This is a genomic window from Pseudomonas sp. GM24 (assembly GCF_000282235.1).
GTDB lineage: Bacteria > Pseudomonadota > Gammaproteobacteria > Pseudomonadales > Pseudomonadaceae > Aquipseudomonas.
Window position 1 is genome coordinate 57,672 of the sequence record NZ_AKJR01000016.1, and the last position, 41,814, is coordinate 99,485.

Below are 41,814 nucleotides of genomic sequence, written 5' to 3' on the forward strand. Positions count from 1 at the left end.
ACAACATCTCCGAAGAAGCGGCAATCGCCGCTGCGCAAGGCTTCCCGGGCCTGAAGGGCATGGACCTGGCGAAAGTCGTCAGCACCAAGACTCAATACGAATGGCGTTCGACTGTCTGGGATCTGAAAACCGACAGCCACGCGACCATCGACGCTTCCGAGCTGCCGTACCACGTGGTTGCCTACGACTACGGCGTCAAGGTCAACATCCTGCGCATGCTGGTCGAGCGCGGCTGCCGCGTCACCGTGGTGCCTGCCCAGACTCCAGCTGCCGATGTACTGGCGCTGAAGCCGGACGGCGTGTTCCTGTCCAACGGCCCTGGTGATCCGGAGCCATGCGACTACGCGATCAAGGCGATCAAGGAAGTCCTGGAAACCGAAATTCCGGTATTCGGCATCTGCCTCGGTCACCAACTGCTGGCACTGGCCTCCGGCGCCAAGACCCTGAAAATGGGCCACGGCCACCATGGTGCCAACCACCCGGTGCAGGATCTGGACACTGGCGTCGTGATGATCACCAGCCAGAACCACGGTTTCGCGGTAGACGAAGAAACCCTGCCAGCCAACGTGCGTGCGATCCACAAATCGCTGTTCGACGGCACCCTGCAAGGCATCGAGCGCACCGACAAGAGCGCGTTCAGCTTCCAGGGTCACCCTGAAGCGAGCCCGGGCCCGAACGACGTCGCGCCACTGTTCGACCGCTTCATCAACGAGATGGCCAAGCGACGCTAAGCGTTCGCCTTGAGACTGTAGAGAGAAGCCCCTCGAGGGCGGCCCCGACACCGGCGGCCCCCTCGAGACTTCAGAAATCGATCAAGACGGCTTGCCGACTGACCTGCGGATTTGAGTGACAAACCCATGCCAAAACGTACAGACATTAAAAGCATCCTGATTCTCGGCGCTGGCCCGATCGTTATCGGCCAGGCCTGCGAATTCGACTACTCCGGCGCCCAGGCCTGTAAAGCCCTGCGCGAAGAGGGTTACCGCGTCATCCTGGTGAACTCCAACCCGGCCACCATCATGACCGACCCGGACATGGCCGACGCGACCTACATCGAGCCGATCAAGTGGCAGACCGTTGCCAAGATCATCGAAAAAGAGCGTCCGGACGCGGTGCTGCCAACCATGGGCGGCCAGACGGCTCTGAACTGCGCCCTGGACCTGGAGCGCGAAGGCGTTCTGGAGAAGTTCGGCGTAGAAATGATCGGCGCCAACGCCGACACCATCGACAAGGCTGAAGACCGTTCGCGTTTCGACAAGGCGATGAAATCCATCGGCCTGGCGTGCCCGCGTTCCGGTATCGCCCACAGCATGGAAGAAGCCAACGCGGTTCTCGAAACCCTCGGCTTCCCGTGCATCATCCGTCCGTCCTTCACCATGGGTGGCACCGGTGGCGGTATCGCTTATAACCGTGAAGAGTTCGAAGAAATCTGCGCCCGTGGTCTGGACCTGTCGCCGACCAAAGAGCTGTTGATCGACGAATCGCTGATCGGCTGGAAAGAATATGAAATGGAAGTTGTCCGCGACAAAAAGGACAACTGCATCATCGTCTGCTCGATCGAAAACTTCGACCCGATGGGCGTGCACACCGGTGACTCGATCACCGTGGCTCCTGCGCAAACCCTGACCGACAAGGAATACCAGATCCTGCGTAACGCCTCCCTGGCGGTACTGCGCGAGATCGGCGTCGAGACGGGCGGTTCCAACGTTCAATTCGGTATCTGCCCGAACACTGGCCGCATGGTCGTGATCGAAATGAACCCGCGTGTATCGCGTTCCTCGGCACTGGCTTCGAAAGCCACCGGTTTCCCGATCGCCAAAGTTGCGGCCAAGCTGGCTGTGGGTTACACCCTCGACGAACTGTCGAACGACATCACCGGCGGCAAGACCCCGGCGTCCTTCGAGCCGTCGATCGACTACGTCGTGACCAAGCTGCCACGTTTTGCCTTCGAGAAATTCGCCAAGGCCGACGCACGCCTGACCACGCAAATGAAGTCGGTTGGTGAAGTCATGGCCATCGGCCGTACTTTCCAGGAATCCCTGCAGAAAGCTCTGCGCGGTCTGGAAGTGGGCGTTTGCGGTCTGGACGAGAAGCTCGACCTGAGCAACCCGGAAAGCATGAGCGTGCTCAAGCGTGAACTGACCGTGCCGGGCGCTGAGCGTATCTGGTACGTGGCGGATGCTTTCCGCGCCGGCCTGTCGGTCGAAGACATCTTCGGCATGAACATGATCGATCCGTGGTTCCTGGTGCAGATCGAAGATCTGATCAAGGAAGAAGAGAAGGTCAAGACCCTCGGTCTGTCCGCTATCGACCGCGACCTGATGTTCAAGCTCAAGCGCAAAGGCTTCTCCGATCAGCGTCTGGCCAAGCTGCTGGGTGTGACCGAGAAGAACCTGCGTACGCACCGCCAGAAGCTGGAAGTGTTCCCGGTCTACAAGCGCGTTGACACCTGCGCCGCCGAGTTCGCCACCGACACCGCTTACCTCTACTCGACCTACGAGGAAGAGTGCGAAGCCGCACCGTCGGGTCGCGACAAGATCATGATTCTGGGTGGTGGTCCGAACCGTATTGGCCAGGGCATCGAGTTCGACTACTGCTGCGTTCACGCTGCCCTCGCTCTGCGCGAAGACGGCTACGAAACCATCATGGTCAACTGCAACCCGGAAACCGTTTCCACCGACTACGACACTTCCGATCGTCTGTACTTCGAGCCGGTAACCCTGGAAGACGTGCTGGAAATCTGCCGCGTCGAGAAGCCGAAAGGTGTGATCGTTCAGTACGGCGGCCAGACTCCGCTGAAACTGGCTCGCGCTCTGGAAGCCGCTGGCGTGCCAATCATCGGCACCAGCCCTGACGCCATCGACCGTGCTGAAGACCGTGAGCGCTTCCAGCAAATGGTTGAGCGCCTGAACCTGCGTCAGCCGCCTAACGCCACCGTGCGTAGCGAAGACGAAGCGGTTCGCGCTGCCGCGAAAATCGGTTATCCGCTGGTGGTGCGCCCGTCCTATGTACTGGGCGGCCGCGCGATGGAAATCGTTTACAAGGAAGACGAGCTCAAGCGTTACCTGCGTGATGCAGTGCAAGTGTCCAACGACAGTCCGGTGCTGCTCGACCACTTCCTCAACTGCGCCATCGAAATGGACGTGGATGCGGTCTGCGACGGTAAAGACGTGGTAATCGGCGCGATCATGCAGCACATCGAACAGGCTGGCGTTCACTCCGGTGACTCCGCGTGCTCGCTGCCGCCGTACTCGCTGCCGGCGCATATCCAGGACGAGATGCGCGAACAGGTCAAGAAAATGGCCCTGGAACTGGGCGTTGTCGGCCTGATGAACGTGCAGCTGGCTTTGCAAGGCGAAGACATCTACGTCATCGAAGTCAACCCGCGTGCTTCCCGTACCGTACCGTTCGTATCGAAGTGCATCGGTGTCTCCCTGGCGATGATCGCTGCCCGCGTAATGGCCGGTAAGACTCTGAAAGAAATCGGCTTCACCAAAGAAATCATCCCGAACTTCTACAGCGTGAAAGAGGCGGTGTTCCCGTTCGCCAAATTCCCTGGCGTTGACCCGATCCTTGGCCCAGAGATGAAGTCGACCGGTGAAGTGATGGGCGTCGGCGACACCTTCGGTGAAGCATTCGCCAAAGCCCAGATGGGCGCCAGCGAAGTGCTGCCGACCGGCGGTACTGCGTTCATCAGCGTGCGCGATGACGACAAGCCACTGGTTGCAGGCGTAGCCCGCGATCTGATCAACTTGGGTTTCGAAGTGGTTGCCACTGCCGGTACTGCCAAGCTGATCGAAGCCGCAGGCCTGAAAGTGCGCCGTGTGAACAAGGTGACCGAGGGGCGTCCGCACGTGGTCGACATGATCAAGAATGACGAAGTCACCCTGATCATCAACACCACCGAAGGTCGTCAGTCGATCGCTGATTCGTACTCCATTCGTCGTAATGCCTTGCAGCACAAGATCTATTGCACCACCACCATTGCTGCTGGCGAAGCTATCTGTGAAGCGCTGAAGTTCGGTCCGGAAAAGACCGTGCGCCGCTTGCAGGATCTACACGCAGGATTGAAGGCATGATCAAATACCCAATGACTGTCCAGGGCGCTAAAGCCCTGGAAGAAGAACACGCTCACCTGACCAAGGTCGTCCGTCCGAAGCTTAGCCAGGACATCGGTACGGCCCGCGAGTTGGGTGACTTGAAAGAGAACGCTGAATACCATGCCGCCCGCGAACAGCAAGGCATGGTCGAGGCGCGGATTCGCGACATCGAAGGCCGGATTCAGAATCAGGTCATCATCGATGTCACAACTATTCCGCACACCGGCAAAGTGATTTTCGGTACCACCGTCGAAATCGCCAACGTCGAGACCGATGAAAGCGTCACTTACCACATCGTGGGTGAGGATGAGGCTGACTTCAAACTCGGCAAGATTTCGGTCGGCTCGCCTTTGGCCCGTGCCTTGATTGGCAAGGAAGAGGGCGATGTGGTCGCCGTGAAAACGCCAAGCGGCGTGATCGAGTACGAGATTGTCGAAGTCCGTCACATCTGAAAAAGGGCGCCCGCTGCATGCGGGCGCCATGCTTTGGCAGCTGACTCAGATGCTCTGGGTCGGCGGTCTATGGCTGATTCATCTCGGTTTGCAGCCGGCGCTGGGCCAGATTGGCCTGGCACCGTTGCTGATCGATGAAGTCGCCAGTGCATTTGAAGTGCTGGTGGTGGGGTTTTCCGCCGCATGCGTTATTTTTCAGGCTTTGGTGCTGGTACAGGCCGAGGGCCTTGCCAGTCTATGGCGAGATTTTCGCGGACAGGTTCTGTTGATGGCGATGTACGCGTGTGCGATGTTTGTCGCAGTGCGTGTCGGCTGGCCGGATGCGCAGCGCTGGCAGGTATTCAGTTATCTGGTTCTGGGGTTTTCCGGGCTGGTGCTGGTGATGCAGCCTGTGCCGGGATGGAGTGGCAGGGTGCGCCAGGCACACCCTTGACCCCATTCATCACTTGAAGCGATGAACGTTCGACAGCTGCTTGTTGACGCTGAAGTTCTTGCGGTAAATCAGTGCCATCTTGCCGATGACCTGCACCAGGTCCGCTTTGCCAACCTTGCACAGTTCTGCGATGTGCGCCAGGCGCGACTCGCGATCGAGGATGTTGAGCTTGATCTTGATCAGCTCGTGATCCGCCAAGGCGCGTTCAAGTTCGGCTAAAACACCTTCAGTCAAACCGTTGTCAGCCACCGTCAAAACCGGTTTCAGGTGGTGGCCAATGGATTTGTACTGTTTCTTCTGCTCTGGAGTGAGCGGCATAATCTGACCCTTTCGTCTGGATTCTGTAAAATGGCGGCCATTTTACCCGAGGGCTCGTGGATCCGCCCAATTAATCACGACCCTTATCAACGAGGTGCCCAATGGCGCGTTCCAAGACAAGCCTTGGTTGGCTGAAAAGACATGTCAATGATCCTTATGTGAAACAAGCACAGAAGGATGGCTACCGCTCGCGTGCGAGTTACAAGCTTCTGGAGATCCAGGAGAAATACAAGCTGATCCGTCCCGGCATGAGCGTGGTCGACCTGGGTGCAGCGCCCGGTGGCTGGTCGCAGGTCACCAGCCGGCTGATCGGTGGTCAGGGGCGTCTGATCGCCTCGGACATCCTGGAAATGGACAGTATCCCTGACGTGACCTTCATTCAGGGAGACTTTACCGAGGACGAAGTGCTCGGGCGGATTCTTGAGGCTGTGGGTAATTCGCAGGTGGACCTTGTGATTTCCGATATGGCCCCCAATATGAGTGGTACGCCTGAAGTGGATATGCCAAAAGCCATGTTCCTTTGCGAGTTGGCGCTTGATCTGGCTGAACGGATACTCAAGCCGGGTGGTAATTTCGTGATCAAGATTTTTCAGGGTGAAGGGTTTGATGTTTACCTGAAGGATGCTCGCAAGAAGTTCGACAAGATCCAGATGATCAAGCCGGACTCCTCTCGTGGCAGCTCCCGCGAGCAATACATGCTGGCTTGGGGTTATCGCGGGCGTAGCGAGTAAAACGAGGTTTTTGTGCGGGGTGATAGGTTTTTAGTATTTCGCCCGGCTAGCATTAACGAATATTGTGTAGAAAGTGTTTCACAAAGGGTTACAGACGGCGCCTGCCAGAGTCGTAGGTAATGTAGTAAGTTAGGCCGGTGAATATCATGCGAAGCGCGCGCCAGTAGCGGAGCTTGCTTCAGAGGGTAGTTAATTGAACGATATGGCAAAGAATCTGATCCTGTGGTTGATCATCGCGGCTGTCCTGGTGACGGTGATGAACAACTTCTCCAGCCCTAACGAGCCGCAGACCCTCAACTATTCCGACTTCATCCAGCAGGTCAAGGATGGCAAGGTCGAGCGCGTAGCCGTTGATGGTTATGTGATTACCGGCAAGCGTAACGACGGCGACAGCTTCAAGACCATTCGTCCGGCAATCCAGGACAATGGCCTGATCGGCGATCTGGTCGACAACCACGTTGTGGTTGAAGGCAAGCAGCCTGAGCAGCAAAGCATCTGGACCCAGTTGCTGGTAGCCAGCTTCCCGATCCTGGTGATCATCGCGGTGTTCATGTTCTTCATGCGCCAGATGCAGGGCGGTGCCGGCGGCAAGGGCGGACCGATGAGCTTCGGCAAGAGCAAGGCGCGCCTGCTCTCCGAAGATCAGGTGAAAACCACTCTGGCTGACGTTGCTGGTTGCGACGAAGCCAAAGAAGAAGTCGGCGAACTCGTTGAGTTCCTGCGTGATCCGGGCAAGTTCCAGCGTCTGGGTGGCCGCATTCCTCGTGGCGTGCTGATGGTCGGCCCTCCGGGTACCGGTAAAACCTTGCTGGCCAAGGCGATTGCCGGCGAAGCCAAGGTCCCGTTCTTCACCATTTCCGGTTCTGACTTCGTCGAAATGTTCGTCGGTGTCGGTGCCAGTCGTGTTCGTGACATGTTCGAGCAGGCGAAGAAGCACGCGCCTTGCATCATCTTCATCGACGAAATCGACGCCGTCGGTCGCCATCGTGGCGCCGGCATGGGTGGCGGTCACGACGAGCGCGAGCAGACCCTCAACCAATTGCTGGTTGAGATGGACGGCTTCGAGATGAATGACGGCATCATTGTTATCGCTGCAACCAACCGTCCAGACGTACTCGACCCTGCGCTGCTGCGTCCGGGCCGTTTCGACCGTCAGGTCGTGGTTGGTTTGCCGGATATCCGTGGCCGCGAGCAGATTCTCAAGGTTCACATGCGCAAGGTGCCAATGGGTGACGACGTCGCTCCGGCCGTAATCGCGCGTGGTACTCCGGGCTTCTCGGGTGCTGACCTGGCCAACCTGGTCAACGAAGCGTCGCTGTTTGCTGCGCGCAGCGGCAAACGCATCGTTGAAATGAAAGAATTCGAACTGGCCAAAGACAAGATCATGATGGGCGCCGAGCGCAAATCGATGGTCATGTCCGAGAAAGAAAAGCAGAACACCGCTTATCACGAAGCTGGCCATGCCATTGTTGGTCGCGTCGTCCCTGAGCATGATCCGGTCTACAAGGTGTCGATCATTCCGCGCGGTCGTGCGCTGGGTGTGACGATGTTCCTGCCGGAAGAAGACCGCTACAGCCTGTCCAAGCGCGCGCTGATCAGTCAGATCTGCTCGCTGTACGGCGGCCGTATTGCGGAAGAAATGACCTTGGGCTTCGACGGTGTGACTACCGGCGCTTCCAACGACATCATGCGTGCCAGTCAGATTGCGCGGAACATGGTGACCAAGTGGGGCTTGTCGGAAAAACTCGGTCCGTTGATGTATGCCGAGGAAGAGGGTGAAGTATTCCTCGGTCGTGGCGGTGGTGGGCAGGCTGCCAGCTTCTCCGGTGAGACAGCCAAGCTGATCGACTCCGAAGTGCGCAGCATCATTGATCAGTGCTACGGCACGGCCAAACAGATCCTCACGGATAACCGTGACAAGCTCGACGCCATGGCTGATGCCCTCATGAAGTATGAAACGATCGATGCTGAACAGATCGATGACATCATGGCAGGTCGTACACCTCGCGAGCCTCGCGACTGGTCGGGTGGCACAGGTACTCCGCCACCACCAGTGGTTCGGGACGAGCGTCCGGAAACACCGATCGGCGGTCCGGCTGCTGACGTTTAAGGTTTGAAATGACTTCTGTACAGTCCCTGACCCGGTTGCCTTGCGGCAACCGGGTTCTTGATTTGGCCCAGACGCATGTCATGGGCATTCTCAATGTCACCCCCGATTCTTTCTCCGACGGCGGCCAATACAGTCAGCTGGATGCGGCCTTGCGTCACGCCGAAGCTATGGTTGCAGCCGGTGCGACGCTGATTGATGTCGGTGGCGAATCCACGCGTCCCGGTGCGCGAGCTGTCTCTCCGCTTGAGGAGCTTGAGCGCGTCGCGCCGATCGTTGAGCTGATCAATCGCGAGCTTGATGTGATCATCTCGGTGGATACGTCTACTCCTGCCGTCATGCGCGAAACTGCGCGGTTGGGCGCCGGGCTGATCAACGACGTGCGCTCGCTGCAGCGCGATGGTGCGCTGGATGCGGCGGCAGCTACCGGTTTACCGGTGTGCCTCATGCATATGCTCGGTGAGCCCGGTGACATGCAGGACAATCCGCAGTATCAGGATGTCACGCGCGAAGTGGGCGAATTTCTCGCTGAGCGCATGGCACAGTGTGCGGCGGCAGGTATTCCTGCCGAGCGCATCATCCTCGATCCGGGTTTCGGTTTCGCCAAAACCCTGCAGCACAATCTAAGCTTGTTCAAGCACATGGAAGCCCTGCATGCGTTGGGTCGGCCGCTGCTTGTTGGTGTTTCTCGAAAAAGCATGATTGGCCACGCCCTGAATCGTCCTGTGGGCGAACGGCTGCACGGTGGATTGGCATTGGCGGCATTGGCATCGGTAAAAGGTGCGCGAATTTTGCGTGTCCATGACGTGGCGGAAACGGTAGACGTGGTGCGGATGATCGCGGCCGTGGAATCAGCCGAATAAGAATGATGGAGCACTTATGAGCAAGAAATACTTTGGTACTGACGGCATTCGTGGTCGAGTCGGTGAATACCCGATTACTCCTGACTTCATGCTCAAGCTCGGCTGGGCGGCCGGCATGGCCTTTCGCAAGATGGGCGCCTGCAAAGTGCTGGTCGGCAAAGACACGCGGATTTCCGGTTATATGTTTGAGTCGGCACTTGAGGCTGGTCTGACGTCGGCGGGAGCTGATGTGATGCTGCTAGGCCCGATGCCGACGCCGGCCATCGCCTACCTGTCGCGAACGTTCCAGGCTGAGGCCGGTATCGTGATCAGTGCCTCGCACAACCCGCATGACGATAACGGCATCAAATTTTTCTCTGGTAAGGGCACAAAGCTGCCGGATGAGCTGGAGTTGATGATCGAGGAATTGCTCGACACTCCGATGACCGTGGTCGAGTCGAGCAAAATCGGCAAGGTTTCGCGGATCAACGACGCATCGGGTCGCTACATCGAATTTTGCAAGAGCAGTGTGCCAACCGGTACCAGTTTCTCCGGCCTCAAAATAGTCATCGACTGTGCGCACGGCGCGACCTATAAAGTGGCTCCGAGTGTCTTCCGGGAGCTGGGTGCAGAAGTCGTCGTACTGTCGGCCCAGCCTAACGGTCTGAACATCAACGAGAATTGCGGCTCGACCCATATGGGGCAGCTGCAGGCGGCGGTACTGGCTGAACATGCTGATCTAGGTATTGCCTTTGATGGCGACGGTGATCGGGTTTTGATGGTCGATCACACGGGCGCCATCGTTGATGGCGACGAATTGTTGTTCATCATCGCTCGTGATCTGCATGAGCGTGGCAAATTGCAGGGCGGCGTGGTCGGTACATTGATGAGCAACCTGGGTCTGGAGTTGGCGCTGGCCGATCTTTCGATTCCGTTCATTCGTGCCAATGTCGGCGACCGCTACGTGATCGCCGAACTGCTTGAGCGCAATTGGCTGGTCGGTGGCGAGAATTCGGGGCATATCGTTTGCTTCAATCACACCACAACCGGTGATGCGATCATCGCAGCTTTGCAAGTGCTGATGGCACTGAAGGCCCGCAATGAAGGACTGGCGCAAACACGTCAGGCTTTGCGCAAGTGCCCTCAGGTGCTGATCAATGTGCGTTTCGGTGGTGGCGAAAGTCCGCTGGAACACCCGGCTGTCAAGGAAGCCAGTGCGCGCGTCACCCAGGCAATGGCAGGACGCGGACGCGTGCTTTTGCGCAAGTCCGGGACAGAGCCTCTGGTGCGCGTAATGGTCGAAGGCGAGGACGAAACCCAGGTTCGCAACTACGCCGAAGAGCTGGCAAAACTGGTAACTGAAGTTTCTGCCTGATTCGGCTTGCAAGCCATGATTGTGTTGGGTAACATCTGCGCCCACTTTGACCGACGAGGTACAGCATGCGTCGCCCTATGGTAGCTGGTAACTGGAAGATGCACGGTACCCGCGCCAGCGTCGCTGAGCTGATCAACGGCCTTCGTCATCTGGCCTTGCCAAGCGGTGTTGATGTCGCGGTATTCCCGCCTTGCTTGTATATCAATCAAGTGATTGATGGCTTGAAAGGCAAATCGATTTCGGTCGGTGCGCAGAATTCTGCGGTGGAAGCCATGCAAGGTGCATTGACCGGTGAAATTGCTCCGAGTCAGTTGGTGGATGCAGGTTGTTCCCTGGTACTTGTCGGGCACTCCGAACGCCGCCAGATAATGGGCGAGCGAGACGGTATGCTGAATCGCAAGTTCGCAGCGGCACAGGCATGCGGCTTGATTCCGGTGTTGTGCGTAGGGGAGACTCTCGAGCAGCGCGAAGCCGGTAAAACTCTTGAGGTTGTCGGGCGTCAGCTGGGCAGTATCATTGAGGAGCTGGGTGTAGGTGCCTTTGCCAAGGCAGTCATTGCTTACGAGCCTGTCTGGGCCATTGGTACCGGACTGACTGCAACGCCGCAACAGGCTCAGGATGTGCATAAAGCCATTCGCGAGCAGTTGGCGGCAGAGAATTCTGAAGTCGCACGAGGTGTGCGGCTTCTATACGGCGGCAGCGTGAAGGCGGCCAATGCGGTCGAACTGTTCGGCATGCCGGATATCGATGGGGGGCTCATTGGTGGAGCTTCCCTGAATGCAGATGAGTTCGGTGCGATCTGTCGCGCCGCGGGAAACTGAAAAAATGCTGGAAACAGTCGTAGTCGTTTTTCATCTGCTGGGTGCATTGGGCGTAGTTGCTCTGGTTTTGCTGCAGCAGGGTAAGGGTGCGGACGCTGGCGCGTCTTTCGGAGCAGGTGCTTCAAATACTGTGTTCGGAAGCCAAGGTTCCTCTACCTTTCTTAGTAAGTTTACTGCTATACTTGCCGCCGGTTTCTTCATAACCAGCTTGGGGTTAGGTTACTTTGCTAAAGAGAAGGCTCATCAGCTGACTCAGGCAGGTCTCCCAAATCCAGCAGTGTTGGAAGTGCCTAAGCAACAACAACCGGCTTCTGATGATGTCCCGGTGCTTCAAGAGCAAAAGTCGGCTACTCCAGCGACTGACGTACCTCCAGCTCAAGAGCAGAAGTAAGAAGGTTTCAAACGTAGTTTTGCCGAGGTGGTGGAATTGGTAGACACGCAACCTTGAGGTGGTTGTGCCCATAGGGTGTAGGGGTTCGAGTCCCCTTCTCGGTACCAATTAGTCAGGAGAGCCCGCTGTTGCGGGCTTTCTTGCAGGTGGAAGGTTACATTGACCCTATAAGGGATCGGTCGTATACTTCCGCCCCAGCTTTGTCGCGGGATGGAGCAGTCTGGTAGCTCGTCGGGCTCATAACCCGAAGGTCGTCGGTTCAAATCCGGCTCCCGCAACCAGTTTAAGGAGCCCCTTTTAAGGGGCTTTTTGTTAGCTGGACACTTTCAACGCCGCTGTTCGACGGCGTTTCAAGGATGGGCGTTTCGCCCATTTTTTTATTTTGCAAAGCATGCACATATCATGCACTAGGGGGTTCAGGTGTCGAGCAAGCTAGAAGAGTTGCAGGCCTTGCTGGCCCCGGTGGTCGTGGCCCTGGGCTATGAATGCTGGGGTATCGAGTTTTCGGCTCAGGGTCGTCACTCGATGTTGCGCGTTTATATCGATAAAGAGGGCGGCGTGCTGGTGGACGATTGCGCCATTGTCAGCCGTCAGATCAGCGGTGTACTGGATGTTGAAGATCCTATCTCCGTTGAATACACCCTCGAAGTTTCCTCGCCTGGCATGGAGCGCCCACTGTTCACTCTTGAGCAGTTTGCAAAATTTGCCGGTGAACAAGTGAAGATCAAGCTGCGCTCGCCTTTTGAAGGTCGACGCAACTTTCAGGGCCTTCTGCGCGGTGTAGAAGAACAGGATGTCGTGGTGCAGGTAGATGACCATGAGTTCCTGTTGCCGATCGATATGATCGACAAGGCCAACATTATTCCCAGTTTTGACTGAGACGCGGATCCCGCGGATCCAATGGCTTGCGAAAGGCGAGGCGTACGATGAGCAAAGAAGTACTGCTGGTTGTTGAGTCGGTATCCAATGAAAAGGGCGTACCGGCGAGCGTAATTTTTGAAGCGCTGGAGCTGGCTCTGGCCACTGCTACCAAAAAGCGTTTTGAAGACGAAGTTGACCTGCGTGTGGAAATTAACCGCCACACCGGTTCTTACGAAACTTTCCGTCGCTGGACGGTCGTCGAAGAGAATGATCTCGACGATCCGGCCATCGAAACCTGGCCAACCAAGGTTGCTGAAACGCATCCAGGTGCCAAGGTTGGCGACGTCGTTGAAGAAAAGATCGAATCCATCGAGTTCGGCCGCATCGCTGCGCAGACTGCAAAGCAAGTCATCGTGCAGAAAGTTCGCGAAGCCGAGCGCGCTCAAGTGGTCGACGCTTATCGCGAGCGCCTGGGAGAAATCATCTCCGGCACCGTGAAAAAAGTCACCCGCGACAACGTGATCGTCGATCTGGGTAACAACGCTGAAGCGTTGCTGGCCCGTGAAGACATCATTTCTCGCGAAACTTTCCGTGTCGGCGTGCGTCTGCGTGCGCTGCTCAAGGAAATCCGCACCGAGAACCGCGGCCCGCAGCTGATCCTGTCGCGTACCGCGCCGGAAATGCTGATCGAGCTGTTCCGCATCGAAGTGCCGGAAATTGCCGAAGGCCTGATCGAAGTAATGGCAGCGTCCCGTGATCCGGGTTCGCGCGCCAAGATCGCCGTCCGCTCCAAGGACAAACGCATCGACCCGCAGGGCGCTTGCATCGGTATGCGCGGTTCGCGCGTCCAGGCAGTGTCGGGTGAGTTGGGCGGTGAGCGTGTTGATATCGTCCTCTGGGATGACAACCCGGCTCAGTTCGTGATCAACGCCATGTCCCCGGCTGAGGTTGCGGCAATTATCGTTGACGAAGATGCCCATGCAATGGACATCGCCGTTGGCGCAGACAATCTGGCTCAGGCCATCGGTCGCGGTGGTCAGAACGTGCGTCTGGCCAGCCAATTGACTGGCTGGACCCTGAACGTGATGACCGAATCGGACATCCAGGCTAAGCAGCAAGCAGAAACCGGCGACATCCTGCGCAACTTCATCGACGAGCTGGAAGTCGACGAAGACCTGGCACAGGTGCTGGTAGATGAAGGCTTCACCAGCCTGGAAGAGATTGCCTACGTACCGTTGGAAGAAATGCTCAACATCGACGGCTTTGACGAAGATACCGTCAACGAGCTTCGCGCTCGTGCCAAGGATCGTTTGTTGACCAAAGCCATCGCTACTGAGGAAAAGCTGGCAGACGCCCATCCGGCCGAAGACCTGCTCTCGCTTGAGGGTATGGACAAGGATTTGGCGATGGAACTGGCGGTGCGCGGCGTAATTACCCGCGAAGACCTGGCCGAGCAGTCTATTGACGACCTGCTCGACATCGACGGCATTGACGATGATCGTGCCGGCAAGTTGATCATGGCCGCCCGAGCCCACTGGTTCGAGTAATTAGGCGCGGCCTGAGGAGAGAAGTGCATGACGCAAGTCACGGTGAAACAACTGGCCGATGAGGTCAAAACACCGGTAGAGCGCCTGTTGCAGCAGATGCGTGAGGCAGGTCTGCCGCACACCGCCGCCGAAGAAAATGTGACTGACAGTGAGAAGCAGTCCCTGCTGACTCACTTGAAAAGCAGCCACAAGGCGAAAGTGGAAGAACCACGCAAGATCACGCTGCAGCGTAAAACCACCAGCACCCTGCGTGTGGCTGGTAGCAAAAGCATCAGCGTAGAAGTTCGCAAAAAGAAAGTTTTCGTACAGCGTAGCCCGGAAGAAATCGAAGCCGAACGCAAGCGTGAACTGGATGAGCGTCGCGCAGTAGAAAATGCTGCTCGTCAGAAGGCTGAAGAAGAAGCCAAGCAGCGCGCCGAAGAAGAAGCGCGCCGCCAGCCTGCTGCTGCGCAGACCGCTACCAGCGACGCCGTTGCGGCGCCGGCTGCAGCTGCCGAACCTGTTCGCGAAAGCGCGCCGGTGGTTGCCGCTGCTCCAGCTCCGTCTGCTGATGTTCGCAACAAGCAGAACGAACAGCGCCGTCCTGACAAGCCGCGTGCCGACGACAACAATCGTCGCAGCGGTGGTGGTGATGGCGAGCGCAAAAACGCTCCGCATCGCGCATCGGTCAAAGAAAAAGCGCCGGCTCCACGTGTGGCGCCACGCACTACCGACGAAGAAAGCGATGGCTTCCGTCGCGGTGGTCGCGGCAAGGCCAAGCTGAAGAAGCGCAACGCCCACGGTTTCCAGAGCCCAACCGGCCCTGTCGTGCGTGATGTGCAGATCGGCGAGACCATCACTGTTGGCGATCTCGCCAATCAGATGTCGGTCAAGGCTGCTGAAATCATCAAGTTCATGTTCAAACTGGGTACTCCAGCGACCATCAACCAGGTGCTTGATCAGGAAACTGCTCAACTGGTAGCCGAAGAACTGGGCCACAAAGTGACCCTGGTCAGCGACACCGCTCTGGAAGATTCCCTGGCCGAGTCCCTGAAGTTTGAAGGTGAGTCGTTCTCCCGTGCGCCAGTCGTGACCGTAATGGGCCACGTTGACCACGGTAAAACGTCCCTGCTCGACTACATCCGTCGTGCCAAGGTAGCTGCTGGCGAAGCCGGTGGTATCACCCAGCACATCGGTGCATACCACGTTGAAACCGAACGCGGCATGGTCACCTTCCTCGATACCCCGGGTCACGCTGCGTTTACCGCAATGCGTGCTCGTGGTGCCAAGGCGACCGACATCGTGATTCTGGTGGTTGCAGCGGACGACGGCGTGATGCCGCAGACCATTGAAGCTGTTCAGCACGCAGTAGCGGCTGGCGTTCCACTGGTTGTTGCAGTGAACAAAATCGACAAGCCGGGCGCCGATCTTGATCGCATCCGTAGCGAGCTGTCGGTTCACGGCGTGACTTCCGAAGAGTGGGGCGGTGATACGCCGTTCGTACCGGTGTCGGCGAAAGTCGGTACTGGTGTGGACGAGCTGCTTGAAGCCGTTCTGCTGCAAGCTGAAGTTCTCGAACTGAAAGCAACTCCATCGGCTCCTGGCCGTGGCGTTGTGGTTGAATCGCGTCTCGACAAAGGTCGTGGCCCGGTTGCAACCGTTCTGGTTCAAGACGGTACCCTGCGCCAAGGCGACATGGTCCTGGTCGGTTCGAACTATGGCCGTGTGCGTGCCATGCTCGACGAGAACGGCAAGCCAATCAAAGAAGCCGGTCCTTCCATCCCTGTCGAGATCCTCGGCCTGGACGGTACTCCGGACGCTGGCGACGAGATGAGCGTGGTTGCCGACGAGAAGAAAGCCCGTGAAGTGGCTCTGTTCCGTCAAGGCAAGTTCCGCGAAGTCAAATTGGCTCGCGCTCATGCTGGCAAGCTGGAAAACATCTTCGAAAACATGGGTCAGGCCGAGAAGAAGACGCTCAACATCGTCCTCAAGTCCGACGTCCGTGGTTCGCTGGAAGCGTTGAACGGTGCCTTGAATGGCCTGGGCAACGACGAAGTACAAGTGCGCGTAGTGGGCGGCGGCGTTGGTGGTATCACCGAGTCCGACGCTAACCTGGCACTGGCTTCCAACGCTGTACTGTTCGGCTTCAACGTGCGTGCCGATGCTGGCGCACGGAAGATCGTCGAGCAGGAAGGTCTGGACATGCGTTACTACAACGTGATCTACGACATCATCGAAGACGTCAAGAAAGCCCTGACCGGCATGCTCGGCAGCGATGTTCGCGAGAACATCCTGGGTGTGGCCGAAGTGCGTGACGTGTTCCGTTCGCCGAAGTTTGGCGCGATCGCTGGTTGCATGGTGATCGAAGGTGTTGTGCACCGTAACCGTCCGATCCGTGTACTGCGTGAAGACATCGTTATCTTCGAAGGCGAGCTGGAATCCCTGCGCCGCTTCAAGGATGACGCTTCCGAAGTACGTGCCGGCATGGAATGCGGTATCGGCGTGAAGAGCTACAACGACGTCAAAGTCGGCGACAAGATCGAAGTCTTCGAGAAGGTTCAGGTTGCTCGCAGCCTCTAACTCGCGCACTTCAGGAGCCGTGATGGTCGGCCGCACTCAACAGTGTGGCGCATCACCCGGACTCTAAACGCAACGCCCGGTCTGGCTTTTGTCAGGCCGGGCGTTTGCCGCTTTCAGACCTTGCGGGTTTCGCCGCGGGGCAGTAACAGGTAACAAAATCATGGCAAAAGAATACAGCCGTACCCAACGTATCGGCGATCAGATGCAGCGCGAGCTGGCTCAACTGATCCGTCGCGAAGTCAAAGACCCGCGCGTCGGCCTGGTCACCATTACCGCAGTAGAAGTCAGCCGTGACGTTGGTCACGCGAAGATCTTCATCACCGTGATGGGCCAGGACAACGCCGAAGATATCGCGCAAAGCATCAAGGTGCTGAATGCCGCCGCAGGTTTCCTGCGGATGCAACTGGCCCGTGAAATGAAACTGCGCAGCGTGCCGCAATTGCACTTCCACTACGACGAATCCGTTGTCCGTGGTGCGCACCTGTCGGCCCTGATCGAGCGTGCCGTGGCTGAAGACAATCAGCATCCGGTCGCTGCTGAACCTGAAGACACCAAGGAGTAATTCGGTGGCTCAGGTCAAACGTATCCGTCGTAACGTCAGCGGTATCATCTTGCTCGACAAGCCGTTGGGGTTCACTTCCAACGCCGCGTTGCAGAAGGTTCGCTGGCTGCTCAATGCCGAGAAGGCCGGTCACACCGGCAGCCTCGATCCATTGGCCACCGGTGTCTTGCCGTTGTGCTTTGGTGAGGCCACCAAGTTCTCGCAGTACCTGCTCGATTCCGACAAGGCTTATGAAACCCTGGCGCAGCTGGGCAAGACCACCACCACGGCGGATGCCGAAGGTGAAGTTTTGCAGGAGCGCCCGGTGACCGTTGGTCGCACCGATATCGAGGCAGCATTGCCGAAATTTCGTGGGCAAATCAGTCAGATACCGCCGATGTACTCGGCGCTCAAGCGTGATGGCCAGCCGCTGTACAAGTTGGCGCGTGCAGGCGAAGTAGTGGAGCGCGAACCGCGTTCTGTTACTATTGCGCGCTTGGAATTACTGGCCTTCGAAGGCGATACTGCGCGACTTGCGGTGGATTGCAGCAAAGGCACCTATATTCGCACCCTGGTGGAGGATATCGGTGAGCAACTCGGTTGTGGTGCGTACGTCGCTGAATTGCGCCGTACCCAGGCCGGGCCTTTCACCCTGGCGCAGACCGTGACCCTCGAAGAGCTTGAGGCGGTTCATGCCGAAGGCGGCAACGAAGCGGTTGATCGCTTCCTGATGCCATCGGACAGCGGCCTGCAGGATTGGCCGCTGCTGCACTTCTCGGAAGCGAGCGCGTTCTACTGGCTCAACGGCCAGCCGGTGCGTGCCCCGGATGCTCCGAAGTTCGGCATGGTGCGGGTACAGGATCACAATGGTCGCTTCATCGGTATCGGTGAAGTGAGCGAAGACGGGCGCATTGCGCCACGTCGACTGATTCGGTCGGAATGACCGAAACCGGTCTGTGTCAAAGCAGGCTGGCGAGGGTGGCTGTTAACAGGCACGGTCACTACTCATTTATAGATACAGGGATTTGTCCCTGGCCTGTTGAAGTTGTTTCTTTGAAACAGCTTCCTGATAAAAGGATTGCCTCATGGCTCTCGACGTTCAAGAAAAAGCTCAAATCGTTGCTGACTACCAGCAAGCTGTTGGTGACACTGGTTCGCCAGAAGTGCAAGTTGCACTGCTGACCCACAACATCAACAAGCTGCAAGGTCACTTCAAGGCCAACGGTAAAGATCACCACTCCCGTCGTGGTCTGATCCGCATGGTAAACCAGCGTCGCAAGCTGCTGGACTACCTGAAAGGCAAGGATCTGGGTCGTTATCAGACTCTGATCGGTCGCCTGGGTCTGCGTCGCTAATCAGCGATTGCGCTATGAGGTTGGTTGTCTGTCGGACGTCTGCGGTTTACCGCCGACGGCTTGCAGGCTCCCAGCCTCAAGTTTTATCTGGATACACGTTTTACCCTGGACAGGCGTTGGGCCGATTCCCGACATTGCCCAAGAATTCGCAAGAAACCAGTTCCCCCAAGAGCCACAAAGAAGGTAGGACACCGTGAACCCGGTAATCAAAAAATTCCAGTTCGGTCAATCGACCGTTACCCTCGAGACTGGCCGTATCGCCCGTCAGGCCTCCGGCGCAGTATTGGTCACCGTTGACGACGACGTCAGCGTATTGGTGACTGTAGTCGGTGCAAAACAAGCCGATCCAGGCAAGGGCTTCTTCCCTCTGTCGGTTCACTACCAGGAAAAGACTTACGCTGCCGGTAAGATCCCTGGCGGTTTCTTCAAGCGTGAAGGCCGTCCTTCCGAGAAAGAAACCCTGACTTCCCGACTGATCGACCGTCCGATCCGTCCGCTGTTCCCAGAAGGCTTCATGAACGAAGTGCAGGTTGTCTGCACCGTCGTTTCCACCAGCAAAAAGACCGATCCGGACATCGCTGCGATGATCGGTACCTCGGCTGCCCTGGCCATCTCGGGCATTCCGTTCGACGGCCCGATCGGCGCCGCTCGCGTAGCTTTCCACGAAAGCACCGGCTACCTGCTGAACCCGACTTACGAGCAGCAAGCAGCTTCGAGCCTGGACATGGTCGTTGCCGGTACTTCCGACGCCGTACTGATGGTTGAATCGGAAGCCAAAGAGCTGACCGAAGACCAGATGCTGGGCGCGGTACTGTTTGCTCACGACGAGTTCCAGGTTGTGATCAACGCGGTTAAAGAACTGGCTGCCGAAGCTGCCAAGCCAACCTGGACCTGGGCTCCTGCGCCAGAAGCCACCGAACTGCTGGGCGCTATCCGTGCCGAGTTCGGCGAGGCGATCTCCCAGGCTTACACCATCACCGTCAAGGCCGACCGTTATGCGCGTCTGGGCGAGCTGAAGGATCAAGTCGTTGCCAAGCTGTCCGGTGAAGAAGGCCAGCCTTCTTCCAGCGAAGTCAAAGCCGCTTTCGGCGAAATCGAATACCGCACCGTTCGCGAAAACATCGTTAACGGCAAGCCACGTATCGACGGTCGCGACACCAAAACCGTACGTCCGCTGAACATCGAAGTCGGCGTTCTGCCGAAGACTCACGGTTCGGCGCTGTTCACCCGTGGTGAAACCCAGGCTCTGGTAGTCGCGACTCTGGGCACCGCCCGTGACGCACAGCTGCTGGACACCCTGGAAGGCGAGAAAAAAGACCCGTTCATGCTGCACTACAACTTCCCTCCGTTCTCGGTGGGCGAGTGTGGTCGCATGGGTGGCGCTGGTCGTCGTGAAATCGGTCACGGCCGTCTGGCCCGTCGTTCGGTTTCGGCCATGCTGCCAGCCGCTGACGTGTTCCCGTACACCATCCGCGTGGTTTCGGAAATCACCGAATCCAACGGTTCGAGCTCGATGGCTTCCGTTTGCGGCGCTTCCCTGGCCCTGATGGACGCTGGTGTGCCGATGAAGGCGCCGGTTGCCGGTATCGCCATGGGTCTGGTTAAAGAAGGCGAGAAATTTGCCGTCCTGACCGACATCCTCGGTGACGAAGACCACCTGGGCGACATGGACTTCAAAGTAGCCGGTACCGCCAAAGGCGTTACTGCGCTGCAGATGGACATCAAGATCAAGGGCATCACCGAAGAAATCATGGAGATCGCTCTGGGCCAAGCCCTGGAAGCGCGCCTGAATATCCTCGGTCAGATGAACCAGATCATCGGCCAGTCGCGTACCGAACTGTCGGCCAACGCTCCGACCATGATCGCGATGAAAATCGACACCGACAAGATCCGTGACGTTATCGGTAAAGGTGGCGCGACCATCCGTGCGATCTGCGAAGAAACCAAGGCTTCGATCGACATCGAAGACGACGGTTCGATCAAGATCTTCGGCGAAACCAAGGAAGCCGCTGAAGCTGCACGTCAGCGCGTTCTGGGTATCACCGCTGAAGCCGAGATCGGCAAGATCTACGTGGGCAAGGTTGAGCGCATCGTCGACTTCGGCGCATTCGTCAACATCCTGCCGGGCAAGGACGGTCTGGTGCACATCTCGATGCTGAGCGACGCTCGCGTAGAGAAAGTGACCGACATCCTGAAAGAAGGCCAGGAAGTGGAAGTGCTGGTACTGGACGTGGACAACCGCGGCCGTATCAAGCTGTCCATCAAAGACGTGGCAGCGGCCAAGGCTTCGGGCGTTTAATCAGCCCAAAGCGTTAGCGCAATAAAAATGCCCCGCCGTGAAAACGGTGGGGCATTTTTTTGTCTGTGAAATACCCGGACATTCTGCGAAGTTGCCGGACTTCAAGACCGGTGCTAGGTTTAGCCCACCGCCCGTGTAGCTCAGCCGGTAGAGCAGCGCACTCGTAACGCGAAGGTCGCAGGTTCGATTCCTGTCTCGGGCACCACATCAACGTTCTTCGGCGTTCGGCAACTTTCACACCATCATTCCTATGCCGTCGCCACCAATATCACCAAGTCCTGGTTCTTCAGATTCCATCGGCATGGCAAGTGGCGCCGTATGTCGCTAGGCATTTACCAGGAAATTACCTTAAGGAAGCCCGCGACCTGCAAAATCGCGCCTGGGCGCTAGAGCCAACGGCACAGCCTAATCGCTAAACGGTTGGTCCCAGGCAGGCACCTGTTCGCGTAGTGACCAGTGGCCAGATGCAATCGTGATAGTATCCCGAAAATTTCAGTCGACAGGGTATGTCACAAAATGAGCACAAGACAGATTGGAGGGCTAACGGCCCTCCGATTTTTTGCGGCATTCGCGATTCTTATTCACCACGCCAAAGGGAATTTTTTTCCACCGGAATTTCTGGCAGGACTTCCGCTTGATGCTGGGGTGACTTTTTTCTTCGTGTTGTCCGGTTTTATTCTTTCTCACGTTTATTCGGAAAAAGGAATTCGCGGAGGACTGTCGAGGTTTTATGTTGCTCGGTTTGCACGGCTTTGGCCAGCACATGCATTTTGCACATTGATGCTACTGGCCTGCATTCCCTATCAGCGCGAGTTGTTAGAGTCAGCCAGTAACGTCTATACACTGATTCTGAACTTGTTGATGCTGCACGCAGCAGTTCCAATTCCTGATGTCTACTTCTCGTTCAACGCTGTCTCTTGGAGTATTTCCACAGAGATATTCTTTTACATGGCGTTCCCGCTGTTGCTGCTGTGGTTCTCCAGCACGCCAGTGTTGAAGCTTTGTGCGGCAATAGCTTTTGGCGGGTTGTTCGCGTATGCGCTGGACGCGCTCGGCGTTGTCTATTACGCCGCAGATAAACTTAATCAGATTTCATCGCACGGTTTGGTTTACATCAGTCCGGTTAGTCGAATTCAAGAGTTCATGCTTGGCATTGTTTGTCAGCGGCTTTTGTCTGGTGCACAACTGGATGCAGTCAAGAAAGGTCCGGCTACTGTTCTAGAAATTCTGGCAATTCTGTCGATTATCTTTGTTACACCATTCCTAAGCTCTTCAGCGTCTGTGATCGTTGGGGCTTCGCATATTGCGTTATCTGAGTTTTTTCGGCATTCATCGATGGCGTTGCTCTTTGCCGCCGTCATCACATGCTTCTATATGGACAAAGGTATCGTGTCGCGCGCCTTGTCGTGGCGGCCCCTAGTGTTCCTTGGCGAAATCAGTTTCTCTGTTTACTTGATTCACCAAGTCGTAATCCGTCTGACGACACAGGAACAGTTACTGTCTGACTACGGCCCCTACACTCGGTTTTGGTTTGTAGCGATCACGTCCATCGCCTGTGCGGCGCTCATCTGGAAGTTCGTAGAGAAACCGTGCCAGAAGGGGATCATGCGGTTCTACGATTTAACTCGCCCGAAGCTCAAACCGTCCGAGTCTGTCAATTGAGCCGCTGGCCCTCGCAAGGAGGGCCAGCACTTCACAAAAAGTACATCGTTTAGCCAGAAGAAAATCTCAGCTCTATTTATTCAGGATAGTGCTGGGGTTTTCCGTCTGGGTTGGGGTCCTGTCTCAACACCATTTTCTCTACTTTACCTTGCGGCTCAGATCCTCGACGGTACGTTTGAGCTGATCCATCGCCCGATCCTGATCGTTGATTTTCTGCTTCAGATTCGAAATCTCGCTGCTGTTCGAGTTGGAACTGGAGCCACTGTTGCGCTTGAGGTCTTCGACCTGACGACCTAGCGTGTCCAGTTCACGGTCCTGGTCTTTGACCTTGTTTTTCAGATCATCGATTTCCTTGCCGCTGGAGCTGGAGTTCGAACCGTTGCTGCGTTTGAGCTCTTCGATCTGCCGCGACTGGTCACTGATCGTATCGCGCATTTTTTGCAGTTCGTCGACGCTGATGTCGCTTCTGATGACGACATCTTTGCCGTAATCGTTGTGAATCAGGGCAACCTTGTCGCCGTAGGAGGAACTGCTACTGCTCAACTCGACAGCCATTGCGTTTGCAGGCAGGGCCAGAACAGCCATCAGCGCGGTAGCGGGCACAACAGAGAGAATCTTCGAAAAGCTGCGCATCACTGGTTTTCCTTGTGAACAGCGGAGACGTGCCGAAGTGGCACATCGCTATGACTCGAAATCCGCATTTATGTTCCGCAGGTCAACTTTTTGTGCGAGAGATGTAAAGAGCCGTGTAATTCGTCATGCAAACGTCCTATATTCAGTGCCTGCATGAGCATCGCCCAGCAGTTTTCAGATGATCCCGAATGGTTCCGAAGGCCGGAAAAATCCGCGTCAGAGAGATCCTTGATGATCCAGATCCATCCTCCATTCTTACGATCAGCGAGAACGCCATGACCGAACTAACTCAAGAGCAACGTCACGAACAAGCGCTGGAAAAGTACAAGCTTGATGCGCCCCAGCTGCTGGAAGAGATCAAGGATCTCAGTTCCGACGATCAGAAAGACCAGATTCAGTGGGCATTCGAAGACGAAGCCGAAGCCCAGGGCCTGCAGCCGTGGGAGCTGACACTCAAGTACACGAGCACGCCGCAGGAGTTCGAGGCACAGCGCCTTGTGCTGCACAAAGAGGCGGCCGAAGTGCTGGGTGTCGAGTGGGACGAGTACTGCGAGATGAATAATCTGGTGGTCTGAAACAAAAACGCCAGCCTCAACCGGGCTGGCGTTTTTTATTGCGTGAATCCTTCAGAGGCTCAAGCGCATCGACAGGTCCACCGCTTTGACATCCTTGGTCATCGCGCCAATCGAGATGTAGTCCACCCCGGTTTCGGCGATCGGCAGCAGTGTGCTTTCGTTGATGCCGCCGCTGGCTTCCAGTTTCGCCTTGCCGCCGTTCAGGCGCACGGCTTCGCGCATGTCATCCAGGCTCAGTTCGTCGAGCATGATGATGTCGGCGCCGGCGGCCAGTGCCTCTTTCAGCTCCTCCAGACTTTCCACTTCGACTTCCACCGGTTTGCCCGGCGCAATCTTGTGCGCGGCGGCAATGGCCTGCGGGATGCCACCGCTGGCGGCGATGTGGTTTTCCTTGATCAGGAACGCGTCGTACAGACCGATGCGATGGTTGTGGCAGCCACCGCAGGTCACCGCGTATTTCTGCGCCAACCGCAGGCCTGGCAGGGTTTTTCGGGTGTCGAGCAACTTGACCTGAGTGGTGCCGACGAAATCGGCCAGGTACTGCGCGCGCGTGGCCACACCGGACAGCAGTTGCAGGAAGTTCAGCGCACTGCGTTCACCGGTCAGCAGCGAACGGGCCGGGCCTTCCAGATGAAATAGCGGTTGATTGGGCTTTACCCGCTCGCCATCGATCACTTGCCAGTGCACCGCGACCCGCGGATCAAGCTGGCGAAACACTGCATCGACCCAAGCGGTGCCGCAGATGACAGCTGCGTCGCGAGTGATGATGGTGGCTTTGGCCAGACGTTCGGCCGGGATCAGTTGCGCGGTAATGTCGCCGCTGCCGATGTCTTCGAGCAACGCACGGCGCACGTTGGCTTCGATTTCGGCGGTCAAATCGGCGAGACGTAGATTCGGCATAACGGGCTCCACAAACAAAGTGGTTCGATTATAGGGGCATGGCGCGAGCCAACCCAAGGCGAGAACGCGCGTGCCAGCCTGCATCCGGTCGATTTTCTTTGAGCAAAACCGGCCAGGCGTGGTCACTGAAAGGGGCTGTATAGGGGAAACCCTGACGGCTATGGCGCCGGGTGCAAGTTATGAAAGATAATTCGCCTTGCATTTGACGTCATAGCTTTGACGTGTAGAGCGGCCAAAGTTGTTGAGACCTGAGGGAGCGAGCTTGCTCGCGAAAGCGCAGTGTCAGTCACCAACAATGTCACTGACAGATCGCCTTCGCGAGCAAGCTCGCTCCCACAGGAGGCTTATGTTGAAAGTGACCGAACGAATCACCGTTTCAGGAGGCTTGGATGCACAACGACGGGAAAGTAGTGCCTTTGCACAAGGCTGCTACCGATCAGGCGAATCATTCGCCGCTCGCCCGCCTGCCTGTGATTCTGCTTCAGGTTCGCGACAAGGCTGCCCAGCAACTGCGTCACGGTTTGCAGGAACTGTTCGATAACGCCGACGACACACTGTTTGAAATGGCCGACCGGGCGCGCAACGACATTGAGCAGAACATCTTTTTCGAAGCCATGCGCGACCTGCGCCTCAAGCGTAAAAACATCGAGCGCGGCTTTCTTGAGCAATTCTTCGAAGCCTTCGTCGGTCTGACGCAATACGATCCCACGCACAACACGCTGCCCCATGCCTTGATATACGACGAGTTGGCCCCCCGCAGCGACGACATGGAGCGCAGCGTGGCGGTCGAGACCATGGTTGGTCGCGTACTCAAGCGTGACGGCTTCGCGCTCGATCAACTGACCGCGCGGCTTAACGCGCTGCTCGGCAACACCCTCGACGATCAACACAACCCGCTTGGCCCGGCGATGCTTTGCGAGTTTTTCCTGCAGGCCGGGCGAAACCTGGGCGTGGAGATCAAGGTCAAGCTGATCCTGCTCAAACTCTTCGAGCGTTATGTCTTGACCGACACCGAGCAGCTTTACGCCGAAGCAAATCAATTGCTGCTCGCCACCGGAGTGTTGCCCGAGCTGAAAGCGGCCCCGGCGCGCCGTGCGATTGATCGTGCGATCGCCAATGTGAACAGCGATGAAAGCGACGACACGCCGCCCGTCGACGAAGGCGTGCAGGAGGTTTTCGCCGCACTGCAGCAACTGCTCGCGCACGTCCGTGGCAGTGTCGCGCCGACGCTGGAATCCAGCGTTGCGGCGCAGCCGATTTCCACTCGCGACCTGCTGCGCCTGCTCTCGCACTTGCAACAGTACGTGCCGACGCTGGCGGCTCAGGATGACTTCGATCTGCGCAATCAGCTCGAACAACTGCTGACCCGGGTCAGCGTCAGAAGTGGCAAATCGCGGATCGTGGGCGATGCGGACGAAGACGTGATCAATCTGATTGCCATGGTCTTCGACTGCATTCTTGAAGACCGCAATGTGCCGGATTCGCTCAAGGCCCTGATCGCCCGGTTGCAGATCCCGATGCTCAAGGTCGCGGTGCTCGACAAGAGTTTCTTCAGCCGCAGCAGTCATCCGGCGCGGCGCCTGCTCAACGAAATCGCCGAGGCGGCCATGGGCTGGGGCGGCTGCGACGGTGAGGCGCGCGACAGCTTGTACCTGCGTATCGAACAAGTGGTGCAGCGTCTGCTGACCGATTTTGTCGATGATCCGGCGATTTTCTCCGAGTTACTGGCTGATTTTCTCGCCTTCACCAGCGATGAGCGCCGCCGCAGCGAGTTGCTTGAACAGCGCCTGCGTGACGCCGAAGAGGGGCGAGCGAGAACCGAGCTGGCGCGGCGCCGGGTCGAGCGGGCGTTGAATCAAGCGCTGCTGGGTAAAGTACTTCCACCGTCCGTGGTCACCTTCGTACAGGACGCCTGGAGCAAAGTATTGCTGTTGACGTGCCTCAAGCATGGTGATCAGTCAGCCGAATGGCAGGCCGATGTGCAGACCATGGAGCAATTGATCTGGAGTGTGCAGCGTCATGAAGACGCTGAATCCAGCTTGCGCTTGCTGGCACTGGTGCCGGGGTTGCTCAAGTCGCTGCGTGATGGTCTGAGCAGTTCGGCGTTTGACCCCTTTGCCACCAGCGAGTTTTTCAGTGAACTGGAAGCCCTGCATGTGCAGGTACTGGAGCGTTCCGTTGCGGCTGATCAGGCCGCGCCCATGATCGAGGTGTCGCAGCAGATCGTGCTGCAAACCGCCGACGACAGCAGCATGGCATTGACGTCGGTACGCTTGCCCCACGATGCCGCCGGTCTGCGCCAGGTCGAGCAACTGCGCCTGGGCAGTTGGGTGGCGTTTCAGGAAGACGATGAACACAGTCTGCGCTGCAAACTGGCGGCCATCATCGAAGCCACCGGCAAGTATGTATTTGTCGATCGCACCGGCATGAAGGTGCTGGAGCGCAGCCGTAGCGCGCTGGCCGTGGAATTCGAGCGCGGCGCGGTACGTGCGCTGGATGACACCTTGCTGTTCGACCGCGCGCTGGAGTCGGTGCTGGGCAATCTGCGGCGACTCAATCGCGGCAAGTGATCGCACGCCGGGGGCTGATCGCGGCATACTGGGCGCCTACACAGTCGGCGTTGAAGGAATCGGTATGCAGTTGGATCCCGCTAGCGGGTGGTGTCACGGGGTGCAGGTCTGCCCATCGCCCAACTTCAATGAACGCCCGGCGGGCGAAATTTCCCTGTTGGTCATTCACAACATCAGCCTGCCGCCGGCGCAGTTTGCCACGGGCAAGGTGCAGGAGTTTTTCCAGAATCGTCTGGATGTCACCGAACACCCCTACTTTGCCGGGATCGCTGACCTGCGCGTCTCGGCGCATTTTCTGATTGAACGTGACGGCAAGGTCACCCAGTTTGTCTCCTGTCTTGAGCGGGCGTGGCATGCCGGCGTGTCGGTCTTCGAAGGACGGGAAACCTGTAACGATTTTTCCGTGGGCATCGAGCTCGAAGGCACTGATGATCTACCGTTCACCGACGCGCAGTATCAGGCGTTGACGGCGTTGACCCGCCAATTGCAAAGCGCATTTCCGGCCATCACCGGCGCCCGCATTTGTGGGCACAGCGATATAGCACCCGGGCGTAAGACCGATCCTGGCCCGGCATTCGACTGGGCGCGTTATCGCGCAGCCCTGGCACAAGAGGAAGGACAATGAGTTTTCTGGTGTTACTGCTGGCGTTGTGGATCGAGAAGTTTTCGGCCCTGCGCCATCGGGTTCAACGCGATGGCGGATGGATCCGCGAACTGAACAAACTCGAAACCAGCGCGCGGCTGGCCAAACAGCCCTGGCTGGTGCTGACGATTCTGGTGCTGTTTCCGGTGGCGTTGCTGGCGCTGTTGCTAGTGGTGCTGGAGCCGGTGGCCTACGGCTTGCTGGCGTTGCCGGTGCATTTGCTGGTGGTGATTTACAGCCTGGGGCGCGGCGACTTGCTTGGCGGTCTTGGGCCGTTTCGCGATGCCTGGCGTCGCGAGGATCTGCAAGCGGCGGCACATGTGGCCAAACGCGATCTGAACATTTGCGCCGACAGCGGTGAGCAGTTGCTTGAAAGCGTGCAGGGGCATCTGCTGTGGCAGGCTTATCAGAGCTTTTTTGCGGTGATCTTCTGGTATTTCGTGCTCGGCCCGGTGGCGGCATTGGCGTATCGCCTGCTGGCGCTGGCCCAAGAGCACGGTCAGAACCCGGCTCTGGTCGAGCGCGCCGCGCAACTGCGGCATGCCTTCGACTGGCTGCCAGTGCGCTTGCTGGCCGCGAGTCTGGCGCTGGTCGGCAACTTTGTCGCGGTCAGTCGGGTGATGCTGCATGAATTGCTCAACTGGAATATCAGCGCGGCGCAACTGATCAATCGGGTCGGTCTGGCGGCGGGGGAGATTCCACCTCCCGTGGTCGGGCCGGACGGCATCAACACCCTCGATTGCCTGTGGGAACTGCTGCTGCGCGCGGCGGTGCTGTGGTATGCCGGGTTTGCCTTGTGGACGGTTCTGGTTCACTGATTCAGGAAAGATCAAAAGATCGCAGCCTGCGGTAGCTCCTACGAGGAGGTCTGTGTGTCGCGGGCTGCGATGTCGTTAACCTTAAGTTACAAAACCTCCCTTCGATTTGAGCTATACAGAGATGGCGCCCGATAGTGGCTATCTGCTGTCGCCCCGCGCCTGCCAATAAAAACAAGAAAAACCAAGGGAGACTTCCAGTGAAGAGCTTGCTCTATCCCGCCGTCTCGCTGATGAACCGTCTGAGCTTCGGCATGAAGTTCAGCCTGATCAGCGTGCTGTTCCTGGTGCCGATGCTGGTGACCAATTTCTATCTGGTGCGCGATTCCTATCGCGAATTCCAGGGCACTCGGGTCGAACTGCAAAGCCTCGATCTGCTGGGCAGCAGCCTGGCCCTGCGCCGGGATCTGGAAACCCTCAACAATCTGGTGCAGATCAACGTCACCCTCGGCCAGTCCGGCAAGGCCGGCAATGTCGAGGCGCAGATCACCACCCTCGAGCAAGCGGTTTTGACGCGCTTGCAAGGGCTGACAGCGATGACCGACGATCCCCAACAGATTCAGGTGTTCGACGGCAAACGCGATGAAATGATCGCCGCGTTCAAGGCCCAGCAAACGGAAAACTCGCTGCAAAGCAAAAGCGCGCTGATCGGCAAATTGTTGGCCAGTGCGCAGATTTTCAGCCAGATCGTCAGCAGTCAGGCCGGACTCAGCCGCGATAATCAGAGCGATATCCGTCAGCTCAGCGAACTGGTCACCCTGATCACGCCGACCGTCACGCAAACCCTCGGCGAAGGCCGGGCCATGGGTTCGTATTCATTGGGCCAGGGTTTTCTTAACAGTTCGTCGAGCACGCGTTTTGATGAGCTGATGGTGCAGATCGAAAAACTCCAGGCCGAATACGGCCTGAAGCTGCAGGACGCCCTCGGCTCCAGCAAAGCCGCGCGGGAAAACCTCAGCGCGGCGGCCGAGAGCAGCAAGGGCTCGCTGAAACAGGCCAGCGAACTGTTCGAAGAACAAGTGGTGATGGCTGACACGCTCGATGCACCGTGGCAGGCGTTTTACGATCAGGTCACCGGGCTGATCGACCGGACTTACCAGCTCAACGAAGCCACGTTGAAATTCCTCGACACTCAATTGCAGCAACGTCTGGCGCAAAACCGCACGCACATGGTCTTGCAGGCGGTGGCGCTGTCGGTGGTGTTTGTGCTGATTTTCTACCTTTACGGTGGTTTCTACGCCTCGACCCGCACCACGCTGAAACGCTTGGGCGCGATGATGGACAAGGTCGCGGCCGGCGACATGACGGTCAACTTCAAGGCCAACAGTCGCGATGAATTGGGTGAGTTGGGCGAAGTGTTCAATGGCACGGTGCGCAAGATTCATGACTTGATCGAGCGCGTGGGGCAGACCGTCGCCGAGGTCGAGCGCCAGGCCGGGCAGGTTGAAAGCGTCTCGGCGCAAAGCAACCAGGCGGTCGCCGGACAGCGCACGCAGATTGAGCAAGTGGCGACGGCGATGAATCAGATGTCGGCAACCTCACTGGAGGTGGCGCGCAGTGCCGCCGCAGCGGTGAGCAGTGCCCACAGTGTGAATGACGAGACTATCAGCGGTCGCGGTCTGGTCGAATCACAACAGGGCAGCATTGCCGCGCTGGCCAGCGAAATCGATCAGTCGGTGTTGGTGATCAACCAGTTGGCCAGTGACAGCCAGGCGATCAGTCGCGTACTGGAAGTGATCAAGAGCATCGCCGAACAAACCAACTTGCTCGCGCTCAACGCCGCGATCGAAGCAGCCCGTGCTGGCGAGCAGGGACGCGGTTTTGCTGTGGTTGCCGACGAAGTGCGCACCCTGGCCAAACGCACCCAGCAATCGACCGAAGAAATCGAACAGATGATCGCCAAACTGCACGGCGGCGTCGGCGCGGCGGTGAAAGCCATGGGCGTCAGCCATCAGATGGCCAATGGCACGGTCGGGCAGTCGGAGAAGGTCCAGCAGGCGCTGGAAAACATCCTCGGCGCGGTGGGCATGATCGTCGATCAGAACCAGCAGATCGCCGCTGCGGTTGAACAGCAAACGGCAGTGGCCCACGACATCGACCAGAACATTGTCGAGATCAACCGCGCCGGCGAACGTACGGCGCAAGGTGCGCACCAGACCGAAGATGCCAGCCGGGCGTTGTCGGCCCAGGTGGTAGAACTCAAACAGCTGATCAGCGCCTTCCGCGTCTGAGGCACGCACGAAACCTGTGGGAGCGAGCCTGCTCGCGAATGCAATCTGTCAGTGACATCTCTGTCACCTGACACATCGCCTTCGCGAGCAGGCTCGCTCCCACCGGGTTCTGGGTTATATCAGAACCTTTTGTAGTACTTTTTCACTTCGGCCCGTAAGCCCAATCCTGTTTCTCTGCAGACTCTGGCATTTCCCCTGCAATGAGCCAGTATCCATACCCAATCGTTCGGTAGAGGAGGCCGCTCATGTCTGCCGCAACTCTGGGAGTCCAGGGCCGTTGTGCTCATTGCCAGACCACGCTGCTGCTCAAACCGTGGCAACTCAATGCCATCTCGATCAATGAACCGTTCAGCTGCGAGCAGTGCCAGCAAGCGCTGGAGCTGCGTTGCCCGCAACAGATCAAGCGCTTCAAGTCCCTCGATTCACTGGCGCTACTGCGTTTCAGCGCTTCAGTAACAGTCTGCACCGCGCTGCTGGTGGCGTTGGCGATGGAATGGGTGGGATTGCTTAGCGTCACCGAGCAACTGAACGCATCACTGATCACGATCTTCGTGTACTTCGTGGTCGTCCGTTACGCGCGCCAGCGTCAGCATCTGACGCTGGTTCTGGAGGCCGCCAAGGCGCATGCCGACTGATTTGTAGGCGCTGTCGAGTGAAAAGAGGCTGCGATCTGTTGATCTTTTCTTCAAGCCAGGATCAAAAGAGCAATCACTCGATGCATGCATAACGCCTGCGGCCACCTCAACGCTATCGGTGGGCTGAGTGAATGTTATCGGCAGGAAATAATTGGCAACGGGAACAGTTGAACGCTATGTGATCAGGTATAAAAAACACCGCAAGATCAGCGATAGCCGTTTGTCGGGACTGTCAGGTTTGACAGTAGAGCATGATGAAATAGTCAGATTTACTAATGTTGGCCTAACAAAGGCTGCACTTATATTTCGACTATTGTTATCCCGATCCATGGAGCGATCATGAAAGATAAAGATGCTACTCCCGGCTCTACAAAAAACATCGAGAACGTCACTGAGAAAAATATTCTCACGAGCGAGGAGATTGATAAGTTATCCAAAGGTGCAAAAACCTACGAGGGGATTTTGATTGCGGATAATAGAGTCTATCGTGGGCAAATTAAATATACTTACTGGTGGGGTAATGACGGCGGAATGTTTTATTGCTATGCGTCCCACTACACCATTAATGATCCAGACGGTTTTAGCCGGCATAAGGCGAACATCCATTTCAGTTTTGATTCAAACCAGTGGTGGGGAATCGACTCTCCGGACAGCATGCGCCAAGACAATCAATGGAATCCTTGGCGCGTCGGAGGTTATATAGGGGCAAATAGACGAGCCCGCGTTTATGTCAGATTCGTTTTTGACCTTCCCTTCGCAGATGTGAGTGGAGAAAACTCCATTTATTATACGTACCCTTGACAGCAATATACTGTGTGAGGGGTAAGTCGAAGTCTGGTTGTCTTGCTCGACATGTAAGGAAGCAGTCAGGTATGCGAGCGGCTGTTGTTGGGTTTGTGGTGTCGAAGCAGTCGTTCGTTTTGTTTTTTATTTTTATAAGGTTTTTGTTAGAGTCGCGGGCCTTTTAAGGTTAGTGGTTGGGGCATTCAAGGCTATTCGCGTTTACAAGAGCTGAACCCGATATGGTCTAATGCCAATCAAATAATTCCTCGATATTAGCGGTACTTTGTCTGGCCAATTGCTGGGTTGTGATGCTCATCAACTCGGCCAGCACCTCACAAATCGCCGGCAAATGCGCCGGGCTGTTGCGCTGACCGGGAAACATCGCGGGCGCCATGTCCGGCGAATCGGTTTCCAGCACGATCGACTCCAGCGGCAATTGCGCAATCACTCGATGCATGCGCAACGCCTGTGGCCAGGTCGGCGCGCCGCCCAGACCCAGTTTGAAACCCAGTTTGATGTACTCCCGCGCTTCTTCACGGCTGCCGGCAAAGGCGTGGATGATTCCCGCGCGTTTGAGCTTGAAGCGTTTGAGCGTTGAGATCACTGCCGCATGACTACGGCGAACGTGGATTAATGCCGGTAATTCGAAATCCGCGGCCAGTTGTAGCTGCGCCTCGAACAGCGCCTGTTGCCGCTCGCGGTCGAGGGTTTCGATGAAGTAATCCAGACCGATCTCGCCCACCGCACACAACTGCCGATGACCGCGCAATCGCGTCAGCCAATCTCCGAGTGCCGACAAATCTTCGGGGCGATGCTGATCGAGATACACCGGGTGCAGACCGAATGCCGCGTATAAATCCGCATCGCTCTGCACCAGATCCCACACCCGTTGCCAATTACCCTCATGGACACCCAACACCACCATCCGCCGCACCCCGAGGGCGCGGCTTTCGGCGAGCAACGCCGAGCGGTCGGCGTCGAAGTCGGGGAAGTCGAGGTGGGTGTGGCTGTCGATCAGCTCCACGGCTCAGTCCCGGTGAATACGCTGCTTGAAGGTGCGCGCAATGGCCTGCACGCCAGGCTTGTACTCCGACTGCTCGACAGCGGCCAGCGCCAGTTCCAGCGCCTGGTCGGCGATCAACTGGTGTTGCTGGGCCATGGCGTTGACCGGCAGCGGCAGGAAATCCAGCAACTGCGTATCGCCGAAGGTGCCGAGGCGCAGCGGCCGCGATTTCAGCGGGAAGTCATGCAGCGCATCGAACACGCCTTGTAGCAGCACGTAGGAAGTCGTCACCAACGCGTCGGGCAAATGTCCCAGACGTTGCAGGAGTTCTTCCATCAGTTGCTTGCCGCACTCACGGCTGAAGGATTCGGCGTGTTCGACCAGCACTTCGCCTTTGAAGTCGACCAGCGCCTCTTTGAAACCGGCGGCACGTTCCTGGCTGATGCTCAGTTCCGGGCGCGCGCCGAGCAGCACAATCTGCTTCGGTTGCGGATCGAGCAGGCTCTGGGTCAGGTGCAGGCTGGCTTCGCGGTCGTCACTGATCACCGAGCAGAAATGTTCCGGCTCCATGACCCGGTCGATGGCGATGATCGGCAGCCCTTTGGCCTGCAACTGCCGATAGCTGTCATCGCCGGCGGGCAGGCAACTGGCGACGATCAACGCATCACAACGACGCGCGCGGAACAGTTGCAGCAACTGCCGCTCGCTGTCCGGCGCATCGTCGGAGCTGGCGATCAGTAATTGATAGCCGCGCGCTCGCGCACCTTGTTCGAGCAGCTTGGCGATCCGCGCGTAACTGGGGTTTTCCAGATCCGGCAGAATAAAGCCCAGCGTGCGCGTATGCCGACTGCGCAGCCCGGCCGCTTGAGGGTTTGGCGTGAAGCCGTGCAGATCGACCACCGCCCGCACCCGCTCGACGGTGGCGTTACTGATGCGTTGCTGTTCGGCCTTGCCGTTGATGACGTAGCTGGCGGTGGTCACGGACACTCCGGCCAACCGCGCGATATCACTGAGTTTCAACCCGGGATTTCCTTGTTTTTTCGAGCTTGCCGCGACATTTTCGCCAATCCTACCCGATTAGGGCAGGCGACTATTGTCGCAGCGCATCCGACAAGTTGGACTTCAAGGATGGGACATTATCGAGTAACGTGCCGATCAATCTAGATTAAACGTTTCAGCAAGCGTATTTTCTACGTTTTAGACGTCTTTGGCCGGTTCTGCCGTGAAACCGCCAAAACTGCCGCTGAAAAGCAAAGCGGTAAAGCGCCTAAGCTGCAAACCATCCAAAACAATACCTGGCACTCATGAAGCGCCAAAAAGGAGATCGCATGCTCGAGCTCACTATAGAGCAGATATCCATGGGCCAATCGGCTGTGGATAAACCCGCTGCCCTGCAACTGCTCGCCAATCACCTGGTGGCCGATGGTCTGGTTGCCGACGGTTACCTCGCTGGATTGCAGGCACGGGAAGCCCAGGGCTCGACCTTTCTCGGTCAAGGTATTGCCATTCCCCACGGGACCCCGGAAACCCGCGATCAGGTGTTCGCCACTGGCGTGCGCCTGATGCAGTTCCCGGAAGGCGTGGATTGGGGCGATGGCCAGATCGTTTATCTGGCGATTGGCATTGCCGCCAAATCCGACGAACACCTGCGCCTGCTGCAACTGCTGACCCGTGCCCTCGGCGAGACCGATCTGGGCCAGGCCCTGCGTCGCGCCAGTTCACCTGAGGCGCTGCTGAAATTGCTGCAAGGCGCGCCGCAGGAACTGGCGCTCGATGCGCAGATGATTGGCCTCGGTGTCTCGGCCGACGATTTCGAAGAACTGGTCTGGCGTGGCGCGCGTCTGCTGCGTCAGGCCGATTGTGTGAGCAACGGTTTTGCCGGCGTGTTGCAGCAGGTCGAAGCGCTGCCGCTGGGCGATGGTTTGTGGTGGCTGCACAGCGAGCAAACGGTGAAGCGTCCGGGCCTGGCGTTTGTTACGCCGGACAAACCGATGCGCTACCTCGGTCAGCCGCTTAGCGGTCTGTTCTGCCTGGCCAGCCTCGGCGAGGCACATCAAGCGTTGCTTGAACGCCTGTGTGCGTTGCTGATCGAAGGTCGCGGCCATGAATTGGGCCGCGCTACCAGCAGTCGCAAAGTTCTCGAAGTGCTCGGCGGTGAATTGCCCGCCGACTGGCCGAGCGCGCGTATTGCCCTGGCCAACGCCCACGGTCTGCACGCGCGCCCGGCGAAGATCCTCGCGCAACTGGCGAAGAGTTTTGATGGCGAGATTCGCGTGCGCATCGTCGACGGTCAGGACAGCGCCGTGTCGGTGAAGAGTCTGAGCAAACTGCTCAGCCTTGGCGCCCGTCGTGGTCAGGTGCTGGAGTTGATCGCCGAGCCGAGCATTGCCGCCGACGCTTTGCCGGCACTCTTGGCCGCTATCGAAGAGGGTCTCGGCGAAGAAGTCGAGCCGCTGCCAGCGGTGAGCCAGCAACGCGAAGTCATCGCCGACATCGCCGAAGTGCTGCTCGCCCCGGCCTCCGGCAGCCAGTTGCAAGCAATCCCGGCGGCACCCGGCATCGCTATCGGCCCGGCACACATCCAGGTGCAGCAAACCATCGATTATCCGCTGCGGGGCGAGTCCGCTGCCATCGAACGCGAACGTCTCAAGCAAGCGCTCAGCGATGTGCGCAGCGATATTCAGGGCCTGATCGAGCGCAGCAAAGCCAAAGCCATCCGCGAGATCTTCATCACCCATCAGGAAATGCTCGACGACCCGGACCTCACCGACGAAGTCGACACCCGCCTCAAACAAGGCGAAAGCGCCGAAGCGGCATGGATGGCGGTGATCGAAGCGGCGGCCAAACAGCAGGAATCGTTGCAGGACGCCTTGCTCGCCGAGCGTGCGGCGGATCTGCGTGACATCGGTCGCCGCGTGCTGGCGCAACTGTGTGGCGTGCAGACCGCGAGCGAGCCTGAACAACCGTACATTCTGGTGATGGACGAAGTCGGCCCGTCCGACGTCGCGCGGCTGGACCCGGCGCGTGTCGCGGGGATTCTCACCGCACGCGGCGGCGCCACCGCGCACAGTGCAATCGTTGCGCGAGCGCTCGGGATTCCGGCGCTGGTTGGCGCTGGCGCGGCAGTGTTGCTGCTGCAACCGGGCACGCCATTGCTGCTCGACGGCCAACGCGGTCGCCTGCACGTCGACGCCGATGCCGCGACTCTGCAACGCGCCACCGAAGAACGCGATACCCGCGAACAACGGCTGAAGATTGCCGCCGAACAACGTCATCAACCGGCACACACCACCGACGGTCACGCCGTCGAAGTCTTTGCCAACATTGGCGAAAGCGCTGGCGTGATCAGCGCGGTGGAGCAGGGCGCCGAAGGCATCGGTCTGCTGCGTACCGAACTGATTTTCATGGCCCATCCGCAAGCACCGGACGAAGCCACGCAAGAAGCCGAATACCGCCGCGTCCTCGATGGCCTCGCCGGTCGACCGCTGGTGGTGCGTACGCTGGACGTCGGTGGCGACAAACCGCTGCCGTATTGGCCGATTGCCAAGGAAGAAAACCCGTTCCTCGGCGTGCGCGGCATTCGCCTGACCTTGCAGCGCCCACAGATCATGGAAGCGCAATTGCGCGCCTTGCTGCGTTCGGCGGATAACCGTCCGTTGCGGATCATGTTCCCGATGGTCGGCAGCGTCGAAGAATGGCGTCAGGCCCGCGACATGACCGAGCGTCTGCGCCTGGAAATCCCGGTGGCCGATCTGCAACTGGGGATCATGATCGAAGTGCCGTCCGCCGCGTTGCTGGCGCCGGTGCTGGCCAAGGAAGTCGACTTCTTCAGCGTCGGCACTAACGACCTGACCCAGTACACACTAGCCATCGACCGTGGTCACCCGACGCTGTCGGCGCAGGCCGACGGCTTGCACCCGGCGGTGCTGCAACTGATCGACATCACCGTGCGCGCGGCCCATGCCCATGGCAAATGGGTCGGCGTCTGTGGCGAACTGGCGGCGGACCCGCTGGCGGTGCCGGTGCTGGTCGGCCTCGGTGTCGATGAACTCAGCGTCTCTGGCCGCAGCATTGCCGAAGTCAAGGCACGCATCCGCGAACTCAGCCTGACCCAGGCGCAAACCCTTGCTCAACAGGCCCTGGCCGTGGGCAGCGCGAATGAAGTGCGCGCATTAGTGGAGGCCCTGTAATGGCCAAGATTCTTACCCTGACCCTCAACCCGGCGCTCGACCTCACCGTCGAACTGCCACGCCTGGAGGCCGGTCAGGTCAATCGCAGCGACGAGATGCACACCCACGCCGCCGGTAAAGGCGTGAACGTCGCGCAAGTGCTGGCCGACCTTAGTCATCAACTGACGGTCAGCGGTTTTCTCGGCGAAGACAATCTGCAAGCGTTCGAAACCCTGTTCGCCAAACGCGGATTTGTCGACGCGTTTATCCGTGTGCCGGGCGAGACGCGCAGCAATATCAAAGTGGCGGAGCAGAGTGGGCGCATCACCGACATCAACGGCCCGGGACCGGTGGTCGATGCCGCCGCGCAGCAGGCGTTGCTGGAGCGTCTGGTGCAGATCGCACCGGGTCACGATGCGGTGGTGGTCGCCGGCAGTTTGCCGCGTGGCGTCACGGCGCAGTGGTTGCGTGAACTGATCGAACGGCTCAACCAGCTCGGTTTGAAAGTCGCTCTCGACTCCAGCGGCGAAGCGTTGCGCGAAGCGTTGAAAGCCAGTCCATGGCTGATCAAACCGAACACTGAAGAGCTCGCCGATGCACTCGGTTGTGACGTGGTTTCACACGCAGCGGAAGCGCAAGCGGCGGCGCGTTTGCATGCCCAAGGCATCGAGCACGTGGTGATTTCCCACGGTGCTGACGGTGTGAATTGGTTCAGCGTCGGTTCGGCACTGCACGCCACGCCGCCGAAGGTCAGCGTCGCCAGCACGGTCGGTGCCGGCGATTCGTTGCTGGCCGGCATGCTCCACGGTCTGCTCAGCGCCGACACGCCTGAACAAACCCTGCGCACCGCCACCGCGATTGCGGCGATGGCGGTGACCCAGATCGGTTTTGGCATCAACGACGCTGCGCAACTGGCGCAGCTCGAACAGGGCGTGCGCGTGCGCCCCCTGACAGAACAATAAGAGGGTTTGTCATGAAATTAGCCATTGTTACGGCTTGCCCGAACGGCATGGTCACCAGTGTGCTGTGCGCGCGCTTGCTCGATGCGGCGGCGCAGCGTCAGGGCTGGAGCACCAGCGTTGAAGTGGTCGATGCGGCGCACCCCGAACGCGAATTGTCGGCGGCGACCATTGCAGCGGCCGAGTGGGTTTTGCTGGTCGCCACAGGCGCGGTCGACATGACGCGTTTTGTCGGTAAACGGGTTTTCCAGATTGCCCCGGCACAAGCGCTGCAGGATGTCGAAGCGGTGCTGCGTCGTGGAGTTGAAGAGGCTGAAGTTTACGTCGCCGGCGCTGCTGAACCGGTTGCTGATGCGCCGCGCGCGCCACGTCTCGTCGCTATCACTGCGTGCCCGACCGGTGTCGCCCACACCTTCATGGCGGCCGAAGCCCTACAGCAAACCGCCAAGCGTCTGGGTTACGAACTGCAGGTCGAAACCCAAGGCTCGGTGGGCGCGAAAACCCCGTTGAGTGCAGCGGCAATTGCCGACGCAGACGTGGTGTTGCTGGCAGCGGACATCGAAGTCGCCACCGAGCGTTTCGCCGGCAAGAAAATCTATCGTTGCGGCACCGGGATCGCCTTGAAGCAGTCCGAAGCCACACTGAAAAAAGCCTTGGCCGAAGGTGCGGTGGAAAGCGCGGCGGCTGACGGCAAAGCTCCGGCGAAGCAAGAGAAGACCGGCATCTACAAACACCTGCTGACCGGCGTGTCGTTCATGCTGCCGATGGTGGTGGCCGGCGGTTTGATGATCGCGCTGTCGTTTGTGTTCGGCATCACCGCGTTCAAGGAAGAAGGCACGCTGGCCGCTGCGTTGATGCAGATCGGTGGCGAGACCGCGTTCAAATTGATGGTGCCGCTGCTGGCCGGATACATCGCTTACTCGATCGCCGACCGTCCGGGCCTGGCGCCGGGGATGATTGGCGGCTTGCTCGCGAGTACGTTGGGTGCTGGTTTTATCGGTGGCATCGTCGCCGGTTTCATCGCCGGTTATGCGGCCAAGGCGATCAGTCGATATGTCGCCTTGCCGCAAAGTCTCGAAGCACTGAAACCGATTCTGATCATCCCGTTGTTCGCCAGCCTGTTTACCGGTCTGGTGATGATCTACGTGGTCGGCAAACCGGTCGCCGGCATGCTCGGGGCGCTCACGCATTTCCTCGACAGCATGGGCACCACCAACGCGATTCTGCTCGGTGTGTTGCTCGGCGGCATGATGTGCGTCGACCTCGGCGGGCCGATCAACAAAGCCGCGTATGCGTTCTCGGTGGGGCTGCTGGCGTCGCAGAGTTATGCGCCGATGGCCGCGACCATGGCCGCGGGCATGGTGCCGCCAATCGGGCTTGGTATCGCCACGTTTATTGCGCGGCGCAAGTTCGCTCAGACTGAGCGCGAAGCCGGTAAAGCAGCGCTGGTGCTGGGGCTGTGCTTTATCTCCGAAGGGGCGATTCCGTTTGCCGCGAAAGACCCGTTGCGGGTGATCCCGGCGAGCATCGCCGGCGGTGCATTGACCGGTGCGCTGTCGATGTATTTCGGCTGCAAACTAATGGCGCCACACGGTGGCTTGTTTGTATTGGCGATTCCGAATGCGATCAACCATGCGTTGTTGTATTTGCTGGCGATTGTCGCCGGGAGTTTGTTGACCGCTGTGGTCTATGCGACGGTCAAACGCCCGGAAGCCGTCGAGCTGGCGCTGGAACCCGCCAAGGCCTGACTGACAACACAAATCCCCTGTGGGAGTGAGCCTGCTCGCGATATCGGTCTGTCAGTGACATGAGTGTCGGCTGATACACCGCTATCGCGAGCAGGCTCACTCCTACAATTGGTTCTGCGGTGTGTCTGGTGTCATGTGTGTTTCATGATCGCGTGCTTAAGTTTTCCTTTTTTCAGGGAGAACATCATGATCGATTTCAACCCCGGTCGCCGGCGTGTCATGCAAGTCGTTGGCGCCGGTCTGCTGATGCCAAGCCTGGCGCCGGCAGTGATTGCCTCGGTCAAGGATCGCCCGCAGTTGACCGACGGCGTGCAGTCCGGCGACCTGCAAGGCGACCGCGCGATGATCTGGAGCCGCGGCGATCGCCCGGCGCATATGGTGGTCGAGTGGGACACCCGCAGCCAGTTTCGCCATCCCCGCCGAGTGGTCTCGGCGCTCGCCGATGCGCGCACAGATTTCACCGCTCGGGTCGAGCTCACCGGGCTGCCCGCCGATCAGGCGATTTTCTATCGCGTGTATTTCAAGGACGCCCGCACCGGCGTCGCCAGCGAACCATGGTTGGGTCACCTGCGCAGCGCTCCGACGGCGCGGCGCAATATTCGTTTCGTCTGGAGCGGTGACACCGTCGGCCAGGGCTTCGGCATCAACCCGGACATCGGCGGCATGCGCATCTACGAAGCCATGCGTCTGCGCCTGCCGGACTTCTTTATCCACAGCGGCGACACCATCTATGCCGACGGCCCCGTACCCGCGCAGCTCACCACCGAAGGTGGCCGCATCTGGCGCAACCTCACCACCGAAGCCAAGAGCAAAGTCGCACAGACCCTCGACGATTATCGCGGCAACTACCGCTACAACCTGATGGACGAAAACATCCGTCGCTTCAACGCCGAAGTGCCGCAGATCTGGCAGTGGGACGACCATGAAGTGGTCAACAACTGGTCGCCGGGCAAGCAGCTCGACGAGCGCTATCAGGAGAAAGATATCCACACCCTGGTCGGGCGCGCACGCAAGGCGTGGCTGGAATACTCGCCGATGCGTTTGCAGGCTGCCGACGGCGGCGGGCGGATTTATCGCAAGATCAGTTACGGCCCGATGCTCGATGTGTTCGTGCTCGACATGCGCAGTTATCGCGGCGCCAATGACGACAACCTCGGCGCGGCGAAACCGTTCCTGGGGCGTGAGCAACTGAACTGGCTCAAGCGCGGTTTGAGGAAATCCAAAGCCCAGTGGAAGGTCATCGCCGCCGACATGCCGATCGGCCTTGGCGTGCCGGATGGCGAGGTCAGCCCGGGTGTCGCGCGTTGGGAAGCGGTGGCTAACGGTGATCCGGGACCGGCGCAGGGGCGCGAGGTGGAAATCGCCGAGTTGCTCGGCTATCTGCGTGCGCAGCAGGTGCGCAATTTTGTCTTCCTCACGGCAGATGTGCATTACTGCGCGGCCCATCACTATCACCCGGATCGCGCGGCGTTTCAGGATTTCGAGCCGTTCTGGGAGTTTGTCGCCGGGCCGTTGAATGCCGGGAGCTTTGGGCCTAATCCGCTGGATAAAACCTTTGGCCCGGAAGTGGTGTTCGAGAAGGCACCGCCAGCGCAGAACACTTCGCCGTTTGCCGGGTTTCAGTTTTTTGGCGAGGTGAATATTGAAGGGGGGAGTGGGGAGATGAGTGTGGTGTTGCGGGATTTGAATGGGGTGGCGGTTTTTGAGAAAAAATTGCAGCCCGCTTGAAGATCAAAAGCTAACCCTCACCCCAGCC

The 41,814-nt window shown here is 58.4% G+C and carries 34 protein-coding genes and 3 tRNA genes (1 of these 37 cut by a window edge); 32 read left to right on the top strand and 5 right to left on the bottom strand.

Features of this window, described 5'->3' with window-relative positions; all coding sequences use genetic code 11:
* From carA to PMI23_RS01985, 4 genes are all read left to right on the top strand, one after another.
* Positions 1 to 731, top strand: partial view of a glutamine-hydrolyzing carbamoyl-phosphate synthase small subunit gene (gene carA / locus PMI23_RS01970; RefSeq protein WP_007915228.1) — the 3' portion only. 406 nt of this gene lie to the left of the window's left edge; only the last 731 of its 1,137 coding nucleotides appear in the window; its start codon lies off the left edge, out of view; the stop codon is at positions 729 to 731.
* Between the two features lie 126 nt (positions 732 to 857).
* A complete protein-coding gene (gene carB, locus PMI23_RS01975; protein WP_007915231.1) occupies positions 858 to 4,079 on the top strand; it encodes a carbamoyl-phosphate synthase large subunit in 3,222 nt (1,073 codons plus the stop codon).
* Positions 4,076 to 4,552 carry a transcription elongation factor GreA gene (greA, locus tag PMI23_RS01980; protein WP_003221530.1) on the top strand — a complete coding sequence of 159 codons (477 nt, stop codon included), beginning with the start codon at positions 4,076 to 4,078 and terminating at the stop codon, positions 4,550 to 4,552. Before carB ends, greA begins: the two co-directional genes overlap by 4 nt.
* A 28-nt stretch (positions 4,553 to 4,580) precedes the next feature.
* The gene (locus PMI23_RS01985; RefSeq protein WP_007915233.1) at positions 4,581 to 4,985 is read left to right on the top strand and encodes a hypothetical protein; all 405 of its coding nucleotides are present in this window, start codon (positions 4,581 to 4,583) and stop codon (positions 4,983 to 4,985) included.
* A 9-nt stretch (positions 4,986 to 4,994) separates the two neighbouring features.
* Here the strand turns inward: PMI23_RS01985 and PMI23_RS01990 are convergent, their stop codons facing one another.
* On the bottom strand, positions 4,995 to 5,303 hold the full coding sequence (locus tag PMI23_RS01990) for a YhbY family RNA-binding protein (protein WP_007915235.1): 309 nt from the start codon (positions 5,301 to 5,303) through the stop codon (positions 4,995 to 4,997).
* A gap of 101 nt (positions 5,304 to 5,404) precedes the next feature.
* Between PMI23_RS01990 and rlmE the strand changes: the two genes are divergently transcribed.
* From rlmE to PMI23_RS02075, 17 genes are all read left to right on the top strand, one after another.
* A complete protein-coding gene (rlmE, locus tag PMI23_RS01995) occupies positions 5,405 to 6,034 on the top strand; it encodes a 23S rRNA (uridine(2552)-2'-O)-methyltransferase RlmE (protein ID WP_007915237.1) in 630 nt (209 codons plus the stop codon).
* Positions 6,035 to 6,236: 202 nt separating this feature from the next.
* Positions 6,237 to 8,144 (top strand): ATP-dependent zinc metalloprotease FtsH, encoded by a 1,908-nt coding sequence (gene ftsH, locus PMI23_RS02000; RefSeq protein ID WP_016986501.1) that lies wholly within the window; start codon positions 6,237 to 6,239, stop codon positions 8,142 to 8,144.
* An 8-nt stretch (positions 8,145 to 8,152) separates the two neighbouring features.
* A complete protein-coding gene (folP, locus tag PMI23_RS02005; RefSeq protein WP_007915246.1) occupies positions 8,153 to 9,004 on the top strand; it encodes a dihydropteroate synthase in 852 nt (283 codons plus the stop codon).
* 16 nt (positions 9,005 to 9,020) lie between these two features.
* The gene (gene glmM, locus PMI23_RS02010; RefSeq protein ID WP_007915247.1) at positions 9,021 to 10,358 is read left to right on the top strand and encodes a phosphoglucosamine mutase; all 1,338 of its coding nucleotides are present in this window, start codon (positions 9,021 to 9,023) and stop codon (positions 10,356 to 10,358) included.
* A gap of 65 nt (positions 10,359 to 10,423) precedes the next feature.
* The gene (gene tpiA / locus PMI23_RS02015) at positions 10,424 to 11,179 is read left to right on the top strand and encodes a triose-phosphate isomerase (RefSeq protein ID WP_007915248.1); all 756 of its coding nucleotides are present in this window, start codon (positions 10,424 to 10,426) and stop codon (positions 11,177 to 11,179) included.
* Between the two features lie 4 nt (positions 11,180 to 11,183).
* Positions 11,184 to 11,570 (top strand): preprotein translocase subunit SecG, encoded by a 387-nt coding sequence (gene secG, locus PMI23_RS02020; RefSeq protein WP_016986497.1) that lies wholly within the window; start codon positions 11,184 to 11,186, stop codon positions 11,568 to 11,570.
* 21 nt (positions 11,571 to 11,591) lie between these two features.
* A tRNA-Leu gene (locus tag PMI23_RS02025) sits at positions 11,592 to 11,677 on the top strand.
* Positions 11,678 to 11,774: 97 nt separating this feature from the next.
* Positions 11,775 to 11,851, top strand: a tRNA-Met gene (locus PMI23_RS02030).
* A 139-nt stretch (positions 11,852 to 11,990) separates the two neighbouring features.
* Complete coding sequence (rimP, locus tag PMI23_RS02035; RefSeq protein ID WP_007915250.1) at positions 11,991 to 12,449, top strand: ribosome maturation factor RimP; 459 nt, start codon at positions 11,991 to 11,993, stop codon at positions 12,447 to 12,449.
* A gap of 47 nt (positions 12,450 to 12,496) precedes the next feature.
* Complete coding sequence (gene nusA / locus PMI23_RS02040) at positions 12,497 to 13,978, top strand: transcription termination factor NusA (RefSeq protein ID WP_007915252.1); 1,482 nt, start codon at positions 12,497 to 12,499, stop codon at positions 13,976 to 13,978.
* A 27-nt stretch (positions 13,979 to 14,005) separates the two neighbouring features.
* Positions 14,006 to 16,537 carry a translation initiation factor IF-2 gene (gene infB / locus PMI23_RS02045; RefSeq protein ID WP_007915253.1) on the top strand — a complete coding sequence of 844 codons (2,532 nt, stop codon included), beginning with the start codon at positions 14,006 to 14,008 and terminating at the stop codon, positions 16,535 to 16,537.
* A 160-nt stretch (positions 16,538 to 16,697) separates the two neighbouring features.
* Positions 16,698 to 17,099: a 30S ribosome-binding factor RbfA gene (gene rbfA, locus PMI23_RS02050; RefSeq protein ID WP_007915259.1), complete on the top strand. Its 402-nt coding sequence runs from the start codon at positions 16,698 to 16,700 to the stop codon at positions 17,097 to 17,099.
* 4 nt (positions 17,100 to 17,103) lie between these two features.
* Positions 17,104 to 18,021, top strand: a complete 918-nt coding sequence (truB, locus tag PMI23_RS02055) for a tRNA pseudouridine(55) synthase TruB (protein WP_007915261.1) — start codon at positions 17,104 to 17,106, stop codon at positions 18,019 to 18,021.
* A gap of 142 nt (positions 18,022 to 18,163) precedes the next feature.
* The gene (gene rpsO / locus PMI23_RS02060) at positions 18,164 to 18,433 is read left to right on the top strand and encodes a 30S ribosomal protein S15 (RefSeq protein WP_003177875.1); all 270 of its coding nucleotides are present in this window, start codon (positions 18,164 to 18,166) and stop codon (positions 18,431 to 18,433) included.
* A 193-nt stretch (positions 18,434 to 18,626) separates the two neighbouring features.
* On the top strand, positions 18,627 to 20,732 hold the full coding sequence (gene pnp / locus PMI23_RS02065; RefSeq protein WP_007915263.1) for a polyribonucleotide nucleotidyltransferase: 2,106 nt from the start codon (positions 18,627 to 18,629) through the stop codon (positions 20,730 to 20,732).
* A gap of 129 nt (positions 20,733 to 20,861) precedes the next feature.
* Positions 20,862 to 20,937 (top strand) — tRNA-Thr (locus tag PMI23_RS02070).
* Between the two features lie 311 nt (positions 20,938 to 21,248).
* Positions 21,249 to 22,394, top strand: coding sequence for an acyltransferase family protein (locus tag PMI23_RS02075; RefSeq protein WP_081498747.1), 1,146 nt, complete (start codon positions 21,249 to 21,251; stop codon positions 22,392 to 22,394).
* A gap of 138 nt (positions 22,395 to 22,532) precedes the next feature.
* Here PMI23_RS02075 and PMI23_RS02080 read toward each other — a convergent pair whose 3' ends face one another.
* Entirely contained in the window at positions 22,533 to 23,027 is a 495-nt protein-coding gene (locus tag PMI23_RS02080) for a hypothetical protein (RefSeq protein WP_007915265.1), read from the bottom strand.
* A 275-nt stretch (positions 23,028 to 23,302) separates the two neighbouring features.
* Here PMI23_RS02080 and PMI23_RS02085 point away from each other — a divergent pair, with 275 nt between their 5' ends.
* On the top strand, positions 23,303 to 23,602 hold the full coding sequence (locus PMI23_RS02085; RefSeq protein ID WP_007915266.1) for a DUF6388 family protein: 300 nt from the start codon (positions 23,303 to 23,305) through the stop codon (positions 23,600 to 23,602).
* 51 nt (positions 23,603 to 23,653) lie between these two features.
* Here the strand turns inward: PMI23_RS02085 and nadC are convergent, their stop codons facing one another.
* Positions 23,654 to 24,502, bottom strand: coding sequence for a carboxylating nicotinate-nucleotide diphosphorylase (nadC, locus tag PMI23_RS02090; RefSeq protein WP_007915269.1), 849 nt, complete (start codon positions 24,500 to 24,502; stop codon positions 23,654 to 23,656).
* 389 nt (positions 24,503 to 24,891) lie between these two features.
* Between nadC and PMI23_RS02095 the strand changes: the two genes are divergently transcribed.
* The 6 genes from PMI23_RS02095 to PMI23_RS02120 all read left to right on the top strand — a co-directional run bounded on the left by PMI23_RS02095 (position 24,892) and on the right by PMI23_RS02120 (position 32,197).
* Positions 24,892 to 27,072, top strand: coding sequence for a DUF1631 domain-containing protein (locus PMI23_RS02095; protein WP_007915271.1), 2,181 nt, complete (start codon positions 24,892 to 24,894; stop codon positions 27,070 to 27,072).
* Between the two features lie 64 nt (positions 27,073 to 27,136).
* Entirely contained in the window at positions 27,137 to 27,697 is a 561-nt protein-coding gene (gene ampD / locus PMI23_RS02100; protein ID WP_007915273.1) for a 1,6-anhydro-N-acetylmuramyl-L-alanine amidase AmpD, read from the top strand.
* On the top strand, positions 27,694 to 28,533 hold the full coding sequence (gene ampE, locus PMI23_RS02105; protein ID WP_007915275.1) for a regulatory signaling modulator protein AmpE: 840 nt from the start codon (positions 27,694 to 27,696) through the stop codon (positions 28,531 to 28,533). The genes ampD and ampE overlap by 4 nt, the downstream gene beginning before the upstream one ends.
* A gap of 197 nt (positions 28,534 to 28,730) precedes the next feature.
* On the top strand, positions 28,731 to 30,761 hold the full coding sequence (locus tag PMI23_RS02110) for a methyl-accepting chemotaxis protein (RefSeq protein WP_007949616.1): 2,031 nt from the start codon (positions 28,731 to 28,733) through the stop codon (positions 30,759 to 30,761).
* Positions 30,762 to 31,006: 245 nt separating this feature from the next.
* A complete protein-coding gene (locus PMI23_RS02115; protein ID WP_007915279.1) occupies positions 31,007 to 31,396 on the top strand; it encodes a hypothetical protein in 390 nt (129 codons plus the stop codon).
* 339 nt (positions 31,397 to 31,735) lie between these two features.
* Positions 31,736 to 32,197 (top strand): hypothetical protein, encoded by a 462-nt coding sequence (locus PMI23_RS02120; RefSeq protein WP_007915281.1) that lies wholly within the window; start codon positions 31,736 to 31,738, stop codon positions 32,195 to 32,197.
* Positions 32,198 to 32,423: 226 nt separating this feature from the next.
* Here PMI23_RS02120 and PMI23_RS02125 read toward each other — a convergent pair whose 3' ends face one another.
* A complete protein-coding gene (locus PMI23_RS02125; protein WP_007915283.1) occupies positions 32,424 to 33,203 on the bottom strand; it encodes a TatD family hydrolase in 780 nt (259 codons plus the stop codon).
* 3 nt (positions 33,204 to 33,206) lie between these two features.
* Entirely contained in the window at positions 33,207 to 34,202 is a 996-nt protein-coding gene (cra, locus tag PMI23_RS02130) for a catabolite repressor/activator (RefSeq protein ID WP_007915285.1), read from the bottom strand.
* 308 nt (positions 34,203 to 34,510) lie between these two features.
* Between cra and ptsP the strand changes: the two genes are divergently transcribed.
* The 4 genes from ptsP (at position 34,511) to PMI23_RS02150 (ending at position 41,786) form a co-directional block, all read left to right on the top strand.
* Complete coding sequence (gene ptsP / locus PMI23_RS02135; protein ID WP_007915287.1) at positions 34,511 to 37,372, top strand: phosphoenolpyruvate--protein phosphotransferase; 2,862 nt, start codon at positions 34,511 to 34,513, stop codon at positions 37,370 to 37,372.
* Entirely contained in the window at positions 37,372 to 38,313 is a 942-nt protein-coding gene (pfkB, locus tag PMI23_RS02140) for a 1-phosphofructokinase (RefSeq protein ID WP_007915289.1), read from the top strand. Before ptsP ends, pfkB begins: the two co-directional genes overlap by 1 nt.
* A gap of 11 nt (positions 38,314 to 38,324) precedes the next feature.
* A complete protein-coding gene (locus PMI23_RS02145; protein ID WP_007915291.1) occupies positions 38,325 to 40,058 on the top strand; it encodes a PTS fructose-like transporter subunit IIB in 1,734 nt (577 codons plus the stop codon).
* 186 nt (positions 40,059 to 40,244) lie between these two features.
* The gene (locus tag PMI23_RS02150) at positions 40,245 to 41,786 is read left to right on the top strand and encodes an alkaline phosphatase D family protein (protein WP_007915293.1); all 1,542 of its coding nucleotides are present in this window, start codon (positions 40,245 to 40,247) and stop codon (positions 41,784 to 41,786) included.
* Positions 41,787 to 41,814: the final 28 nt, after the last annotated feature.

What these genes read in the sequence shown, in the direction of transcription:
- nadC (WP_007915269.1), bottom strand. Translation starts at nt 24,502, where the DNA reads ATGCCGAATCTACGTCTCGCCGATTTGACCGCCGAAATCGAAGCCAAC.
- glmM (WP_007915247.1), top strand. Translation starts at nt 9,021, where the DNA reads ATGAGCAAGAAATACTTTGGTACTGACGGCATTCGTGGTCGAGTCGGT.
- ptsP (WP_007915287.1), top strand. Translation starts at nt 34,511, where the DNA reads ATGCTCGAGCTCACTATAGAGCAGATATCCATGGGCCAATCGGCTGTG.
- rbfA (WP_007915259.1), top strand. Translation starts at nt 16,698, where the DNA reads ATGGCAAAAGAATACAGCCGTACCCAACGTATCGGCGATCAGATGCAG.
- secG (WP_016986497.1), top strand. Translation starts at nt 11,184, where the DNA reads ATGCTGGAAACAGTCGTAGTCGTTTTTCATCTGCTGGGTGCATTGGGC.
- ampE (WP_007915275.1), top strand. Translation starts at nt 27,694, where the DNA reads ATGAGTTTTCTGGTGTTACTGCTGGCGTTGTGGATCGAGAAGTTTTCG.
- tpiA (WP_007915248.1), top strand. Translation starts at nt 10,424, where the DNA reads ATGCGTCGCCCTATGGTAGCTGGTAACTGGAAGATGCACGGTACCCGC.
- PMI23_RS01990 (WP_007915235.1), bottom strand. Translation starts at nt 5,303, where the DNA reads ATGCCGCTCACTCCAGAGCAGAAGAAACAGTACAAATCCATTGGCCAC.
- PMI23_RS02075 (WP_081498747.1), top strand. Translation starts at nt 21,249, where the DNA reads ATGAGCACAAGACAGATTGGAGGGCTAACGGCCCTCCGATTTTTTGCG.
- folP (WP_007915246.1), top strand. Translation starts at nt 8,153, where the DNA reads ATGACTTCTGTACAGTCCCTGACCCGGTTGCCTTGCGGCAACCGGGTT.
- PMI23_RS02120 (WP_007915281.1), top strand. Translation starts at nt 31,736, where the DNA reads ATGAAAGATAAAGATGCTACTCCCGGCTCTACAAAAAACATCGAGAAC.
- PMI23_RS02115 (WP_007915279.1), top strand. Translation starts at nt 31,007, where the DNA reads ATGTCTGCCGCAACTCTGGGAGTCCAGGGCCGTTGTGCTCATTGCCAG.
- PMI23_RS02085 (WP_007915266.1), top strand. Translation starts at nt 23,303, where the DNA reads ATGACCGAACTAACTCAAGAGCAACGTCACGAACAAGCGCTGGAAAAG.
- PMI23_RS02150 (WP_007915293.1), top strand. Translation starts at nt 40,245, where the DNA reads ATGATCGATTTCAACCCCGGTCGCCGGCGTGTCATGCAAGTCGTTGGC.
- rpsO (WP_003177875.1), top strand. Translation starts at nt 18,164, where the DNA reads ATGGCTCTCGACGTTCAAGAAAAAGCTCAAATCGTTGCTGACTACCAG.
- rlmE (WP_007915237.1), top strand. Translation starts at nt 5,405, where the DNA reads ATGGCGCGTTCCAAGACAAGCCTTGGTTGGCTGAAAAGACATGTCAAT.
- PMI23_RS02080 (WP_007915265.1), bottom strand. Translation starts at nt 23,027, where the DNA reads ATGCGCAGCTTTTCGAAGATTCTCTCTGTTGTGCCCGCTACCGCGCTG.
- carB (WP_007915231.1), top strand. Translation starts at nt 858, where the DNA reads ATGCCAAAACGTACAGACATTAAAAGCATCCTGATTCTCGGCGCTGGC.
- pfkB (WP_007915289.1), top strand. Translation starts at nt 37,372, where the DNA reads ATGGCCAAGATTCTTACCCTGACCCTCAACCCGGCGCTCGACCTCACC.
- infB (WP_007915253.1), top strand. Translation starts at nt 14,006, where the DNA reads ATGACGCAAGTCACGGTGAAACAACTGGCCGATGAGGTCAAAACACCG.
- PMI23_RS01985 (WP_007915233.1), top strand. Translation starts at nt 4,581, where the DNA reads ATGCTTTGGCAGCTGACTCAGATGCTCTGGGTCGGCGGTCTATGGCTG.
- ftsH (WP_016986501.1), top strand. Translation starts at nt 6,237, where the DNA reads ATGGCAAAGAATCTGATCCTGTGGTTGATCATCGCGGCTGTCCTGGTG.
- nusA (WP_007915252.1), top strand. Translation starts at nt 12,497, where the DNA reads ATGAGCAAAGAAGTACTGCTGGTTGTTGAGTCGGTATCCAATGAAAAG.
- ampD (WP_007915273.1), top strand. Translation starts at nt 27,137, where the DNA reads ATGCAGTTGGATCCCGCTAGCGGGTGGTGTCACGGGGTGCAGGTCTGC.
- PMI23_RS02145 (WP_007915291.1), top strand. Translation starts at nt 38,325, where the DNA reads ATGAAATTAGCCATTGTTACGGCTTGCCCGAACGGCATGGTCACCAGT.
- greA (WP_003221530.1), top strand. Translation starts at nt 4,076, where the DNA reads ATGATCAAATACCCAATGACTGTCCAGGGCGCTAAAGCCCTGGAAGAA.
- PMI23_RS02095 (WP_007915271.1), top strand. Translation starts at nt 24,892, where the DNA reads ATGCACAACGACGGGAAAGTAGTGCCTTTGCACAAGGCTGCTACCGAT.